We start from the raw sequence: 56856 nt of genomic DNA, 5'->3' as shown, positions 1-56856 counted from the left end.
AAGCCGGGGCGACCTCCGTGACGCCGCTCGTACTGCATCTGCGCCCCGGCGCCCGCGAATGGTTCACGGCCTGGCTCACCCGGCACCATCCACGCCTGCTGAAGCGCTACGACGCCTTGTACGACGGCGGCTCGTACGCCCCGAAGTGGTACCAGCGGCGGATCACCGGCATGGTCCACGACCTCGCCACCGAGTACGGCATCGGCCCGTACACCCCGGGCACCCACCGCGCCGTCCCCGACAGTCCCGGACCTGGGCCCGAGGAGGGTTATCCACACGGCCCGGCCCAGCTGTCGCTGATGTGAGCGATGATCTCCTCATGGGACCCGAAAACGGGACGGGGCACGGGGAGTTGGAGGAGTACGCATGTCGCAGCTCAGCCATGCGGTCGCGCCAGGAGACGGCACCGCCGACTAGCGTCCTACGGGGTCTCCGCGGCCTGCCCGAGTGCCTGCGCGAGGCGGTCGCGGGCCTCGGCCTGGGCGGCGATCCGGGCGTCCAGGACAGCGAGCCGGGCGTGGGCGATGCCGAGTCCTTCGGCGCTGGGCGGCGCCGTCAGCATGTCGCCGTCCAGGCAGGGCAGGAAGCAGCGGACGTCGTCCAGGGTGAGGCCCACCGCGAGCAGCCGGCGGATGTTGCGGACGCGTACGGCGGCCCGTTCGTCGTACACGCGGTAGCCGTTGTGCGCCCGCGTGGACGTGATCAGCCCCGCCTGCTCGTAGTGGCGCAGCGCGCGCGGCGTCGTGCCCGTCGCGTCCGCCAGTTCCCCGATCCGCACCGGTCCCCCACCTCCGGTGCCGTTCTATCAGCTCTGCGCGCTCCGTCAGTTCCGTCCAGGTCCGTTCAGGTTCGTTCAGGGCGGTTCAGGGCCGTTCAGGCGACGACCGCCCCGCCGTCCACGGGCAGGACCACGCCGGTGAGGAACGAGGCGCCGGGCGAGGCGAGTCGGGTGATCGCCCACGCCACCTCCTCGGGCCGTCCGATCCGCCCCAGCGGGGTGTGGGCGAGCTGCCAGGCGCGCACCTCGGCCCGCCGCTCGGGGGACAGCCCCGAGTGGTCCGCGATCGGCGTCTCGATCGCCCCGGGCGCCACGGCCACCACCCGCACCCCGCGCGGCGCCAGCTCCACCGCCCAGCTGCGGGTCAGCGTCTCCAGCGCGGTCTTCGTCGCGGCGTAGACCGCGTTGCCCGGCCAGCCGCGCAGGCCGATCGCGGTGGACACGTTCACGATCACGCCACCGCTCGCCTCCAGGGGGCCGAGGGCCGCCCGCGCGAGCAGGACAGGGGCGATGAGGTTGGTCTCCAGGTGGGTGGTGGTCAGTTCGCGGGTGCTGCCCTCCAGGGGCGCGGAGCGGACGATCCCGGCGTTGTTCACCAGTGCGTCCAGCCGCCCGTACGTCTCGACGGCATGGCGGACGAGGTCCTCGGCGGCGCCGGGTGCGGTGATGTCCGCGGCGAACGGGTGGATGCGGTCATGGCCGCGGGCCGTCTCCGCAAGCGGCTCCGGCCGCCGCCCGACGGCCACCACCCGCGCGCCCTCCCCGGCGAGCGCGCGGGCGGTGGCGCGGCCGATGCCTGTACCGGCTCCGGTGACGAGGGCGACGGGGTGCGGATTCGCGTGGTTTTCCATGGCGGAGATCGTGTGTCCCTGCCGCCGGTGTCAAGGTCAAGCCACCTACGGTGGACGTATATGAACGGGGTGTGGGTACGGGAGATGGCCGAGTCCGACATCGACGCGGTGGCGGCGGTGCGGGTGCGGGGGTGGCAGAAGGCGTACCTGGGGCTGATGCCGCAGACGTATCTGGACGGGCTGAGCGTCGAGGAGGACGCCGAGCGGCGGCGGGAGTTCTTCTCCCGGGGGCTCGGCGACGTGGTCAACCTGGTGGCGGAGGAGGGCACCGGCGAGGTGGTCGGCTGGTCCTGTTTCGGGCCGTACCGGGACCGCGATCTGCCGCCCGGGGACGCCGAGTTGTACGCCCTCTACGCGCACCCCGCCCTGCTGGGCACGGGCATCGGCCGCGCCCTCCTGGACGAGACCCGCCGCCGGGTCGCCGAGCGCGGCTTTCCGCATCTGCGGCTGTGGGTGCTGGAGGGGAACCGCCGGGCCCGCCGCTTCTACGAGCGGGCGGGCTTCGCGGCGGACGGCGGCGCGGAGACGCACAAGGTGGAGGGCGCGGCGGTGCCGGAAGTGCGGTACGCCCTGCGGCTGGCCAAGGGCTGATCCCCCACCCCGCCCCTTCCCGCGGCATCCGATAGGCGGCTCCGCCGTGTGGCGGGCCCGCCGCGGGCCCGCCCCGGACCCCGGCCGGGAGCAGACCCGGAAGCCCGAGGCCGCGCCCCCCGCCGGGGCCGGGGCGGAGTCCCGGGTTCGGGAAGGGAGGGGTGGGGTGGGTGAGGGGTCAGCGGACGGTTGCGCGGCCTGTGCCCGTTCGGCCGGATCGGGGCGGGGGTGGTGTGGGGGCGTCCAGGGAGCCGCCGCCGCTGATGCGGGCGAGGGCGGCGGCGGCCGCGGCGCTGAGCCGTATGTGCTCGGCCGCCGCCTTCAGGGCGGGGATGGCGCGTTCGTCGCCGATCGCGCCCAGCCCCTCGACGCAGGCGCGGGCGATGACCCAGTGCCGGTCCCGGGCGGCCAACTGGCGTTCCAGGGCGGCGACCAGGGCCGGTACGGACTCGGGGGCGCGGAGTTCGACGAGGAGCCGGATGGGGTGCAGGGAGTACGCGGTGCGCAGCGGATTCGTGGCGAGGGCGGCGGCGGCGCGGGCGGTGCGCGGATCGTCGAGCCGGGCCAGCACCCGGGCGGCGGTCGCGCAGCGCGCGGGCTCGCGGTAGTTGAGGAGCAGGACGAGCGTTTCGAAGGCCCGCCGGTCGCCCGCGCTGCCGAGGACGAAGGCGGCGGTCTCGCGCGCCCACAGGGGCTGCTCCGGCGCGACCAGGATGCGGGCGAGCTGTTCGCGTGCGGCGGGGGTGCCCTGCCGTACGAGTGCGAGCAGCGAGGCGTGTGCCGCCGTCTCCTGCTGCGATATGAGCGAGGCCCGTACCCGCTCCGTCAGCGTGCGGAATTCGTCGTCCATGTCGAGGTCTCCCCTCCCCGGTGATCCGCGCCATCGCGCAGGACTCACAATCGGCTCTGGCGTCTTGGTTACCCGCGAGTTAATATGGCGACACGAGCAGCACCCCTGCTCGGGCGGCCTGGTGACGCAGCCGCCTTGTGTGACGTCGGTTCGGCACATTCATCAGCAGTACGGCATGGCCCCGGGACAGGGCCCGCCGTGTGTCTCCCACGGGCAGTTTCCTCCGTGCGGCGCTGTCCGCCAGGGAGCGTGCAAGCCCTTCCGTCGGAGTTTTCGTACGTGCCGGAGGAATTCCCACAGCAGGTGCCGGAGCAAGCACCGGACGCCCGTCCGGTTTGCCCGGATCGCGGTGTCGTTCCTCCGCTCTTCACCGAAGGCTCCCCTCGATCGTCCCAGTCGTCACTTCATCCCCGTTTCCGGGGAACACCCTCTGGAGTCCGCGATGGACCGTCTCCCACAGACCGGCGTCAGCACCACGTCCTCCCCTGATCTCTCCCCCTCCTGGGCCCCGCTCACTACTGTTGCGGTCGTCGGGCTCGGCACGATGGGCACCGGCATCGCCGAGATCCTGGCCCGTGCGGGTCGCCGGGTGATCGGTATCGACATCGGCGAGAGCGCCTGCCGCCGGGCCGTCACCGCGCTGGAGGTGGCCACGGCCCGCGCGGTGGGCCGCGGGCGGATGACCGAGCGCGAGCGGACCGCCGCGCTCGACCGCATCCGCACAGCGACCGATATGTCCGCCGCGGCGGACGCGGATCTGGTGATCGAGGTGGTGCCCGAGGACTACGGCATCAAGCACGACGTCTTCGCCGCGCTGGACGCCGTCGTCCGGCCGGACACCATCCTGGCGACCGGCACCAACGCGCTGTCGGTGACCCGGCTGGCCGCCGAATCCGCCCACCCCGAACGCGTGTTGGGGCTGCACTTCTTCAATCCGGCGCCCGCCATGAAGCTGGTGGAGATCGTCTCCAGCGTGCTGACCGCGCCCGCCGCCGTCGAGGCGGTGACCGCGCTCGCCCGCGACCTGGGCAAGGAGCCGGTCGCGCTCGGCGACCGGCCGGGCTTCATCGCCGACGGGCTGCTGTTCGGCTACCTCAACCAGGCCGCGGCGATGTACGAGTCGCGCTACGCCGCCCGCGAGGACATCGACGCCGCGATGCGGCTCGGCTGCGGGCTGCCGATGGGGCCGCTGGCCCTGCTGGACCTGATCGGGATCGATACGGCCCGTACCGTCCTGGAGGCGATGTACGCCGCCTCGGGCGACCGGCTCCACGCCCCGGCCCCCGTCCTCGGTCACCTCGCCGAGGCCGGGCTCACCGGCCGTAAGGCGGGCCGCGGCTTCTATACGTACGAGGCGCCGGGCAGCGGCACCGCCGTCCCGGACGGCGCGGCTCCGCAGGCGCCGTCCCCGGACCTGGGCCGCCCGGTGCGCGCCGTCGGCGTCGCGGGCTCGGGCACGATGGCGAGCGGTATCGCCGAGGTCTTCGCCAAGGCGGGCCACGAGGTGGTGCTGGCGGCCCGTACCGCCCAGAAGGCGGAGCAGGCGAAGGCCCGTATCGCGAAGTCCCTCGCGCGGTCGGTGGCCAAGGGGCGGATGACGGAGACGGTGCGGGACCGGGCGCTGGCCCGGATAACCCCGGCCGACTCCCTCGACGCCTTCGCGGACGCGGACCTCGTGGTGGAGGCGGTGGCCGAGGATCTGGCCGTCAAGCAGGAGCTGTTCACCGTGCTCGACAAGGTCTGCAAACCGGGCGCGGTGCTCGCCACCACCACCTCCTCACTGCCGGTCATCGCCTGCGCCCGCGCCACGTCGCGCCCGCAGGACGTCATCGGCATGCACTTCTTCAACCCGGCCCCCGCGATGAAGCTCGTCGAGGTCGTGCGCACGGTGCTGACCTCGGACGCGGCGCGGGCGACCGTGCACACCGTGTGCCGGGAGGTCGGCAAGCACCCGGTGGACTGCGGCGACCGGGCCGGGTTCATCGTCAACGCCCTGCTGTTCCCGTACCTGAACAACGCGGTGAAGATGGTCCAGGAGCACTACGCGTCGCCCGATGACATCGACGCCGCGATGAAGCTCGGCGGCGGCTATCCGATGGGCCCCTTCGAGCTGCTGGACGTGGTGGGGCTGGACGTCTCGCTGGCCATCGAGAAGGTGCTCCACCGCGCGTTCCGCGACCCGGGGCTGGCCCCCGCGCCACTGCTGGAACACCTCGTCGCGGCGGGCTGCCTGGGCCGCAAGACGGGGCGCGGCTTCCGCGAGTATGCGAAGGCCTGAGAATCCGCTGGGCTGGGGCGGACTGCTCGAACCGTCCTTCGGTCCGCCCCCGCACCAGCACTCACAAGCGTGTTACGTTCCCCACATGTCCCAGCCCGTAAAGGCCACTCGTACGCAGCGTAACCGCTCGAATTCCTCCAACGGTGGGGAGACCGCCGGCAGCCGCCGTGCCGCCGCCCAACGCCTCATCATGCGCCGCAAACTCGCGGCGGCCGCCATGGAGTTGTTCGCGACGCAAGGGTACGAGGCGACGACGGTCGACGAGATCGCGGCCACAGCGGGCGTGGCCCGGCGGACGTTTTTCCGCCATTTCCGGTCCAAGGAAGAGGCCATTTTCCCGGACCACGACGACACGCTCGTGCGCGCCGAGGCGGTGCTGGACGCGGCGCCGCCGCATGAGAACCCGCTGGACACGGTGTGCCGGGGCATCAAGGAGGTCATGCGCATGTACGCGGCCTCCCCGGCGGTCTCCGTCGAGCGCTACCGACTGACCCGCGAGGTCCCCGCCCTGCGCGAGCGCGAGATCGCCTCGGTGGCCCGCTACGAGCGGCTCTTCACCCGCTACCTCCTGGGCCACTTCGACGAGGGCGCCCACCACGACGGCGACGACGACCCCCTGCTGGCCGAGGTCGCCGCCTCCGCGGTGGTCACGGCCCACAACCACGTCCTGCGCCGCTGGCTGCGGGCGCGCGGCGAGGGCGACGTGGAGACCCAGCTCGACCACGCCTTCGCCATCGTCCGCGAAACCTTCGGCACCGGCATCGGCGCGGGCCGCCCGCCGGTGAGCGTGTCCTCGCCGGGCGAGGAGGAGGACGTGGTCGTCATGGTCGCCCGCACGGACGCCCCCCTGGGCGAGGTCATGCGAACGATCGAACGAGCCCTGAAGCGGTAGCTCCGGCGAAGCGGCAGTCCCCCACCCCGCCCCTCCTCGAAACCGGGGCGCCGCCCCGGGCCCCGGTCCTCAATCGCCGGACGGGCTGGAAATCCAGCCCGTCCGGCGATTGAGGACACCGCCCGGAGAGCGCGCGGGCTCCGAGACGACGCCCCGAGCCCGGCCCCGTCGGCCGCCCCAAGGCCCAGGCGCGCAGCCCCGGCCGAGGGCCGGGAGCAACCCCCGGGCGGGGGCCCGGGGGCACAGGGGCGAGGTGAGGAACAGCCCCCACCGCCCCCAGGCCAGCCACACCGCCCCCAGCCGAGGCCGGGAAGCAGCCCCAGGGGCCCAAGGGCGCAAGCCCCAAGGCGGCGGCCAGGGGCGCAGCCCCGGGCGGGGTCCGGGGGCGCGGCCCTCGGTTACGGGAAGGGGCGGGGCGGGGAACAGCCCCCACCGCACCCGGGCCAGCCACACCGCCCTAGCCGGGCCCCCGGGGTGCAACCCCAGAGGCCCAGGGACGCAAGCCCCAAGGCGGAGGACCGGGGGCGCAGCCCCAGCTGGAGCCCAGGGGCGCAACCCACAGGCGGGGGCCCAGGCACGCAACCCCAGCCGGGGCCCAAGAGCGCAACCCCCGGGCGGGGGCCGGGGCGCAGCCCCGGGCGGGGGCCGGGGGTGCAGCCCCCGGTTACGGGAAGGGGCGGGGTGGGGAACAAGCCCCCACCGCACCCGGGCCAGCCACACCACCCCCAGCCGGGGCCCGGGGTGCAACCCCAGGGGCCCGGGGACGTAAGCCCCCGGGCGGGGGCCGGGGGCGCGGTCCCCGGTTGCGGGGAGGGGCGGGGTGGGGGTTGCTAGGTCGTCGGGGTGAAGCGGACCGCGTAGCCGCCGTTCTTCGGGACCGCGATCGACAGGCGCGAGGCCGCCGTGACCTCTTGGGTTTCGGTGATGATCTTGCCGTCCGGGCCGTCCCGGTACACCTCCGCCCGCCACGTGCCAGAGCCCAGGAAGCGCAGCGGCTCGTCCAGAGTGCGGGCGTCGCCCGAGGTGATGGCGCCCAGGTACCAGTCGTCGCCGGAACGGCGGGCGAGGACGGCGCGGTCGCCGGGGTCGCCGTCGACGAGCTGAGTGTCGTCCCACACCGTGGGCAGCTCGTCCAGGAACTTCAGCGCCGCCGGGTGGGCGTCGTACGACTCGACGCTGTCGGCGAAGTGCTGGACCCCGGACTCGTACACCACGGACAGCGCCAGCTCGGCGGCGTCACTGGTGGGCCGCACACCGGTGAACGTCACGGGGGTGAAGTCCATGGGGCCGATGAGGTTCCGGGTGAAGGGCAGCGTCGTGTAGTGGGCGGCCGGGAAGGGCTGGCGGCCCGGCTTGGGGCGGGTGCCCTCGGCGCCCTTGACCGCCTCGACGCTCATCATCTGCGGCCAGGTCCGCTCCTGCCCGCGCGGAATCGTCGCGCCGTGGAAGTTCAGCATGAGCCGGTGCTTGGCGCTGTCCTTGAAGACGGCGTCGTACCACCGCATCCGGTCCTGCCCGTCCGACTCCAGGAAGTCGATCTTCAGCCCGACGATCCCCCAGGACTTGTACTGCGCGAACAGCTTGTCCCGCTCGCTCTGCTGGTCGATGGTCTGCCACCGCACCCAGGCCCAGATGCCGACGCCCTTCTCCTTGGCGTAGGCGGTCAGTTCGGGCATCCAGTCGTTGGACCAGCCGGAGTCGACCAGGACGTATTCCCAGCCCTCCCGGGCGGCGAAGTCGACGAACTTCTTCTGCGCGGCGAGGCTGGCCGGGCTGCTGCCATCCGACCACCACGACCAGGCGGCCTTGCCGGGCTTGATCCATGAGGTGTCGGCGACCTTCGACGGCGCGGCGAGGTCGGTCGGCAGGTCGCTTTCGGTGACGGTGGCGAGGTCGCCGATGACCATGGTCCGCCAGGGGGTGGTCAGCCCCGGGGCGCTGACCTCGGCGGGGTCGGGGAGGGTGAGGTGGAAGCGGTCGGTGGTGGCGTCGAGGGTGAGCCGGGAGCCGCCGTAGGAGCTGTTGAGGTCGGCCTCCTCGACCAGCATCCAGCTCTTGCCGATGTGGAAGAGCGACGGATAGCCGTAGTCGCCCGCCTTGGCGTCGGCGACGCTCCCGCGGTCATGGGCGGACTCGTAGTCGGAGCGCCCGTTGTCGTACGGCAGCAGATACGAATCGGCGGTCGGCGGTACGGCGAACTCCGAGGTCTCCCCCAGCACGGTGACGGTGTCCTTGCCGGGCAGCGCGTAGCGGTACGCCACCCCGTCCGCCGAGACGCGGACGATCACCTTCAGCGTCCGTCCGTCCTTGCGGAAGGTGAAGGTCGACTCGGAGGCATCGGAGGTGTGCCGGGTCCGGCGTCCGGTGGTGGTCGTGTAGGTCTCGTGGATGGCGCGGTCGCTGCGCCCCGCGAACCGCAAGCCCTTTCCGTAGTCGGTGTCGGCGGTGCGGATGCCGAGCGCGGAGGGCCGCAGGACGGTGGTGGAGCCGTGCCGGGCGGTGAGGGTGAGGCCGCCGTCGCGGGTCAGGTCGAGCTGCCCGCTGACCTGGCCCTTCCCGGCGGTCAGCCGCCAACTACGGCTGTCCGAGTCGTTCGAGCCGCCCGCCTGACCTGCGGCTTCGGCTTGGAGTGGTACGAGGGTGGCCACCACGCAGGCGATACCCGCCGCGGCTCTGGTGACCCTGGACCGAATGACGCGCATCGTTCCCTCCCACGGGACATGTGGCGATACAGAGGTGCCACAACAGACCAATACATCAGATCTATCTGGCGCCTTGACGCATCATTAGTCCCTTCCTACGCTCCCGTCTAGCCAAATCATCGGACCAATCTCGCTGTCTTTTCGGACGGAGCTGATCGACGATGGCAGTCAGCAGACGCGGTTTCCTGGGCCGGGTGGCCGTCGGCGCCGCCGCGGGATCGACGGCGGGGGCGGCCCTCCCCGCACCGGAGGCGGAGGCGGCCGAGAGCGGGCGTTCCGTGGTCCTGAGCGGCATGCGGACGGACTCCGAATGGCAGCGCTTTCTGTCCGCGCAGGACCTGATCTGGAAGCGGATGCCGCGCACCTGGTACGAGGGCCCGTTCCTCGGCAACGGCCTGCTCGGCTCGATGGTCTACCAGGAGCCCGGCGAGAACGCCCTGCGCTTCACCGTCCACCACGGCGAGGTCCAGGACCACCGCCCCACCCAGGGCGGCAGCGACTGGGGCGTGGCGCGGCTGCCGGTCGGCAATCTGCTGCTGCGCCCGGCCGGGAAGATCACCGGCGTCGATCTGCGCCTCAGCCTGTGGGACGCCGAGTTACACGGCACGATCACCACCGACAAGGGCCGTCTCACGCTGCGCGCGCTCATCCACAACGACCGGACGATGCTCCTCGCGACCGTCGAGGCGAGCGCGGGCGAGGAGGGGTTCCGCTGGGAGTTCCGCCCCTCCCCCGCCGTCAGCCCGCGCATCGTCCGCGAGGACCCGCCGAAGGGGTTCGAGCCCAACCCGGCGCCGGTCAGCCGCACCGAGGACGGGCTCGGCGTCACCGTCCAGTCCATGGTGGCGGGCGGGCAGACGGTGACCGCGCACAAGGAGCGCGGCGCGGGCCGGGAGCGTACGTACTACCTGTCCGTGGCGCATTCGCACCCGGGGACGGACGCCGAGGGCCGGGCCGTCACCACGGTCCGCAAGGCGTCCGCGCTGCCGGTCTCCAGCCTGCTGCGCTCCCACCGCGACTGGTGGCACCGCTTCTACCGCAAGAGCTTCCTGTCGGTCCCCGACGCGATGCTCCAGAGCTTCTACTGGATACAGCTCTACAAGCTCGCGTGCGCGGCCCGGGAGCACGCCCCCGTGATGGCCACCACCGGCCCGTGGGTGGAGCCGACGCCCTGGCCGGGGGTGTGGTGGAACCTCAACGTCCAGCTGGAGTACTGGCCGGTGCTGGGCTCCAACCACCTGGAGCTGGACGCGATTCCGCGCACCCTGGCCGAGAACACCGACGTCCTGATCGGCGCCCTCAAACCGGAGTACCGCGCCGACTCGGCCGGGCTGCGCCGCTCCACCGACGCGAATTGCGAGGACAACGGCACGGTGCCGGTCCCGGGCGTCGGCGACTCGGCGGAGGTCGGCAACCTGCCCTGGGCGCTGCACAACGTCTGGCTCCACTACCGGCACTCCATGGACCGGGGCCTGCTGGAGGACGTGCTCTATCCGCTGCTGCGCCGCTCCACCAACTACTACCTGCACTTCCTCACCGAACAGGCCGACGGCAGGCTCCATCTGCCGAAAACCTTCTCGCCCGAGTACGGCCCGGCCCCGGACTGCAACTACGACCTGGCGCTGCTGCGCTGGTCCTGCGGGGCCCTGCTGGAGACCGTCGAACTGCTCGGCAAGGACGATCCGCTGGCGCCCAAGTGGCGTGAGGTGCTGGACAAGCTCGTCCCGTACCCGGTGGACGAGAACGGCTTCATGGTCGGCACCGGCGTCCCGTTCGCCAAGTCGCACCGCCACTACTCGCACATGCTCTCCGTCTACCCGCTCTACCTGGTCAACTGGGACCAGAAGGAGAACCGCGACCTGATCACCCGCTCGCTGGAGCACTGGATCGGCTTCGAGGGCGCGCTGCGCGGCTACAGCTTCTCCGGCGCGGCCTCGATCTCGACCCAGATGGGCCGGGGCGACGACGCGCTGAAGTATCTGCGCGAGCTGGTGGCGCGCTTCATCCAGCCCAATACGCACTACTACGAGGCGGGCCCGGTGATCGAGACCCCGCTGTCGGGCGCGCAGGCGATGCACGACATGCTCTGCCAGAGCTGGGGCGGGATCATCCGGTTCTTCCCCGGGGTGCCCGGCGAGTGGCGGGACGTGGCGCTGCACGACTTCCGCACCGAGGGCGCGTTCCTGGTCAGCGCGGTGCGCAAGGGCGGCCGGACGCGGTGGGTGCGGATGCGGAGCCTGGCCGGGGAGCCGTGCCGGGTGCGGCATTCGCTGACCGGGCGGATCAAGGTCGCGGGGGTGCGCGGCCCGGCCCCGAAGTGGCGGGATCTGGGCGACGGCGTGATCGAGATCGACCTCGGCCGGGACGAGGAGGCGGTGGTCTACCCGGCCACGGGATCGCGCCCGGACTTCCACATCGCCCCGGTGAAGGTGTCGCAGCCCGCCGACCGGTGGGGGCTGCCGGAGCTGCCGCAGACGGGCCAGGTCACCCAGGTCGATCTGACCGGCGCCTTCGACAACGACGCCATCACCACCGAGATGTACTACGGCGACGGCGACTTCGACGGTACGGGGCGTACGTACCCGATGGCGCAGCTGCCGCAGACCGGGCAGACCGAGGACGACGGGATCACCTTCGCGTTCACCAACGGCAGCGAGGGCTCGAACAACAACGTGATCGCGGCGGGCCAGAAGGTCGCGGCCCCGGCGGGGAGTTACGCCAGGCTCCATGTGCTGGGCGCGGGCGACACCGGCAACGTCACGATCCCGGCTGTCGCCTCGTACGCGGACGGCTCGACCGCGACGGTGAAAGTCCAGCTCACGGCGTGGCTGTCGGGACCTGCGTACGGGGAGACCGAGGCGGTGCGGACCAGCCAGATCCACGCCCGGAGCGGACCGGTGGGCACGAAGGGGGCGATCTTCCACCAGGTGGTGGCGCTGGACCCGGCCAAGGAGCTGTCCTCGGTCACCCTGGCCGCCCCGGCATCGGGCACCGCCCGGGCCCACGTCTTCGCCCTCACCCTGGAAAAGAACGGCTAGGAAACCAGAACCACACAACCGAACACCATCCGCAACGGCCGCCCCTCCCGGGGCGGCCGTTTCTTGCTCATGCGTGCAGCCGAGATGACAACTGAGAGAATTTGTTGGCACTCAGTGTCTTGCGGGGTGGCACACCGTGCCATACCGTGAAGATGTCCGGGCGGCCGGCGCGCTGCACACCCCGCGCGTCGGCTGTCCCCGCAAGCCGCCTTGTGCGCCCGGACACCGCCTGCGTCACCAGGCGGGCTCACGGCGCTCACCCGCGCCCCAGGCCGAAGAACCTCCGCCGAACCGACGGCACAGCAGCCAGCCAGCAGCTTTCACAGCCAGCAGCTCTTCACCCCCGTCACGAGCCCAGCGTTCCCTCAGGCGTCCCCTCATGGACGCTTCGCCGGAGGCACCGATGAACGAGATACTTGACGCGATCCTCGCGTCGGACACGAGCCCCCAGGACTTCGCGGCCCTGCGCGTCCCCGAGTCGTACCGCGCGGTGACCGTGCGCAAGGACGAGGCCGACATGTTCGCGGGCCTCACCACCAAGGAGAAGGACCCCCGCAAGTCGCTGCACGTGGACGAGGTCCCGGTGCCCGAACTCGGCCCCGGCGAGGCCCTCGTCGCCGTGATGGCCAGCTCCGTCAACTACAACTCCGTGTGGACCTCGATCTTCGAGCCGCTGTCCACCTTCGCCTTCCTGGAGCGGTACGGCAAGCTCTCCCCGCTCGCCAAGCGGCACGATCTGCCGTACCACATCATCGGCTCCGACCTCGCGGGCGTCGTGCTGCGCACCGGCCCCGGCGTGAACGCCTGGAAGCCGGGCGCCGAGGTCGTCGCGCACTGCCTGTCGGTCGAGCTGGAGAGCGCCGACGGCCACGACGACACCATGCTCGACCCCGAGCAGCGCATCTGGGGCTTCGAGACCAACTTCGGCGGGCTCGCCGAGATCGCCCTCGTCAAGTCCAACCAGCTCATGCCCAAGCCGCGCCACCTGAGCTGGGAGGAGGCGGCCGCGCCGGGCCTGGTCAACTCGACCGCGTACCGGCAGCTCGTCTCCCGCAACGGCGCCGGGATGAAGCAGGGCGACAACGTGCTGATCTGGGGCGCGAGCGGTGGACTCGGCTCCTACGCCACCCAGTTCGCGCTGGCGGGCGGGGCGAACCCGGTCTGCGTCGTCTCCTCCCCGCAGAAGGCCGAGATCTGCCGGAAGATGGGGGCCAGGGCGATCATCGACCGCACCGCCGAGGACTACCGCTTCTGGCAGGACGAGCACACCCAGGACCCGCGCGAGTGGAAGCGGTTCGGCAAGAAGATCCGCGAACTGACCGGCGGCGAGGACGTGGACATCGTCTTCGAGCACCCGGGCCGGGAGACCTTCGGCGCCTCGGTGTACGTCACCCGCAAGGGCGGCACGATCGTCACCTGCGCGTCGACGTCCGGCTACACCCATGAGTACGACAACCGCTACCTGTGGATGTCGCTGAAGCGGATCGTCGGCTCGCACTTCGCCAACTACCGCGAGGCGTGGGAGGCCAACCGCCTCATCGCCAAGGGCAAGATCCACCCGACGCTGTCCAAGACATACCGCATGGACGAGACCGGCCAGGCCGCGTACGACGTCCACCGCAACCTCCACCAGGGCAAGGTCGGCGTGCTGTGCCTGGCCCCCGAGGAGGGTATGGGTGTGCGCGACCAGACGATGCGCGACCAGCACATCGACGCCATCAATCGCTTCAGGGACGTGTGATGAGTGGCGAACCCCGCCCCAAGGACCGCCCGTGGCTCATGCGGACGTACGCCGGGCACTCCACCGCCGAGGCGTCCAACGAGCTGTACCGGCGCAACCTGGCCAAGGGCCAGACCGGGCTGTCGGTCGCCTTCGACCTGCCCACCCAGACCGGCTACGACCCCGACCACATCCTCGCCCGGGGCGAGGTGGGCCGGGTCGGGGTCCCGGTCTCCCATCTGGGCGACATGCGGCGGCTGTTCCAGGACATCCCGCTGGAGCAGATGAACACCTCCATGACCATCAACGCCACCGCCATGTGGCTGCTGGCGCTGTACCAGGTGGTCGCGGAGGAGCACGGTGCCGACAGCGCCAAGCTCCAGGGGACGACGCAGAACGACATCGTCAAGGAGTACCTGTCGCGCGGGACGCATGTCTTCCCGCCGGGGCCGAGCCTGCGGCTGACCACCGACATGATCGCGTACACGGTCCACCACATCCCCAAGTGGAACCCGATCAACATCTGCAGCTACCACTTGCAGGAGGCCGGGGCCACTCCGGTGCAGGAGATCGCGTACGCCATGTCGACGGCGATCGCCGTCCTGGACGCGGTGTTCGCCTCCGGGCAGGTGCCGCAGGAGCGCAAGGGCGAGGTGGTGGCCCGGATCTCCTTCTTCGTGAACGCGGGCGTCCGGTTCATCGAAGAGATGTGCAAGATGCGCGCCTTCGGCCGCATCTGGGACCGGATCACCCGCGAGCGGTACGGCATCGAGAACTCCAAGCACCGCCGCTTCCGCTACGGCGTCCAGGTCAACTCGCTCGGGCTGACCGAGGCCCAGCCGGAGAACAACGTCCAGCGCATCGTGCTGGAGATGCTCGCCGTCACCCTCTCCAAGGACGCCCGCGCCCGCGCCGTCCAGCTGCCCGCCTGGAACGAGGCGCTGGGGCTGCCCCGGCCCTGGGACCAGCAGTGGTCGCTGCGCATCCAGCAGGTGCTGGCGCAGGAGAGCGATCTGCTGGAGTACGACGACATCTTCGCGGGCTCGCACGTCATCGAGGCCAAGGTCGCCGAGCTGACCGAGGAGACCGAGGCCGAGATCGAGCGCATCCAGGAGATGGGCGGGGCGATGGCCGCCGTCGAGTCCGGCTATCTCAAGGCCCAGCTGGTCGCCTCGCACGCCGCGCGGCGGGCGAGGATCGAGGCGGGCGAGGAGAAGATCGTCGGCGTCAACTGCTACGAAGGCACCGAGCCCAATCCGCTCACCGCCGACCTGGACACCGCGATCATGACGGTCGACCCGGCGAACGAGGCACGGGTGGTCTCCGCCCTGCACACCTGGCGTGAGCAGCGCGACGCCCACCGCGCCGACAGCGCCCTCTCGGCGCTGCGCAAGGCCGCCATGGGCACCGACAACCTGATGGCCGCGACGGTGGAGTGCGCCCGCGCCGGGGTCACCACCGGCGAGTGGTCCTGGGCGCTGCGCGATGTGTTCGGCGAGTTCCGGGCCCCCACCGGGGTCGGCGGGGCGCCGCTGGCCGTCACCGCGGAGGCGGGCAGCGCGCTCGCCGCCGTCCGCGAGAAGGTCGGGAAGACCGCGGCCGAGCTGGGCGGCGGGCGGCTGCGGCTGCTGGTCGGCAAGCCCGGCCTGGACGGGCACAGCAACGGCGCCGAGCAGATCGCCGTACGGGCCCGGGACGCCGGGTTCGAGGTGATCTACCAGGGCATCAGGCTCACCCCGGAGCAGATCGTCGCGGCGGCCGTCGCCGAGGACGTGCACTGCGTGGGCCTGTCGATCCTCTCCGGCTCGCACGCCGAGCTGGTGCCCGACGTCCTGGAGCGGCTGCGGCAGGCCGGGGCGCGGGACATTCCCGTCATCGTCGGCGGCATCATCCCGGCCGCGGACGCCGCCGCACTGCGCGCGGCGGGTGTCGCTGCCGTCTTCACCCCCAAGGACTTCGGTATCACGGAGATCATCGGCCGTATCGTCGACGAGATCCGTACCGCGAACACGCTTCCCGCACTGGAGGTTCCCGTATGACCGCCCCCGCCCCCGCGCCCGCCACCGCAGACCGAGTGCTGCGGCCGCGCCGCTCCTGCCTGGCCGTGCCCGGGTCCAATCCGCGCTTCCTGGAGAAGGCCCAGGGCCTCCCGGCCGACCAGGTGTTCCTGGACCTGGAGGACGCGTGCGCGCCACTGGCCAAGGAGGACGCCCGGCACTCCATCGTCAAGGCGCTGAACGAGGGCGACTGGACGGGCAAGACCCGGGTGGTGCGGGTCAACGACTGGACCACCCACTGGACGTACCGGGACGTCATCACGGTCGTCGAGGGCGCGGGCCCGAACCTGGACTGCGTCATGCTGCCGAAGGTGCAGGACGCCCAGCAGGTGCGGACGCTGGACCTGCTGCTCACCCAGATCGAGAAGACGATGGGCTTCGAGGTCGGCCGGATCGGCATCGAGGCGCAGATCGAGAACGCCAAGGGCCTGGTGAACGTCGACGAGATCGCCGGTGCCTCGCCCCGGCTGGAGACCATCGTCTTCGGCCCGGCCGACTTCATGGCGTCGATCAATATGAAGTCGCTGGTCGTGGGCGAGCAGCCGCCCGGCTACCCGGCGGACGCCTACCACTACATCCTGATGCGCATCCTGATGGCCGCCCGCACCCATGACCTCCAGGCCATCGACGGCCCGTACCTCCAGATCAAGAACGTGGACGGCTACCGCGAGGTGGCCGGGCGCGCGGCGGCGCTCGGCTTCGACGGCAAATGGGTGCTGCACCCGGGTCAGGTGGAGGCGGCGAACGAGGTCTTCTCGCCGTCGCAGGAGGACTACGACCACGCCGAGCTGATCCTCGACGCGTACGAGTACTGCACGTCCGAGGCCGGCGGCATGAAGGGCTCGGCGATGCTGGGCGACGAGATGATCGACGAGGCCAGCCGCAAGATGGCGCTGGTCGTCGCGGGCAAGGGCCGCGCGGCCGGAATGACCCGGACGTCCACCTTCGAGCCCCCGGAGGCGTGAGCACGATGCAGTTCGGCCGCACTTACGAAGAGTTCACGGTGGGCGACATCTACCGGCACTGGCCGGGAAAGACGGTTACCGAGTACGACGACCATCTCTTCTGTCTGCTCACCATGAATCATCACCCGCTGCACATGGACAGCAACTATGCCGAGAAGACGACCGATTTCGGCAAAAACGTCGTCGTCGGGAACTACATCTACTCCCTGCTGCTCGGCATGTCGGTCCCGGACGTCTCCGGAAAGGCCATCGCCAACCTGGAGGTCGAGTCGCTGAAGCACGTCGCGCCGACGTTCCATGGCGACACCATCTACGGCGAGACCGCGGTGCTGGACAAGACGCCGTCGAAGTCCAAATCCGACCGCGGAATCGTGCATGTGGAGACGAAGGGCTACAAGCAGGACGGCACTCTCGTATGCGTCTTCCGGCGGAAGGTGATGGTGCCTACCGCCACGTACATCAAGGAGCGGGGCGGCGAGCAGCCGGGCCGCCCGGAGCTGGGAGGGCAGTGATATGGGCCGTCTGGCGCAGACCGAGGGGCTGACCGACATCCAGCGGGAGATCCTCTCCACGGTCAGGGAGTTTGTCGACAAGGAGATCCTGCCGGTCGCCAGCGAACTGGAGCACCGCGACGAATATCCGACCCGGATCGTCGAGGGCCTGAAGGAGCTGGGGCTCTTCGGGCTGATGATCCCGGAGGAATACGGCGGCCTGGGCGAGTCACTGCTCACTTACGCACTGTGCGTGGAGGAGATCGCCCGCGGCTGGATGAGCGTCTCCGGCATCATCAACACCCACTTCATCGTGGCGTACATGCTGAAGCAGCACGGCACCCAGGAGCAGAAGGACTATTTCCTGCCCAAGATGGCACTCGGGGAGACCCGCGGTGCCTTCTCGATGTCGGAGCCGGCGCTGGGCTCGGATGTGTCGGCGATCAGCAGCAAGGCGGTGCCGGACGGTGACGAGTACGTGCTGACCGGCCAGAAGATGTGGCTGACCAACGGCGGTACGTCCACGCTGGTGGCGGTCCTGTGCCGGACCGGGGAAGGCGCCGGGGAGGGCACCGCCCCGCACAAGTCCATGACCACCTTCCTGGTCGAGAAGGAGCCGGGCTTCGGCGAGGTCCGGCCCGGTCTGACCATTCCCGGCAAGATCGAGAAGATGGGCTACAAGGGGGTCGACACCACCGAGCTCATCATGGACGGACTGCGCATTCCGGCCGATCGGGTGCTCGGCGGAACGACCAACCGGGGTTTTTACCAAATGATGGACGGCGTGGAGGTCGGCCGGGTCAATGTGGCCGCGCGCGGCTGTGGCGTGGCACAACGCGCATTCGAGCTGGGCGTCGCGTACGCACAGCAGCGGCATACCTTCGGTAAGCCGATCGCCCAGCATCAAGCCATCCAGTTCAAACTGGCCGAAATGGGAACAAAGGTCGAGGCGGCGCATGCGATGATGGTCAATGCGGCCCGCAAGAAGGACGCGGGTGCGCGCAACGACCTCGAAGCGGGAATGGCGAAGTACCTGGCGTCGGAGTACTGCAAAGAGGTCGTGGAGGACGCCTTCCGCATCCACGGCGGGTACGGCTTCTCCAAGGAATACGAGATCGAGCGTCTCTACCGCGAGGCACCGATGCTCCTCATCGGCGAAGGTACCGCCGAGATTCAGAAAATGATTATTGGACGACGACTGCTGGAGGATTACCGAACCCAAGGCTGATGTCCCTTTTGGGGTGGTATCCGAGAGAAGAAGGTCACACCGCGCCATGGGTCTTCGGCCACTCACCGGCCACCGACAGGCCCTGGCGCTTGCCCAGTTACCGCTCGCAACCGATACCATCCGGGAAAGCCGCCGTCCCCAGTCTTGCGTCGCGGCATCCTCCGCTACGAAGGTCATCCATGCCCCACAGCCAATCCTCTGCACAACGCGGCCGCGTCCGCCTCGCGCGCGGAGCATCGCCGTGGCTCCTCCCGACCGTCGCCACGGCGGCGGTCAGCCTCACCCGCGCCCGTCGCTCAGGACGCTGGGCGGCAGTCGCCGTGCCCGCCACCGCACTCGCGGCGGGCATGCTGTGGTTTTTCCGTGACCCCGAGAGAGAGATCTCTCAGGGCCGCGTCATCTCACCGGCCGACGGCGTGGTGCAGAGCATCATGCCGTGGAAGGACGGGCGTACCCGCGTCGCGATCTTCATGAGCCCGCTCAACGTCCATGTGAACCGTGCTCCGCTGGCCGCCACCGTGGCCTCCGTCGAGCACATCCCGGGCGGCTTCGTTCCCGCGTTCAACAAGGAGAGCGAGAACAACGAGCGGGTCGTCTGGCACTTCGACACCGAGCTGGGCGACATCGAGATGGTCCAGATCGCGGGCGCGGTCGCCCGCCGAATCGTTCCGTACGTGCCGCAGGGCACCAAGGTCGAACAGGGTGAGCGGATCGGTCTCATCCGCTTCGGCTCGCGCGTGGACGTCTACCTCCCCGAGGGCGTCGATGTCGCGGTCGAGGTCGGCCAGCCGACCACCGCGGGGGTGACTCGCCTTGACCGTGATTGATCCCGATACCCAGGCCGCCTGGGTGCCCGAGGCCGACGTGGACGGCGTCGACGAGACGGACGACATGCCACTGTCGACCCGGCTGTCGATAGCGGACACCCTGACCCTCGGCAACGCCACCTGTGGCTTCCTGGCGGTCTACTTCACCACCACCGGCGTCCTCATCCCGCACCTCACGGGCAGCGAGGACGGCGGTATGACCCGCCACAGCGCCGCCTCCGCGGTCATGCTGATGCTGCTGGCGTCCGTCTTCGACCTCTTCGACGGCCTCGTCGCACGGAAGCTGCGCAGCTCGGCCATGGGCGCGGAGCTGGACAACCTCTCCGACCTGGTCAGCTTCGGGCTCGCCCCGGCGTACTTCGTCCTCGTCTGGGGCATGGTCGCCGACGACGCCTACCAGCGGGTCTCGGTGGTGGGCGCGATCGTGGTGCTCCTCGCCGTCGTCCTCCGGCTGGCCAGATTCTCCTGCGTCACCCTGCGCGACGGCGTCTTCCAGGGCATGCCGAGCCCCTTCGGCGCGCTCACGGTCGTCTCGGTCGTCCTGCTGGGCCTGCCCTTCGTGCCGACCCTGCTGGCGATCATCGGTGTGGCGTGGCTGATGGTGAGCCGCGTCGAGTACCCCAAGCCGCGCGGCCGCCTCGCCGTGGCCATGCTCGGCTGGATCGTCACCAGCATGGCCCTGCTGGCCGCCTGGGCCTTCGAGGCCCCCGGCGGCGAGCTCCTGCTCCAGTCGGCGTGCGCCCTCCAGGTCGTCATGGGCGCGGTGATCCCCCTCTTCGCCACCGCCCGCCGAGTCAACGCCTTCCGCGACAACCGCCGCGAGGCGCGGGCGGCCCAGATCCCCTAGGGCCCGCCCACGGACACCGTCCGACACGCCGCGGGGCCCGAGCACACCGCTCGGGCCCCGCGGCGTTCGGCGTTTACGACCGCGGCGCGCCGCTCACGTCCTTAAGCCCGCGGGCCTCGACCAGCCGACGGTCCAGCTCGGCATCCAGGTCAGCCACCTCGGCCTCGCCGGGGTCGTAGCCGTTCCATGCCCGCAGGGCCGCGCGGACCTCCCCGGCCCGGCCAGGACGCTCGCTCGCCGTCGGCAGTGAGGCGGCATGCCGGGCGAGGTAGTCGCCGAGGGCCAGCCCCTCGGCTCCCGCCGCCTCGGCAAGCCGGTCGCGTACCTCTGCGGTGACGCGGATGATGACGTCGGACACGGCCACACCTCCCTTTCGCCGCAGCAGCGTACGGCTGCGCACCGACATCGGCCCGCCGTCCCGGCCGGGCCGCCGCGCGCAGACCCCCGCGACGGCCCAGGCGGCCAGGCCCAGGGCGAGGTCGAGGCACCGCCTCGGCACGCGCCGACGCGTTTGGGGCACAGCCTCCGCCGAAGCCGGGTCACACGCCACGGCAGACCCGGTGGGACGGCGCAGCCCAGCGGACACAGCCCCGGCACGAGCCCGCCAGCCCGGCAGAGGCCAGGGGCACAGCCCCGCCGGAGGCCCGGACCGGGCCCTGGGGCGCAACCCTGCCGGGGCTCCAGGGCACAGCCCCGGCAGGGCCCCGGAGCTGAGGCCCCGTCGAGACCCGGGGGCCGCGCTGAGGCAGGGGCGCAGTCCCGGTGGGGGTCCGGGGGGGCGCAACCCCACCGGGGTCCGGGGACGCAGCCCCGCCAGAGGCCCAGGGATGCGACGGCCCGGGGCCGGGGCACAGCCCCGACGGGGGCCGGGGGCTTGCCCCCGGTTCGGGAAGGGGCGGGGCGGGGAACAAGCCCCCGCGTCATGCCAGGCCAGCCCGCCACCAGGCCCTCCGCAACCTGTGCACTTGTGCGGCCAGGGCGCAGCCCCGAGCCGGGGCCAACGGGGCCCGGGGCGCAGCCCCGGTGGAGGGCCGGGGGCTTGCCCCGGTTCGGGAAGGGGCGGGGCGGGGAACAAGCCCCGGTGTCCACTCGGCGGCAGGACGGGGACGTCCGGCGCCGAGTGCTTCGCGACGGGTGACACCCCCCGACCCGGGGCGGGAGTCGCGGGGTCAGCCCAGGAAGTCCGTCGCCAGGCGTTCGGCCGCGCGTTCCAGGAGGGGGCCCGCGTGCGCGATGCAGCGGGCCGGGTCCGGCTCCAGGTCCGTCAGGGGGTACGCGCGGCGGATACCGGCGCCGCCGAGGGCCGCCGGGGAGAGCGCGAGGCGGCCGCAGACCGCGACCACCTCGATGCCCCGCGCCCGTGCCGCCGCCGCGACGCCCGCCGGGGCCTTGCCGTGCAGGGTCTGCTCGTCCAGCGAGCCCTCCCCCGTGATCACCAGGTCGGCGCCCTCCAGGGCGGCGGCGAAGCCCAGGACGTCCAGCATCACCTCGATCCCGGGGCGGAACACCGCGCCGAGGCCCAGCAGCGCGCCGAAGCCGATGCCGCCCGCCGCGCCCGCGCCGGGCGCGGCCGCGTACTCGGCGGCCCGCGCACCCACGGCGCGCTCCAGGACGCGTACGTACGTGGCGAGGGCGGCGTCCAGAGCCGCCACATCGGCCTCGCTCGCGCCCTTCTGCGGGCCGTAGATCGCCGCCGCGCCCTTCGGCCCGGTCAGCGGATTGTCGACATCGCTGGCCAGCACGAGCTCCACCGGCCCGAGCCGCGGGTCGAGGCCGGACAGATCCGCCGTGGCCAGTTCGCCCAGCGCGCCGCCGCCCGGCGCGACGGGCGTGCCGTCGGCGCGCAGGAAGCGCGCGCCGAGCGCGCTCAGCATTCCGGCGCCGCCATCGGTCGTGGCGCTGCCGCCGACGCCGAAGACGATCGTGCGGGCGCCCGCGTCGAGCGCCGCCCGCAGCAGCTCGCCGCTGCCGTACGTGGTGGCGTCGAGCGGCGCGAAGACCCCGTCCGGGAGGTGCCGCAGCCCGGATGCCTCGGCCATCTCCACCACGGCCGTGCCGTCGTCGCGCAGCGCGTACGCCGCCGTGACCGGGTCGCCCAGCGGCCCGGTCACCCGCGCCTCGCGCCGTTCGAACCCGGCCGCGACCGCCGCGTCCACCGTGCCGTCCCCGCCGTCGGCGACCGGGAGCGCGTCGATACGGAGCAGATCGGCCCCGCCGGACCAGCCGCGCCGCAGCCCGGCAGTCACCCGTTCGGCCACCTCGACGGCGGTGAGGGAGCCTTTGAACTTGTCGGCGGCGATCAGCACCCGCTTCGGGGGCGTCGCCTGCCCCTGCGCCCACGTCTTCACTTCTGCCGCCGCCTCGGCCTTCGCCGCGTCCGTCACCCTGGTACCCCTTGCTTTCGCACAGGCAGTCGAAGCCGTTGTGACCTTATCCGCTGGAACGGCCACCCGGTACACCCACATCATCCGGGTACATCTGACACCTGGGCCACAGCGGGAGTGCAGGCGGCCCCAGGACTGGCCCTAGGACTGGCTCGCGGTGTCCCACTGGCTGCCCAGCCAGCCGTCATGGCTGCCGAGGAGGGCGACGAGCGCGGCGAGGACGCGGTCGTCCCACCAGTCCGCGAGCACCTCCAGTTCGAAGGCGCTGCCGGAGCCGCTCTGGAAGTCGAGGACGACCCGGTTGTCGGCGCGCCACTTCGTGCGGCGCGGGGTGCGGGCGATGTCGCCGCCGCCGAGGATGCTGGCGACCGCGATGGCCAGCTGGACGGGCGAGATCAGCCACCACATGAACCACCAGAAGGCCCGCCCCTTCAGCCCGACCGCGGGTGGCGCGCCGGCCTGCTGGACGGTCCAGCGGGTGCGGACCCGGCCGCCCTTCAGGGCCGGTTCGCGGGTGATGAGCGCGAGGGGTTCACCCGCGCCGCCCAGCACCTCGTAGGTGGCCGGACCGCTCTTGACCGCCGACTTGGTGACCACGTGCGCGAAGACCTGGGCGCGGTGCGGGTCGGCCCAGAGGGTGAAGGCGCGGGTGCCGTCCTTGCGGGCGGCGCGGTAGGCGTCGAGGCCGCCGCCGGGCGGGTCGCGGCGCTCGGGGAAGGCGAGGGGAGGGAGGACGCCGTCGGGCCCGGGGGTGCCGTCGGAGACCCGTATTCGCCAGGTGACGCGCCCGTCCTGCGGCGGTTGTTCGTTTTTGCCCAGCGTCTGTCCGCTGAGCCATAGGAACCGGCCCATTCCTCGCACTCTCCCCGTCATGCCATGTCTGACCTGGTGCGGAGCGGACTTTACCGGTCAGGCGAAGGCGGACAGCAGCAGGGTCATCCCGAGGCCGAGCACGCTCACCAGCGTCTGCACCGTGGTCTGGGTCTTCGCGGCCTGCGTCAGGTTCATGCCGAAGGATTCCTTGACCAGCCAGAATCCGGCGTGGTTGACGTAGTTCAGGCCGAGCGAGCCCGAACCGATGGCGACCACGAGGAGGGACGCCTCCAGGCCACCGCCCGTGCCGATCAGCGGCGCGACGATGCCGGTGGCGGAGACGATGCCGACCGTGGCCGACCCGGTGGTGAGGGACAGCAGCAGGGCGACCAGCCAGCCCAGGACGATCAGGTTCATATGGGCCCCCTCGGCCGCCGACGCGATGGCGTCGCCGATGCCGGAGTCCTGGAGGACCTGATTGAACGCGCCGCCGCCACCGATGATGAGCAGGATGGACGCGACGGACTGCAGACTGCCCGTCATGGAGCGGCGGGTCTCCTCACCCTCGCCGTTGCCGCTCAGGACGGTCACGCCCAGGGCGAAGAGGAATCCGGCGAGCATCGCGATGAGGGGTTCGCCGAGGAAGGTGAGCGCGGAGCGCAGCTGACTGGATTCGTCCAGCGTGGTCTCGGCGAGGGTGCGCAGCAGCATGAGGACGACGGGGACGAGGACGGCGCACATGGCGAGGCCGGTGGGCACCTGCGAGCGGGTCCCGGTGTCGTCCGTCCGGCGCTGAGCGCCGGGACCGTCGGGGAGCGAAGCGGCAGTCGGCTGCCGCGCGGGGCCGGTGAACTGGGCCACCAGCTCGGCGTCCGGGCGGACATCGGCCAGCCGGGGCGCGATCCACCGGGCGTAGACGGGACCGGCCAGCACGATGGTGGGGATGGCGCAGATGACGCCGACCAGGAGGGTGAGGCCGAGGTCGGCGTGGAGGCCGGTCATGGCCGTCAGCGGGCCCGGGTGGGGCGGCAGCATGCCGTGCAGCGTCGAGAGCGCCGCGATGGCGGGCACGCCCAGCAGGACGTACGGAGACCCCTTCGTGCCGCCCTGAGCCTCCAGCCTGCGCGCCACGCTGAAGATCAGTGGCAGCAGCACGATCAGACCGACCTCGAAGAACATCGGCACGCCGATGACGAACGCGGCGCCCGCGACGAACCACGGCAGCCGTCGTGTCCCGGCCCGGTCGACGATGGCGTGGGCGATGGCGTCGGTCGCGCCCGAGTCGGAGAGCAGACGGCCGAGCATGGCGCCCAGCGCCAGCGTGATACCGACGTCGCCCAGGGTGCCGCCGGCGCCCTCCTCGATGGAGGACGCCAGTTTGGCGACCGGTTCACCGGCCGCGAGGCCCGTGCCGACGGTGACGACGATCAGCGCGACGAACGGATGTATGCGAAGGCGGGAGTTGATCAGGATGATCAGCGCCGCTATCGCCGCGGTCAGGATGAGCAGCAGTGACCAGGCGTGCGGGGTCATACGGAGGTGCCTTTCGGGTTCCGGCTGTGCCGAACGGACTTGTTCAGCGGGCTGAGGCGGCTGAGACGAAGGAGGGCGCGGGGGTGTCGTCCGCGGAGGTGTCGAGTTCCTGGTGCGCGGTCTCGGGGAGGAGCGCCACGGCGATGACGGCGATGCCGTACGCGCTGCCCGCGAACAGGCCGATGCTGGCGCCCATCCCGAGCTTGTCGCTGAGGAAGCCGACGAAGGCGGGGAACGCCGCCGCGACGATGCGGCCGAAGTTGTAGCAGAAGCCCTGCCCGGTGCCCCGCACCGCGGTCGGGTACAGCTCGGCGAAGAGCGATCCGAGACCGGCGGGGATGCCCGCGGAGAAGAAGCCGAGCGGGATGCCGAGGAAGAACATCTGGGTGTCGCTGATCGGCAGGAACAGGTAGGCCACGACCGAGGCCAGGCACATCACCGCGAAGAACACGATGTTCTTCCGGCGCCCGATCCGGTCGGCCAGGACTCCCGAGGTGAGGTAGCCGAGGAACGCGGCGGCGATGAACGCCGCCAGATTGCCGCTGGTCTCCAGCACCGACAGGCCGTGGGTGGTGCGGAGGTAGGTCGGCAGGAAGGTGGTCAGCGCGTAGTAGCCGCCGTGGCTGCCGAGGCCCAGCAGAGCGCCGAGCAGGGTCACCCGCAGCAGGTCCGGCTTGAAGATCCGCAGCAGTGACACCCGGTTCCCGGCCCTGGCGGCCCGCTGCCGGTAGAGCGGCGGGTCGGTGACCTTGCGGCGGATGGCGATGACCAGGACGGCGGGCAGCGCGCCGAGCCAGAACATCGTCCGCCAGGCCCACTCCTCCGGGAACAGGCTGAACAGGACGGTGTACGTCGCCAGGGCGAGGCCCCAGCCCAGCGCCCATCCGCTCTGTACGGCCCCCAGCGCCCGGCCGCGGTGGCGGGTCCCCATGTACTCGCTGACGAGGACGGCTCCCGCCGCCCACTCGCCACCGAAGCCGAAGCCCTGAACGCTGCGCAACACCATCAGCTGGGAGTAGTCGGCGGTGAAGCCGATGAGGACCGTGGCGACCGAGTACACGACGATCGTCCACCGCAGCACCCGGACCCGCCCGTAGCGGTCGGAGGCCCAGCCCGCGAGCCAGCCGCCCACGGCCGTGAAGAGGAGGGTGACGGAGGCGAGAGTGCCCGCGGCTCCGGTGCTCAGATGCCAGGTGGCCAGCAGCGTCGGCAGGACGAGCCCGAACATCTGGGCATCGGCGGCTTCGAGCGTCCAGCCGCCGAAGGCGGCCCAGAACGCTCGTTTCTGCGGTGTGTCGGTGTCCCGGTACCAGGCAAACATGACGCGGCTCTCTTCGTGGTGCGGGGGGAGTCGGCGGGAAGCGGGGTCAGCGGATGTCGATGCGATAGCGGAAGGTGTGCGCGGACCCGCGCGAGCGGCGGTACTCCAGCGGCCGGGCGTCATGGGAGCGGGCGACGCGTTCGACCACGGCCACCGGCTCGGAGCGTCCGCAGCCGAGGAGCAGGGCGTCGGCCGCCGTGACCGCCTCGATGGTCAGCTCCTCCGTGGCGGCCGCGACGATCTGCCCGCAGTGGCGTTCGTACGTGGGATACAGCAGGTCGCCGAGGTCGTCGGTGCCGATGCGCTCAAGCGGCTCGAACAGGGGAAGCGGAAGCCAGATGTCCTCGACGAGGACGGGCCGCTCGTCGTAGAGCCGCAGCCGGTGGAAGTGCAGCACCTCGCTACCGGCGGTGATGTCGAGGGCGGACGCGATGGCCGGGGTGCTCACCTGCCGGGCGGCGGAGAGGATGCGGCTCCGCGGAAAGCCGCTCCCCGCGGTCCCGAACCGGAAGAAGCGGAAGAGGGACGCGTCCAGGGATGCCCTCCGGACGAACGTCCCGGTGCCCTGGCGCCGCTCCAGCAGCCCCTCGTCCACGAGGTCGCGGAACACCCGCCGCATGGTCCCCAGGGACACCCCGTAGTACTCGACCAGGGCGGACTCGGCGGGCAGCGGCTCGGCGGGCGACCACTCCCCGGAGCGGACGCGTTCGGCGATCACCTCCCGGAGCCGGGCGTGCAGCGGCAGACGGGGGTCGGTCCCGGCGAGGGCGGCCGCGCCGGGGCTCTCCGGCGTGGGCGGGACGGGCTGCACAGGCTGCGTCGGCTGTGTGGGCTGCATGGCGAGAAAGCATGGTCTCGATTCCTGCTGACGTCTAGTCCTTCATAGGACTATTCTCGGTTCGTGATGTTCACCGAGACCCGGCTGCCGCCCGCGGCCGTCGACACCCACGCCCACGTCTTCACGCGCGGTCTGCGGCTGGCGGACGAGCGGCGGTACAGCCCGGACTACGACGCCACGGTGAACGCCTACGTGTCACTGCTGGACGCGCATGGTCTCGCGGCCGGGGTTCTGGTGCAGCCGAGCTTCCTCGGAACGGACAACTCCCACCTGCTGGACGCCCTCGGCCGGGCGCCGGAACGGCTCCGCGGCGTGGCCGTCGTCGGCCCCCGGACGCCGGGGGACGAACTCGACCGGCTCGCGGAGGCGGGCGTCTGCGGAATCCGCCTCAATCTGATCGGCCGTCCGGTGCCCCCGCTGGGCGACGGCCCCTGGCCGCGACTCGCCCGCGAACTCGCCGCACGCGGGCTCCACTTGGAGGTGCAGGCGCGCGAGCGGCAGTGGGAGGAGCTGGCACCGTGGCTCCTCCGCTGGCCCGGCGCGGTGGTCGTCGACCATCTGGGGCTGCCCGCGACCCCGTCGCTCCGCTACCCCGGCTCCGACGCGCTCTCCCGTCTGCTCACCGCGCCGCATGTGTGGGTGAAGGCGGCCGCGCCGTACCGTTCGGCGCCGGGAGCGGCCACGGCGATGCTGCGAAGCCTGCTGGGTGCGGGCGGAGTCGAGCGGATGGTGTGGGGCAGCGACTGGCCCTGGACCCTGCATGAGGAAGGCCGCGTCTACGGCACCACCCTGACCTGGCTCACCGCGGAGCTCGGCGCCGCCGAAACCCGGCGCGTCCTGTGCGCCAACCCGGCCCGGCTGCTCGGCTGGACAGCGTCCGCCGCGACGACGGCCGAGGGCGTGCGGCACGACGTGCGGCAGGGGGAAACCACGACCGCACGGCGGGCGTAGGCTCGCCGCATGAGCAGCGAGACGACGCGTCGGCCCCTCGTCGCGATCCTCAGCGGGGCGGGTATCTCGACGGATTCCGGAATCCCCGACTACCGCGGCCCGCAGGGGCTGTGGCGGCGCGATCCCGACGCCGAGAAGCTCGTGACGTACGACTACTACATGACCGACCCGGACATCCGGCGCCGCTCCTGGCAGATGCGCCGGGAGAGCAAGGCGCTGCACGCCCGGCCGAACGGCGCGCACGAGGCCGTGGCGCGGCTGGAGCGGTCGGGGGTCCCGGTGCGCGTGATCACGCAGAACGTGGACGGGCTGCACCAGTTGGCCGGGATGTCTGAGCGCAAGGTGCTCGAACTGCACGGCACCGCGCGCGTCGTGGAGTGCACCCACTGCGAGGAGCGCTCCGGGATGGACGAGGCGCTGGAGCGGGTCGTGGCCGGTGAGGCGGACCCGGCGTGCCGGGAGTGCGGCGGAATCCTGAAGTCCGCGACGGTGATGTTCGGGCAGGGTCTTGACCCGGAGGTGCTGACCGAGGCGGTCGCGGTGGCGCGGGCGTGCCAGGTCTTCATCGCGGTCGGCACCAGCCTCCAGGTGCAGCCCGCGGCGTCGCTCGCCGGGATGGCCGCCGAGTCCGGCGCCCGGCTGATCATCGTCAACGCCGAGCCGACGCCGTACGACGCGCTTGCGGACGAGGTCGTCCGCGAGCCCATCGGTACGGCGCTGCCCGCGCTGCTGGAGCGGATCGCCGCCGAGGGCGGCTGACGTCGGCGCGCCACCGAGGCGGCTGACCTCAGCGGTTTCCGGCGCGGCTCTCGAAGTCCAGCAGCCGCCGCTTGCGGTCGAGGCCGCCGCCGTAGCCGGTGAGGCTTCCGGTGGAGCCGACGACGCGGTGGCAGGGGACGATGATGCCGACCGGGTTCTTGCCGTTGGCCAGCCCCACGGCGCGGGAGGCGGTGGGGCGCCCGATGCGGTCGGCGAGCTGTCCGTACGTCCACGTCTCGCCGTACGGGATGCGCCGCAGCTCGTCCCAGACGCGGCGCTGGAACGGTGTCCCGTCGAGCTGGAGCGGCAGGTCGAACGCGGTCAGCTCCCCCGCGAAGTAGGCGCCGAGCTGGCGGATGGCCCCGGCGAAGGGCTCCTCGCCGGGGTCGCCGGGGGCGCCGAAGGTCTCCTCGGGCGGGCGATGGCGCTGTTCGGTCATGTAGAGCCCGGACAGCCCGGCGCCGGTGGCCACCAGGGTGAGCGGACCGTACGGGCTGTCGACGGTGGTGTGGGTGCGGGTCACGGGTGGATTCTCCTGGTTCGGACCGCTCACGCGGGGAGGCGGTTGATGGCGTGGGCTCCGTCGTTGGCCCAGAGGTACTGGACGGCGTACGCGCGCCAGGGGCGCCAGTGGGCGGAGTGGCGGGTGAGGGCGCCGGGGGTGGTGGGCAGGCCCAGGTCGGCGGCGGCCTTGCGGACGCCGAGGTCGGTGGCGACGAACGCGTCCGGGTCGCCGAGGCCGCGCATCGCGATGAGTTCGACGGTCCAGGGTCCGAGCCCGGGCAGGGCGGCGAGGCCCGCCCTGGCCTCGTCCCAGTCGCTGCCGACGCCGAGCCCGACCCGCTCCTCGGCGAGCGCGCCGATCAGCCCGGTGAGGGTGGCGCGGCGGGTGCGGGGCATGGCCAGGGCCTCGGGGTCCAGTCCGGCGAGGGCCCGGGCGGTGGGGAAGAGGTGGGTGAGGCCGCCGCCGGGGTCGGCGACCGGGTCGCCGTGCGCGGTGACCAGCCGGGCCGCGAGGGTGCGGGCCGCGGCCGTGGACACCTGCTGCCCGAGGACCGCGCGCACGGCGAACTCCTCGGCGTCCACCGACCGCGGCACCCGCCGCCCCGGCGCCTTGTCGACCAGCGGTTCCAGCCGGTGGTCGGTGCGCAGCAGGTCGTCCACGGCGGCCGGGTCGGCGTCCAGGTCGAGCAGCCGACGGCAGCGGCTGATCGCCCCGGACAGGTCCCGCAGGTCGGCCAGGGACAGCTGGCAGGCGATGTGGTCGGGGCGGGGGCTGAGGGCGACGACGCCGGGCCCGTACGGCAGCCGCAGGGTGCGCCGGTACGTGCCGTCGCGCCACTCCTCCACCCCGGGGACGGCGGTGGCGGCGAGGTGGCCGAAAAGGTTGTCCGGGCACAGCGGCGCCCGGAACGGCAGCCGCAGCGTCAGCGCCCCCGGCACGGCGGGCCCGGGCTGCTTCCGGGCGCGCTCGCGCAGTTCGGTCGGGGAGAGCGCGAAGACCTCCCGTACGGTCTCGTTGAACGCCCGGATGCTGGCGAATCCGGCCGCGAACGCGACGTCCGCCATCGGCAGCCCGCTGGTCTCGATCAGCAGCCGCGCGGTCTGCGCCCGCTGCGCCCGGGCCAGCGCGAGCGGCCCGGCGCCCAGTTCGGCCAGCAGCTGCCGCTCGATCTGCCGGGTGCTGTAGCCGAGCCGTCCGGCCAGCCCCGGCACGCCCTCCCGGTCGACCACTCCGTCGGCGATCAGCCGCATGGCGCGGGCCACGAGGTCGGCCCGCTCGTTCCACTGCGGCGACCCGGGGCTGGCGTCGGGGCGGCACCGCTTGCAGGCCCGGAATCCGGCCTGCTGGGCGGCCGCGGCGCTCGGGTAGAAGCGCATGTTCTCGGGCTTCGGACCGACGACCGGGCAGCTCGGACGGCAGTAGATGCGGGTGGTGACGACGGCGATGAAGAACCATCCGTCGAAGCGGGCGTCCTTGGCCCGCGCGGCCCTGAGGCACCGGTCGGTATCGGTGTACATGGCTCCAGCATCGGCCACCGCGGGCCGCCGGGCTCGCGGGAATCCGACATCGACCTCCGGGCGCCGCCCGCCCCGTCGCAACCGGCTTCCCGTTCCGGGGATTTTGCGACGAAAGAGCAGACCGGAGGCCTGGTGATCGGCATGATGAAGACGTGACGGAACACCGAGAGATACCTCTGGCAGACGGCACCTCCGTACGGCTGGAACTCGCCCCCGTGGGGGACGCCCCGCTCACGGACGCCTACGGCGGTGTGGGGGGCGTCGGAGGCGTGGGGGGCGTGACCCCGGTGGGGCGCGGCACGCGGGCCGCGGCCGCGCTCGCGGACGCCGGTCTCGGCGTCGTGCTCCAGGGGCTGGGCTCGGTGCTCCAGGACGTGCACGACGCGGTCCGCTCAACGCCCCGGCCGCCGCAGGAGTTCACCGTCCAGTTCGGGGTGCAGGTGGGCCAGGACCTCAAGCTCGGCATCGTGGGGGCGAACGGGAACGCCAGCCTCACCATTTCGGCCACCTGGCGGCCGGAGGAGCGGACACCGCCGCGGCCCTCCGACCCCGACCCCGACCCCGCGGGCTGAGCCATGGGCTGGTTCCACCCCCGCGGGTCCGCGCCACGGCCCGCCGTGTCCATCCTGGCCAAGACGGACGGACGAGTGGCGGGCGCGGGGGTCCTGCTGCCCCAGCGGCACCTGCTGACCTGCGCCCATGTCGTCAACAGCGCCCTCGGCAAGGACATGCTGGCCCCGGATCACCCGGGAGCGATCGCCCTCTCGGTGGAGATCCACGGAGCGGAGCACACCGTCGAGGCCTCCGCCGAGCTGACGGCCTGGATTCCGCCCCGCACGGACGACGGCGGCCTGGGCGCCTTCGAGTGGAACGGCGACCTCGCCGTCCTGCGGCTGGCCGGAGCCCCGGCGGCGCCCGCGTTCGAGCCGCCGCCCTGGCACCCCATGGCCCGGCGGCAGTCCGTCCGCGCCTGGCACGGCAGCGGCGAGCCCGGGGTCTTCGCCGACGCCGAAGTGAGCGAATGCGACGGGCGGTTCGGCTACTTCGACGGAGCCGAGCGCGCCCTGGACATCGAACCCGCCTACAGCGGCGGCCCCCTGTGGTCGTACGAAGAGAGCGCCATCGTCGGGCTCGTGACGGCGAAGCTGCGCATCCGGGGCGAGGTGCGGCGGGCCTGGGGCATCCCCTGGCAGCGCGTCACGCGGGAGTTGCGGCGAGCCGGAGTGGACCACCTCCTTCCGCCTCCCGACGAGGACGTGCGCGACCACCCGGTCTACCCGGAGCTGACCGCCCTGCTGGACGGGGAGCTGTCGCTGTCCGACGGCTGGGTGCGGTGCTGCCGCGCGGTCGCCCGCCAGTGCGGCCTGGACCACCGCGCGGACGGCGCGCCGTCCGCCGACGAGTTCGCCCGGCTGCTGCTCAGCCGAGAGCGCGCCCTCCCGGCGCTGGTCGAGGCCGTGCGCCCGGCGGCGGGGCCGATCGCCGACGACCTCCTCGCCCTGGGGCGCCGCCACGGTCTGCCCAAGCTGCTCACGCCGGGCGAGTACGAGCGGCTGCTGCGGCAGCTGCGCGCCCTGCCCCCGGCCTCGGCCGCCGGTGTCCCCGGGGCCGTACGGGCGGCGCTGTCGCTGGCGGCCCTGCCCGGCGCGCTGCTGGCCGGATTCGGCGGCGGCGAAGCGTGCGGTGACGGCGGTCGCGAGGGCGGTCGCGATGGCGAGGGCGAGGGCGATGGCGATGGCGATGGCGGGCGCTTCGAAGCGCTGATCGCCCATCTGGAGGGTCTGTACGGCGACAGCTCGCCCATCGACGACGAGCGTGCGGCCGCCGTCCCGGGGCTGCTGCGCGCCGTGGAGTTCGTGGCCGCGGGCTGCTGCCCGACGGCGGCGCTCCGCGCCGAGCTGTGGCAGTGGAGCGCGGCCGTGGCCCGCCGACTCGGCGTCCATGAAGCGGCGTTGCGGGATCGCCGCCACGACGCGCGGCAGTGGGCCCGGGGCGCGTCCCGGGGCTCCGCCCCGCCCCGGGTCGTCGCGAAGCTGTCGTCCTGCGGGCCCGCGCCGGGCGGCGCGGCCGTATCGGACCCGGACGGGCCGGAGCGCTACCGGCTGCGGCTGTGGTGCGACGACGGGGGCGGGCTGCGCCAGGTCTCGGACGACAGCGAACGGCCGCGCGGCGCGGAGGAGGTGGCCCAGGAGATCCTGGACGCGGTCGGCTCGCTGCGCCGCCCGGACCCGGCGGGCCCGCGCTTCGTCATCGAACTGGTCGTGGACCGGGACACCCTGGAGGTGCCCGCCGACTCCTGGAAACCGGCCGGGGCCCGGACGCTGCTCCCCGTCCCGCTCGGCGCGCCGTATCCGCTGGTCGTCAACTGCCCCGAGCTGCGGGAGCTGAGCGGCGAGGCGATGCTGGACCAGTGGCGGGAGCGCTGGGCCCGGCTGGACGCCGAGGAGCCCGTGCACATCGACGACGCCTCGGCCCCCGACCCGGAGGCGGTGTGCGGTCTGCTGATGGAGCGGCTCACCGCCCATGTCACGGTCGACGTCGCGGCCCACCGGCGGGCGGGGGTCGTCCAGATGTGTCTGGCGGCGGGCGTTCCGGTCGTCCTGTGGGACCGCAGCGGGCAGCCGGGGTCACCGGCCGTGCGGCACGCGACCGAGGTGACGGCGCGTGAACTGCCGGAGGCGATACGGACCTACCGCACGAAGACCCTGCAGCGACCGGCCGAGTACACCGGGCGGCCGGTCCTCGCGTGGGCCGACGCCGGGCGGGCACTGCCCCGGCTGGACCTCGTGGACCCCACGGAATGAGCCCACGAAATGAGCCTGCGGAACGAGCCCGCGGAACGAAAGGAAGATTCCCCGATGAACGCAAGGGAACAGCACGAACAGCACGGCGGCTGGCGGCTGTTCCGGGGGGACGGCGTACCCCGGCAGGTGGAGATGCCGCCCGCCCCGCCGTGGCGCCGCTTCGGCAGCGGCCCGGACGCCCCGGACCAGACGGCCTCCGGTTCCGGCGGGCCGTCGCCGTATCTGATCTCGCCCGAACACGCGGACGTGGTCAACGCGGCCCTGCATCTGCGCCGTCCGCTGCTCGTCACCGGCAGCCCGGGCACCGGCAAGTCGTCCCTCGCGCGGGCGGTCGCGCACGAGCTGGGGCTGGGTGAGGTGCTGCGCTGGCCGGTCAACAGCCGTTCCACCGTTCAGGACGCGCTCTACCGTTACGACGCGATCGGGCGGCTGCGCGAGACGACCCTCATGCGGGACCGCGGCGAGGCCGAACCCGACATCGGCAGCTTCGTACGGCTCGGCCCGCTGGGCACCGCGCTGGTGCCGGGCGAACGGCCCCGGGCGCTACTCGTCGACGAACTCGACAAGGGCGATGTCGATCTGCCGAACGACCTGCTGACCGTGTTCGAGGAGGGCGAGTTCGAGATCCCCGAGCTGGCCCGGCTGCCGGAGGAACAGTCGGTGGTGGAGGTGCTCACCGAGCGCGCGGGCGAACGGGCCACGGTCCGCCGGGGACGGCTGGCGTGCGAGGAGTTCCCCGTCGTGGTGATCACCAGCAACGGCGAGCGCGACTTCCCGCCCGCCTTCCTGCGCCGCTGCGTACGGCTGGAGCTGCCCACCCCCGACGAGGAGCGGCTGCGGGCGATCGTCACCGCGCATCTGGGCGAGGAGGCGCTCGAAGAGGTCGATCAGCTGCTGGAGGCCTTCCTGCGTCGGCGCGCGGCGCGCGAGCTGGCCACCGATCAGCTGCTGAACGCCGTGTTCCTGCGGTCGGGCGGGGTGGATGTGACGGCGCAGGGGCTGCTGGAAGCGGTGCTGCACCGGCTGGGCGGGGCGGTGTGACCCATGGCCGGAGGGGGTGACTGCGCCGGACGGCTGGAACGGCTGGACGAGGCCATCACAGTCCTCGCGTCCGGCGGCGTGTACCTGTCGCGGGAGGAGCTGCTCGACGCCCTCTGGCTGGCCGGGCGGCTACCCGAGCACGACGCGGCGGGGGCGCCCCTGGAGCGCGCGGCGACCCGCGACGGCGCGGCCCTGCCCGACGCGCGCCCCGGGCCCACCCGACCCGCCGCCCCGGCCGCGCCCGTAGAACAGCCCGCCCCCGGACAGGCCCCCCAGCCGACCGCCCCGCCCCCGCCGCAGAAGCGAGAAGCACCCCCGCTCCCCGTCCCGGCAAGCCAGGACCGTGACCGTCGCCCCGCCGACCACGCCCCGCGCGGCCTCTACGGCGGAGGCCACGCCCCCGGCGGGCCCGGCACCGGCGCCGAGTCGTCCGGCGCGCGGCGCGGGCTGCCGCTGCGCGTGCCCGAGGACAAGGCGCTGCACCAGGAGCTCTCCATCGGCCGCGCCCTGCGCCCGCTCAAACAGCACCGCCCCAATCCGCTCAAGCGGGAGTTCGACGAGGTCGCCACCGCGGCGGCGCTCGCCGAGACCGGTCTGCCGGACGTGGTCACCCGCCCGGCCCGGGAGCGCTGGCTCGACCTCGCGCTCGTCGTCGACGACGGCACGTCGATGCTGCTGTGGCGGCGGCTGGCCGTCGAGCTGCGCACGGTGCTGCAGCGCACGGGCGCGTTCCGCGTCGTACGGGTGCTCGGCCTGCACACCCGCGGCGGCGGCGCCCCCGCGCTGCGCACCCGGCCCTACGACCCGGACGCGCCCCACCTCCCCACGACCGCGCTCTCGGACCCGTCCGGGCACACGCTGGTGCTGGTGGTGAGCGACGGAGTGGGGGCCGCGTGGCGCGACGGGCGGATGGGCCGGGTGCTGGCGCGCTGGGCGGGGGTGGGGCCCACCGCGGTGGTGCACGCCCTGCCGCCCCGGCTCTGGGACAGCTCCGGCATCCGGACGCGGCGCTGGCAGGTGCGCACCCGCAGGCCCGGTTCGGCCAACGCGGACTGGGCGGTCGCCGATCCGGTGCTGCCCGCCGCCCTGGCCCATTTCGACGGGGTACCCGTGCCCGTCCTGGAGCCGGAGGCCGGGCCGCTGGCCGACTGGGCCCGGCTGATCGCCTCCGCGAGCGGTACGGCCGTCCTCCCGCTGCTCGCCCCGCCGCGCGGCGCCCCCGCCGCCGCCCGCCCGGCTCCGTCCCCCTCCCCGGCCGCCGAACTGGACCGCGTCCAGCTCTTCCGGGACGCGGCCTCGCCGGAGGCGTACCGCCTGGCGGCCCATCTGTCCGCGGTGGCCCCACTGCCGGTGCCGGTGATGCGGATGGTGCAGAAGGCGGTCGACGGGCGGTCCGACACCGGTCGGCTGGCCGAGGTGTTCCTCGGCGGGCTGATGCGCCCGGTCGAGCCACCTGCCTCGGCGGGCCCGGACCCGCTGCCGCCCGAACACCGGCCCTTCGCCTTCACCGACGCCGCCCAGCGGGCGCTGCTGGGCGCGGTGCCGCTGGCCGAACTGGTCGCGACCAGCCGGACGATCGGCCGCCGTCTGGAGGAACTGGCGGGCCATTCCCCCGACTTCCCCGCCTGGCTGGCCCACCCGGCAGGCACCGACCACCTCCCGCCCGGCGCCCGCCCGTTCAGCACGGTCGAGCGACGGTTGGCGGCCCGCCTGGGCGCGCCGTCGTCGTCCTCGGCGTTCGCGACCAGTGGGGCGGCGCGGCAGTGGCGCCGTCTCGAAGCCGGTGATCCGCGCACGATCGGTCCGTACCGGCTGACGATGGCCGGACCGCCGGGCGTGCAGCTCACGCCCTACCTGGGCCAGGACGCGTACGGCGCGGAGGCCGTCGTCCAGATCACCCACGGTGAGTGGGGACGGCAGGACACCGAGCTGCTGGGCGTGCATGCGGAGGCGCTGCGCCGCATGGACGGCCGCTACGCCCGCCGTCTGGTGCGCGAGGGGCTGTCCGACGACGTTCCGTGGATTGCGGAGGAACCCCTCATCGGGGAGCGGCTGGACCACGTCCTCCGTACCGCCCCCGAGCGCTGGGACGGGCATGCCGCCCTCGCGCTCGCCCGCAAGATCGCGGACGCGGTGCGCTTGAGCGCGGCCGCGGACCTGGTGCACGGCGACCTCAGCATCGGCGCTGTGGAGGTCGCTGGTGAAGACATCTTGCTGACTGGCTGGTCATCGGCCGCTGTCGACGGAGTGGTGTTCCCGGCGTTCCTCATTTCGCCGACGCCCGAGGACGACGTCAGGGCGCTGGGGGACATCCTGCTGTGCCTCGGCGGCGGGGCACAGACGGGGCGGCCCGACCCGGGGCTCTATTTCATGCCGCGCTGGAGCAGCGCCGCATGGGAGCCACTGCGCGCCCTGGTGATGTCATGCCGGGAGAAGCCCGAACGCCACACCGCGCAGCAAGTCTGGGAATTCCTCAGGGGCTTCCGGCCGGAGGCCGCCGAAGCCCCAACGGCCGCGCCCCCTGCCCGCGATCCGCGCCCGGAATCGGACGGCGGCCTGCCGTCGTTCGAGGAGTTCGACAGCTACCGCAGGCTCGGCGGCAGCGGGGGGTACGACGTCTATCTGGCCCGCGCGGTACGGAGGTCCCACGATGTGGTGATCCGCACCGCCCCAGGCGCCCACCGGGAACTGCGGGCCGAGGTGGAGGCGCTGCGGCGGATGTCCGGGCACTACGCGCCACGGTTCATCGCCAGCGCTTGCAATCTCGCCCCGCCCTGGGTCGCGACGGAGTTCGTCACCCTCCCCGACGGCTCCCCGGCCCCCACGCTGACCTCGTTCCTCACCGCGGGTGTGCCCCAGCTGGATCCTGTGCACGCCGCCACCATCGGCCTGCGCCTCGCCGAGGCGGTGAACATGTGCGCGCTCAAGGGCATCGTGCTCCGGAAACTGACGGCGGACAGCGTCCTCGTCGGCCGTACGGTGAAGCTGACCTGCTGGACGGACGCGGCCATCGACGATGTCAACAGCACCCACGCGGACAACGTCTACGCGCTGGGGGTGATTCTCCGCGCCATAGCCGACGCGCAGCCGACGCCTTCGGCTCTCGCGGACGAACAACTGTGGCGCGATCCCCAACTGCTCTCGATCATCGGTGCCTGCCTCAGCGACCGCCCGGGCCGCCGCCCGACAGCGGGCCAGGTGGCGGGCGTCTTCGTGCGGTGCCTGCCGTCCGCGTCCGCCTCCACCATGCCGTACGACGTTCAGTCCGCGGACACCCAACTCCCCGAAGAGACACCAGCCCACTCCCGCCGTCTGACGTCCCGCTTCCGCTTCGGCGGAAAGGCCCAGCGGCAGCGCAAACTGGAGCCGATCCGGACGCCGCTGACGACCAGCCACCGGATCGCGGTGATCAGCCGCCCTGTCGGGGTCGGACGCACCGCCACGACCCTCGCGCTCGGTGCGATCTTCGCGGGCGAACGCCAGGACGGCGTGATCGCGGTCGACACGATCCCCGGCGGTTACGGTCTCACCCGCCGCGTCCAGCACGAGACCGCGCTCACCATCCGTGATCTGGCGCAGAATCCGCTGCTCGACCACCGTCCCGAGCAATTCACCACGCGGAAGCCGTCCGGACTTGAGATCCTCGCGGGAGACCACGACCTGGTAGCTCCGGTCACCAACGGGGAGTACCGACGCGTCATCGAGGCACTGAGCAGCCGCTACTCGATCATCCTCAGCGACTCGGACACCGATGCCGTCCACACCAGCATGCGGAACGTGCTCGACCTCGCCGACCAGCTGATCATCGTCACCTCCCCGTCCGCGGAACGCATCGGCAGCGCGCACCCGACCCTGAGCAGGCTGGCCGAGGAGGGCCACGCCGACCTGGTACGGCACGCCATCACCGTGGTCAGCACGTCGCACGCGACCGGGGACGAGCCGAGCGACGACTTGGTCGAGGGATTCCGGGCCCGCTGCCGTGGCGTAGTGGTCGTACCGTACGACGCCCACGTAGCCGACCTGAGCGAGATCGACCTCAACCAACTCGCCCCGAAGACCCTCGACGCGTACATCGACCTAGCCGCGCTGGTCGCGGAGGGGTTCGCCGGGCCCGGGCAATAGCGGCCACGCGGAGGGCCTATCCTCTACGCCATGTCGTCCGCCGAACTCATCCGCATCGTCTCCCGTTCCTCGCCCATGGCCCTCGCCCAGGTCGAGCGGGTCCGCACCGAACTGGCCGCGCTGCGGCCCGGTATCCGTACGGAGGTCGTGCCGGTCACGACGTCCGGCGACCGGTGGATGGGCGATCTGTCGAAGCTGGGCGGGAAGGGCGCGTTCACCAAGGAGGTGGACGCCGCGCTGCTGGCCGGTGAGGCGGATCTCGCGGTGCACTGCATCAAGGACGTGCCCGCCGACCGGCCGCTGCCCGCGGGCACGGTCTTCGCGGCGTACCTCAAGCGGGACGACCTCCGGGACGCGGTGATCCACCCCGAGGGGCTGACGCTGGACGAGATGCCGGAGGGGACCCGGATCGGCACCTCGTCGGTGCGGCGCGTCGCCCAACTGGCCGTCACCCACCCGCACCTGGAGTGCGTACCGATGCGCGGCAACGCCAACCGGCGGCTGGAGAAGCTGGCGGCGGGCGACTGCGACGCGCTGATGCTGGCCGTCTCGGGGCTGGAGCGGATCGACCGCACGGACGTGATCAGCGAGATCCTTCCCGTGGACACGATGTGCCCGCCCATCGGGGCCGGGGTGCTGGGGCTGCAGTGCCGGGAGGACGACACCACCACGATCGAGGCGGTCGCCGGGCTCGGTGACGCCGATGTGTGGAAGGAGATCACCGCCGAGCGGATGCTGCTGCACGTGCTCCAGGGGCACTGCAACTCCCCCATCGCGGGCTACGCCAAGGCCGAGCGCGACGGGCGGCTGTCGCTGCGCGCCCGGGTGTTCAGCCCGGACGGCAAGACGGTGCTGGACGCGCACGAATGGGCGGGCCCGCTGGACCCGGCCACCCTGGGCACATCGGTCGCGGTGGCCCTGCTGCGACAGGGCGCGCGCGAGGTCATCGACACCATCCCGCACTAGCCCCCGAGGGGTTCGCGGCCAGCAGGTCCATGCCCAGTGGGGTGGGCGTGTGCGGGACCGTGTCGCGGTCGCGTACGGAAGCCAGCGGGCCCGCGTCGCGCAGAATGCGGGCGTGCTCGCCTGCGGTGGCCGGGTGACGCCGGTACGCCGGGCCAGTTCGCTCGTGGTGCAGCCGCCCTCGACCGCCCGCGGAACGGCGGCCCGCCCCCGGCCCAGCGGCGAGCCGAGGGTGTGCCGGGAGGCCGACGGCGCCCCCTGCGGCGGCCACCGGCCGGGGCCGCGCCGCACGGGGTAGACCCACACGGGCGGGAGGGCCGGTCGCCCGGGGTGGCACTCCGTGAAGTGGCCATGCCACGACACACCCGGAAGATCGTCTGATCGACCGAATTTCCTCACTTCACGATCTGGTCTGCTTATTTAGGCGCGGATCGATGGTGATGGCGGACCGGGTCATGACTGGGCAGCCTTGGAGGTGCTTTCCACCTACTCGTACCCATCCGACCTCCGGGAGGAAGACGGACATGACCCCGACGACGAACCAGGCCGAGCAGGGCCCCCGCCGACGCGCCGTGCGACGCACACTCTTCGGCGCCGCCCTCGCGTTCGGCCTGGCGGCCCTCACCCCGCTCACGGCCGAGGCCGCGGCCGTGCAGAGCGCGAGCTACGGCAATCTGCCGAACGAGGGCCTCTACCCCGAGCAGACCCCGTGCTCGGGGCGCTACACCCAGCCCAGAGTGCCCGGCGGGGCGACGAAGACGGCGGTCTACCAGGGGCGCACCATCACCCTCAAGTACTTCTACAGCTCCGGCTGCGGCTCGTTCGCCCGTGTCGAGAACGCGCCGCGGGACTGCGCGGCGCACAGCAACCGGCTCGACAGCTCCAAGATCGTATGGGTGCTGGAGACGGTCGACCCGGGCATCGACTACGCCTACACCAAGGTGGTCAACAACCTCAACGGCCGTCAGAGCAGGGCCGTCCTCATCTGCGACAACCGGACCGTGGCCTCGACCGCCTGGTATAAGACCGCTCCGTAGAACGCCGGTGGACCCGCTCCCCCATGGCGGGTCCCCGCCACCGGCGGCGGCTACCGTCCCCGCAGCCGCCGCCACACCGCGCGGGCCGCGTGGTGGCCCGACATGCCGTGGACGCCGGGGCCCGGCGGGGTGGCGGAGGAGCAGAGGAAGACCGCGGGGTGGGGCGTCGCGTAGGGGACGCGGGCGAGCCGTGGGCGGATGACGGACTGAAGGCCCTCGAAGGCGCCGCAGGCGATGTCGCCGTCGATGTAGTTGGCGTTGCGGGCGGCGAGTTCGGGGGGTCCGGCCGTGGCGCGGGCCAGCACCAGATCGCGGAAGCCGGGGGCGAAGCGGTCGAGTTGGCGCTCGATGGCGTCGGTGAGGTCCCCGGTCCAGCCGCTGGGGGCGTGGCCGTAGACCCAGAAGGTGTGCTTGCCCTCGGGGGCGCGGGTCGGGTCGATCAGGCTGGGCTGGGCGGAGATCAGGAAGGGGACGGCCGGGGGGCGGCCGTCGAACGCGGAGCGCAGGGCGGTGCCGATCTCACCGGCGGTCGGGCCGATGTGGACGGTCCCGGCGCGGCGGGCGTCCGGCGCGGTCCAGGGCATCGGCCCGTCCAGCGCGTAGTCGATCTTGAAGGCGCCGGGCCCGTACCGGTAGCGGCGGTACGCGTTGCCGAGCCCCGCGATCCGGGCCAGGGCGCGCGGCGAGGTGTCGAAGATGTACGCACGGGCCGGGGGCAGCTCGTCGAGCCGCTTGACCTCCGCGCCGGTGTGGATGACGCCGCCCTCTTCGCTCAGGTACGAGCCGAGCGCGTCCGCGATCGACTGCGAGCCGCCGCGCGGGACCGGCCAGCCGACCTCATGGGCCGCGATCGCGAAGATGAGGGCGAGACCGGCGGTGGCGGGGGCGCTGGTGGGCGCGATGGCGTGACCGGCGAGCCCGGCGAGTATGGCCCGCGCCTTCTCGCCGCGGAAGCGGCGGCCGAGGAGCGAGACCGGCTGGACGGCGTTGAGCCCGAAGCGGGCCCAGGTCAGCGGGTCGCGCGCGACCCCGTCCCACTGGGCGCGCAGCACGTCGGGGGCGAAGGTCGACCATTTGCCGAGGTAGGGCGCGAGGAGGCGGCGGTACGCCCCCGCGTCGCGCGGGCCGAGCGACCGGGCGGTCTCGCCGACCGAGCGGGCCAGCACCGCGGCGCTGCCGTCCGGGAAGGGGTGGGCGAGCGGCAGCTCGGGGTGGAGCCACTCCAGGCCGTGCCGCCCGAGCGGCATCCGGTCGAAGGCCGGGGAGCCGATGGCGAGGGGGTGCACGGCGGAGCAGGGGTCGTGCCGGAAGCCGGGCAGGGTGAGCTCTTCGGTGCGGGAGCCGCCACCGATCGCCCCGGCGGCCTCGAAGATCTCCACCGCACAGCCGCGGCGGGCGAGTTCGACCGCCGCGGTCAGCCCGTTCGGCCCGGCACCCACCACTACCGCGTCGAGCATCGACGGCACGTCGGCCTCCTCCTCGTCGCCCCGGAACAGCGTCCTTGAGGACCGGCGTCCTCGAAGATCCGCGAAGATCCGTAAAACAGTCAGCCGGCGGCGGCCAGCAAGCCCAGGATATGCCGTACGGTCGCCTCGTTCCGTGCCGCCGTGAAGGGAAGCGCGTTGCCTCCGGCGATACGGAACGGCTCGTCGGAGAGCGTCGCGCTCGTCCCGCCCGCCTCGGCGACCAGCAGCAGCCCGGCGGCGTGATCCCAGGCGTTCTCCCAGGTGAAGGCGATCGCGTCGAGATGGCCTCGGGCGATGTTCAGATACTCCAGACCCGCCGAGCCGCACGGGCGCGGTGCCACGCCGTCGGTCCGCAGCCCGGACAGGGCGCGCTTCTCCCCCTCGGTGGTGAAGTCGTAGTGGGATATGGCCACTTCGAGCGGCTTGCCGGGCTCCGGGGCACCGGCCCGCAGCGGCTCGCCGTTGAGCACGGCGCCCCGGCCGCGGCGTGCGACGGCCATCAGGTCCTGGGCGGGGGCGTAGGTCCAGGAGGCGAGGAGTTCGCCGTGGTGGGCGAGGGCAACGAGGGTGGAGAAGCCCGGCTCGCCGCGGACGAACTGCCGGGTGCCGTCCACCGGGTCGACGATCCATACGGGCGCGTCGCCGCCGAGGTGGGCCAGGAGTCCGGGATCGGCGTGCACGCCCTCCTCGCCCACCACGACCGACCCGGGCAGCAGCGCGGTGAGCGAGCCGGTGAGGTGCTCCTCGGCCTGCCGGTCGGCGATGGTCACCAGGTCGTGCGGGCCCTTTTTCTCCACGATCTCGTGGGCGGCGAGCTGCCGGTAGCGCGGCATGATCTCCACGGCGGCCGCCGTGCGCACCGCCTGCTCCACCTCGGAGAGATCACTGGCGAGAAAGTCATCGAACATGTGGTCATCGAATCACGCGCCGCCGACATGAGATGACCCGGTGGCGGCCGGACGATGGCTTCGGCGTGAACGCCTGCGGCGCCCGGCACCTCACTCCCTCCCGCCTCATCCGGCCACTGCGCAACCCATTGACACATGGCTGAAACACGACCTACTTTTCGAGCACCACAATTCACTAGTGAATAAATATTCACTCCAAGGACGTGCAGATGCTCAGCACAGATCCAGTCGGCGCCGAACGGTTCCGGGCGCGCCGCCACCGCATCGCCACCGAAGACACCGAAGACCCGGACGCACAGGTCCATGAGCTCCAGCAGCTGGCCGCCGAAGTGCGCCGCAGCGTGGTGCACATGATCGACAAGGCACAACTCGGCCATATCGGCGGCGATCTGTCGGTGACCGACATCCTCGTCACCCTCTTCGGACGGGTGCTCGACGTGGACCCCGCCCGGCCCCACGGGCCCGACCGCGACCGGTTCATCCTCAGCAAGGGGCACTGCGCGGCCTCCCTGTACGCCACGCTCGCCCACTGCGGCTACTTCCCGCTGTCCGAGCTGTCCACCTTCATGGCGCCGCTCTCCGCGCTCAACGGCCATCCGAACCGGACCAAGGTCCCGGGGGTCGAGACCAACACCGGACCGCTGGGCCACGGCTTCCCCGTCGCGGTCGGCTGCGCCCTGGCCGCCAGGCTCTCGGGCCGCTCGTACCGCACGTACGTCGTCCTCGGCGACGGCGAGCTGCAGGAGGGCAGCAACTGGGAGGCGGCCATGACCGCCGCCCACTACGACCTCGGCTCCCTCACCGCGATCGTCGACCGCAACCGCCTCCAGCAGGGCGCCCGCACCGAGGAGACCAAGCGGCTGGAGCCGCTGGCGGAGAAGTGGACCAGCTTCGGCTGGGAGGCACGCGAGGTGGACGGGCACGACCACGCGCGACTGCTGGCCGCGCTGCGCCCCTCCCCCACCGGCAGACCCGTCGCGGTCATCGCGAACACGGTCAAGGGCAAGGGCGTGTCGTTCATCGAGGACCGGGTCGAGTGGCACCACAAGGTGCCCGACGCCGGACAGGTGCGCACCGCGCTGGAGGAGCTGAACCGATGACCACCGGACTCATACCCGAGAACGCCGCCCGGACCTACGACTGCCGCCAGGCCTTCGCCGAGGAGCTGATCGCCCTGGCCGCCGAGGACCCGCGCATCGTCGCCGTCTGCAACGACTCGGTGGGATCGAGCAACCTGGTGCGCTTCCGGGAGCTGTACCCCGACCGCCTGATCAACGTCGGTATCGCCGAGCAGGACCTCGTCGGCGTCGGGGCCGGGCTGGCCAACGGCGGGCTCATCCCCTTCGTCAGCGCGGCGGGACCGTTCCTCACCGGCCGGGCCACCGAGCAGATCAAGACCGACGCCGCCTACAACGGGCTGCCCGTCATCCTGTGCGGTCAGAGCCCCGGCATGGCGTACGGGGAGCTGGGGCCGACGCACCACTCGATCGAGGACCTGTCGTGGATGCGGGCCATCGCGGACCTCGCCGTCGCGGTCCCGGCCGACCCGGCCCAGACCCGCGCCGCCGTACGCTGGGCGGCCGCCCACGACGGCCCGGTCTATCTGCGCATCCCCCGGTTCAAGATCCCCGCCGTCACCCCGGAGGACGCGCCGTTCCACCCCGGGCGCTCCCTCCAGCTGACCGACGGGGACGACATCACGGTGATGGCCGTCGGCACGATGGTCTCCCGGGCGCTCACCGCCGCCGAGGCGCTGCGCGCCGAGGGCATCGGCCTGCGGGTGCTGAACATGACCTTCGTCGAGCCGATGGACATCGACGCGGTGCTGCGCGCCGCCCGCGAGACCCGCGGCATCGTCACCGCCGAGGAGGCGACCACCACGGGCGGGCTCGGCGCGGCGGTGGCCAGCGTCGTCGCCCAGAACCGTCCGGTGCCCATGCGGATTCTGGGAGTGCCCCGGCGGTTCGCCCCCACCGGCAGCGCCTCCTTCCTGCTGGAACACTTCGGCCTGACCGCCGACGGCATCGCCACCGCCGTCCGGGAGCTGCTGTCCCATGAGCACCGCTGAACCGCTCGTCCTCGCCATCGACCAGGGCACCAGCGCGACCAAGGCGATCCTGGTAGACCGGCGCGGGGACATCGTCGCCCGCGGCTCCGTCCCGCTGGAGCTGTCCACCCCCGCCCCGGGCTGGGTCGAACAGTCGGCGGAGGAGATCTGGGCGGGCTGCGGGCGGGCCGTCGCCGCTTGCCTCGACGGCCAGGACGCCTCGCGCGTCGCCGCCATCGGCCTGAGCACCCAGCGCGAATCGCTGCTGCTGTGGGACCGGGCGACCGGTGAACCGCTGAGTCCGCTGATCAGCTGGCTGGACAAGCGCACCGCGGGCGATCCGGCGCTGCTGCGGGCCGTGCCCAGCGCGGAGCTGGTCCGCGAGGTCAGCGGTCTGCCGCTGGACCCGATGTTCTCGGCCCCCAAGGCCGCCTGGCTGCTGGACCGTTACGACCCCGACCGCCGCCGCGCCCGCGCGGGCGAACTGTGCCTGGGCACGGTCGACTCCTGGCTGCTGTTCAAGCTCGGCGGCGCCCACCTCATCGAGGTCGGCAACGCGGCGCGCACCCAGCTGCTCAATGTCCGCCGGTGCGCCTGGGACCGGCGGCTGACCGAGATCTTCGACGTACCGCCGGAGGTGCTGCCCGAGGTCGTACCGTCGCAGGGCCCCTTCCCCAGCACCCGCGGACTGGCGCCGCTGGCCGACGGGGTGCCGGTCACGGCCGTGCTCGGCGACTCCCACGCGGCGCTGTTCGCCCACGCGGGCTGGGCGCCGGGGACGGTCAAGGCGACGTACGGGACCGGGTCGTCGGTGATGGCCGTCGTCCCCTCCGCGGCCCGGGTCTCCTCCGGGCTGTGCCTGACCGTCGCCTGGCAGACCGGCGGCAGCCCGACCTGGGCGGTGGAGGGCAACGTACGCTCCACCGGCGCCACGGTGAACTGGCTGGCGGGCGTGCTCGGCCGCGGCCCCGCCGAACTGGCGGAGCTGGCCGCCGACAGCAGCGAGGGCGTGGTCGTCGTGCCCGCCTTCGGCGGTCTGGGCGCGCCCTGGTGGGACGAGAACGCGGTGGGGCTGATCAGCGGTCTCACCCTGGGCACCCACGCCGGGCATCTCGCGCGGGCCGTGCTGGAGTCGATCGCGTTCCAGGTCGAGGACGTGGTGGCGGCGGTCGAGCGCGAGACCGGCCCCGTCACCCGGCTGCTCGCGGACGGCGGGCCGACCGGCAACCCGGTGCTGATGCGGCTCCAGGCCGACACCAGCGGGCGGATCGTCGAACGGGCCCTGGCCCGCGACCTGTCGGCGCTGGGCGCCGCCCACCTCGCGGGGCTGACCCGAGGGGTGTGGGACCGGGCCGCCCTGGAACGGCTGGAGCGCCCCCGCGAGAGCTACGCGCCCCACGGCGACGAGGCCGCCCGGACCAGGAGGGTCGCGCACTGGCACACGGCGGTACGGCGCGCCCGCCTCCAGGCCGCCACCGCTAAGTACGGCCCGTCCGGCGGCGAGTACGGCCCCACCCCGGAACCCCCACCACTCCCGCCGCGGACCGCCGCCGCACCACACCGCATCGCCGAGGCCTCGGCCGTCGAAGGAGCGTCATGACAGCGCGATACGCGGGACAGGGAGTCGTGGTCACCGGGGCCGCGCGCGGCATCGGGCTGGGCATCGCCGCCCGGTTCGCGGGCGAGGGCGCGAACGTGCTGCTGGTGGACGCGGCCGCCTCCGTCGAGGACACGGCGCGGGAGCTGGCCGCCGACAGCGGCACCCAGACCCTCGGCGTCCGGGCCGATGTCACCTCCCCCGAGGACGTGGCCGGTGCCTTCGCGCTCGCCGAGTCCGCCTGGGGGCGGCTCGACGTCCTGGTCAACAACGCGGGCATCATCACCATCAGCAAACTTGAGGATCTGACCCACGACGACTGGCAGAAGGTCCTCGCCGTCAACACCACCGGAACCTTCCTGTGTGCCCAGGCCGCCGCGGCCGCCATGCGTCGGCACGGACGCGGCGGGCGCATTCTCAACGCGGCCTCGGGACAGGCGCGGCAGGGGTTCGTCTACACACCGCACTACGCGGCCAGCAAGTTCGGGGTGGTCGGCCTCACCCAATCCCTGGCCAAGGAGCTGGCCGCGGACCGGATCACGGTCAACGCCTACTCCCCCGGGATCGTCGGCAGCGACATGTGGGACTACAACGACCGCGCGTGGGGCCGGCTGCTCGGCGGCTACGCCCCCGGGGAACTGATGGCCGAGTGGATCGCGGGAATCCCCCTCGGGCGCGCCGGAACCCCTGACGACATCGCCAACCTGCTGCTCTTCCTCGCCTCGTCGGAGGCGGAGTACATCACCGGCCAGACGATCAACGTCGACGGCGGGATGTTCATGAACTAGCTCCGACGACGTCGGAGACCACTCGGAGGTTTCGATGAGCACGACCGGCAACGCCGCAACGGCCGTTGACGTAACCCCACCTTCACCGGACAACCCCCGCCCCCGGCTGCCGTCCTGGGTGACGGGCGTCCTCACCGGATCGCGCGGTCCCGCCCTCGGCCTGCTCGCCATGTGCGTCGTCTTCTTCATCGCGACGCCGTACTTCCTCACCCAGAGCAATCTGCTCAACATCGTCGACCAGACCGCCGTCCTCGGTCTGCTCGCGCTCGGCATGACCGCGGTCATCGTCATGGGCGGCATCGACCTCTCCGTCGGCGCCACGCTGGCCCTCGCGACCATGGTGGTCGGCTGGCTCTCGCACGACCAGGGGTGGCCGCTGTGGCTGAGCGCGGTGGTCGCGATCGGTGTCGCGGGCGGGTGCGGGCTCGCCAACGGACTGGGCATCACCTACACCAAGCTGCCACCGTTCATCGCCACGCTGGCCATGATGTCGATCGCCCGCGGCCTGGCCAACGTGATCACCGACGGTCAGCAGATCGTCGGGTTCCCCGACTGGTTCGACAACCTGTCCACCACCCGGTTCGTCGGCGTCTTCACCGCGTGCACCGCCGTGCTCGCCGCGCTGTACGTGGCGGGGTGGGCGTATATGCGCTACCGGAGCGGGGGCCGCGCCCTGTACGCGATCGGCGGCAGCGCCGAGGTGGCCCGGCTCGCCGGGATCGACGTCAAGAAGCGGACCGTGCTGGTCTACACCGTGACCGGTCTGCTGGCGGGCGTGGCCGGGATCTTCCTGACGATGCGTCTGGACTCCTCCCAGCCGAGCGCGGGCACCGGCTACGAACTCGACACCATCGCCGCCGTGGTGATCGGCGGGGCCAGCCTCAGCGGCGGTGTCGGCTCGGTCACCGGAACCCTGTTCGGCGTGCTGATCATCGGGGTCCTGCGCAACGGCCTCAACCTGCTGGGCGTCTCGCCGTTCATCCAGCAGATCGTCATCGGGCTGGTGATCGCGCTGGCCGTCATGCTCGATGTGCTCCGCCGCCGCGAGACGCGCTGACCGCGCCCCGTTCCCTACCTCTTCCCCTCTTCTCTCCCCTCTTCTCCTCTCCCCCCGGGCACAAGCCAAGGAGTTGGTTCCCATGAACACACGAGTGACGACACGCGTCGTCATAGCCACCGGGATCGCGGTCACCATGGTCGCGGGCGCCACCGCCTGCGGACGCGGCGGCGGCGGTGCGAAGACCGCCGACGGCAAGCAGATCACCATCGGGCTGGCCGTGGCCAACCTCCAGGCCGACTTCTTCAACCAGATCAAGCAGTCCGTGACCGCGGAGGCGAAGAAGAAGGGCATCAAGGTCATCGTCTCCGACGCACACGGCGACGCGGCCACCCAGGTCAACCAGATCCAGGACTTCATCAGCCGTCAGGTGAGCGCCATCGTCTACATCCCGGCGGGCGCGACGGCGGCCGGGGTCCCCGTGAAGGCGGCCAACCGGGCCAAGATCCCCGTCGTCACCGTGGACCGCAACCCACCCGGCGAGCCCGGCAAGTCGTTCATCGCCAGCGACAGCGTCGCGGCCGCGCGGACGCTGGGCGGCTACGTGGCCAAGGAGTCCGGTGGCAAGGGGCAGCTCGCCATCCTCCAGGGCCAGATCGGCACCACCCCGCAGGTGGACCGGCAGAAGGGGTTCGGTCAGGCGCTCAAGAAGGCGCCCGGCATCAAGGTGGTGTCCCAGCAGCCCGCCGACTGGGCACAGGACAAGGCGTACTCCGTCGCCCAGGACATGCTGCAGGCCCACCCCGGCATCGACATCCTGTGGGGCCAGGCCGACGCGATGGCGCTCGGCGCCGCCCAGGCCGTCAAGGCGTCCGGCTCGCACAAGAAACACCTGATCGTCGGCTTCGACGGGGACGTCGCCGGACTCAAGGCGGTCCGCCAGGGCACCATCGACGCCACCATGGTGCAGCAGACGCGCAAGATGGGCCGGATGTCGGTGAACACCGTCGTGGACATCATCAAGGGCAAGAAGGTCCCGGCCGAACAGCTTCAGCCCGCTTTCCTCCTGACCAGCAAGGACAAGAAGAAGGCCACCCAGTTCATCAACACCCACCCGTAGACGACAGCAGGGCGGAGGCGTGACGACGATGAGAGACGTCAGTCGGCACCCGGCGGCGGAGCCCTCCCCGGGGCTGGTCGTACAGGGGATATCCAAGCGGTTCGGGGTCACCCAGGCGCTCGACCGGTTCGACCTGGAGGTGCGCCCCGGGGAAGTGGTGGCGCTGCTCGGCGAGAACGGCGCGGGCAAGTCCACCGTGTCCAACGTCATCGCGGGCACCTTCCCCTCCGACACCGGCGGAATGACCTGGCAGGGACGGCCGTACGAACCCAAGTCCCCCGGGGACGCCATCAGCCACGGCATCGGCCTCATCCATCAGGAGATGCGCCTGCTGCCGGACCTGTCCGTGGCCGAGAACGTGTTCCTGGGACGGCTGTTGCGCCGGGGCGGCCGGATCGACCGCGGCGAGATGAACCGGCGGGCCCAAGAACAGCTGCGGCGGCTGGGCCTCGACATCTCCCCGACCCGTCTGGTGCGCACCCTGCGGGTGGCCGAGCAGCAGCAGGTCGAGATCGCCAAGGCGCTGACCCTGAACGCGCGCCTGCTGATCCTCGACGAGCCGACGGCCGCCCTCGGCGGCGAGGAGACCGAACACCTCTTCGAGCGGATCGATGCCCTCCGCACTGAGGGCATGTCGTTCGTCTATGTGAGCCACCGGCTGGAGGAGATCGCCCGGATCTGCGACCGCGTCGTGGTGATGCGCGACGGACAGCTCGTCGCCGCGCACGACACCGCGCAGGTGCCGGTGGTCCAGTTGGTGGAGGAGATGGTCGGGCGCAGCATCGAGCGCATCTTCCCCGACACCGGAACCGCCCGCCCCCGGGAGGTGCTCCAGGTGCGGAACCTGACCGGCCCCTCGTTCCAGGATGTGTCGTTCAGCGTCCACGAAGGCGAGGTCCTCGGCATCGCGGGCATCGTGGGCGCGGGCCGTACCGAACTGGTGCGGGCCGTCGCGGGCGTCGATCCGGTGACCGGCGGCACGGTGTCCGTCGACGGCCGGGTCTTGAGGCTGCGCGGGCCCAAGGACGCCATCGCGGCGGGTGTGGTGCTGGTGCCCGAGGACCGCAAGGGCCAGGGCGCCGTCCTGGACCTGTCGATCGGCGACAACGTGGCCCTGCCCAACCTCGACCGCATCTCCCGCCGCGGCTGGCTGAGCCCGCGCCGGGTGGCGGCGGTCGCCGGTGAGGCGATCAGCCTGATGACCGTCAAGGGGCGGGCCGGGCAGCCGGTGCGGACGCTCTCCGGCGGCAACCAGCAGAAGGTCGTCATCGCCAAGTGGCTGGAGCGCAAGCCCAAGGTCGTCATCCTGGACGAGCCGACCCGCGGCATCGACGTCGGCGCACGCGCCGCGATCTACGAGGTGATCGCGGACCTGGCCCGCTCCGGCATGGCCGTCGTCGTGGTCAGCTCCGACCTCGACGAGGTCCTGGGCCTGTCCCACCGGGTGCTCGTCCTCAGCCGGGGGCGGCAGCGAGGCGTCCTTCCGGCGGCCGAGGCGACCGACGCCGCGGTCATGCGCCTGGCCACGGCATGATGCCGTTATGAATCACCGCGACAGGACCGGCATCCCCATGACCCGCACCACGCGCATGGCGACCAGCGATGAGCAGTTGCGGCTGATGACCCGGATCGCCCGGCTCTACCACGAGCAGGGGATGCGGCAGCCGCGCATCGCCGAGGAGCTGCACATCTCCCAGGCGCGCGTCTCCCGGCTGCTCACCCAGGCCGCCAAACTCGGGATCGTGCGCACCATCGTGGTGCCGCCCGAGGGGGTCTTCGCCGAGCTGGAGGAGGAGATCGCGGCCCGGTACGGGCTGCGTGACGTGGTGGTCGTCGATGTCGAGGGCGAGGCCGACTCCGTCATCCCGGCGCTCGGCGCGGCGACCGCGGTCTATCTGGAGACCACGCTCATGGAGGGCGACCGGCTCGGTATCTCGTCGTGGAGCGCCACCCTGCTCGCCGCCGTCGAGGCGATGCGGTCCCGGCCGGGCGGGCGGTTCCTGGAGGAGGTCGTCCAGCTGATGGGCGGGGTGGGCGACCCGCAGGTCCAGGTCCAGGCGACCCGGCTGATGGGGCGGCTCGCCGAGCTGACCGGCGCGGAACCGGTCTTCATGTCGGCCCCGGGGCTGGTGGCCGACGCCACCGTCCGGGACGCCATACTCGCCGACCCGAAGGTGAGCAGCGTGGCCGCGGCGTGGAAGAACCTCACCATCGCCATCGTGGGCATCGGCAGCCTCGACCCCTCACCGCTGCTGCGCCGCAGCGGCAACATCTTCTCCGACGACGACCAGCAACAGCTGCGCGGGCTCGGCGCGGTGGGCGACATCTGCCTGCACTTCTTCGACGAGGACGGCACCCTCCTCGACACCGAGCTGAACGACCGCGTCATCGGCATCACCCCCGACGTCTACCGCGCCGTGCCGCGCCGCGTCGCGGTGGCCGGTGGCGACCGCAAGTACGCGGCGGTACGGGCCGCGGTGCTGGGCGGCTGGGTCGATGTCCTGATCACCGACCTGGGCGTGGCCCGCCGACTGGCGGGCCGCCCCGACCGAACGGAACGACAAGCGCCGTAGCGGCGGCGAACGCCGCGGCGGCATCACTCGCGGCATCACTCAAGGAGTCCTCATGCCCGTCCCCTCCTTCCGTCTCGACGACAGCGTGGCCCTGGTGACCGGAGCCGGGAGCGGCATCGGCCGACGGCTCGCCATCGGGCTCGCCGAGACGGGAGCCGACGTCGGATGCCTGGACCTGCCGGGCAGCGATCTGGCCGGTACCGTCACGGCGATCGAGGAGTCGGGGCGGCGCGCGGTCGCCCTCCCCGCCGATGTGACCCGGGCGGAGGACCTGGCGGAAGCGGTGTCCGTGGCCGAACGCGACCTCGGACCCCTCCGGCTCGCGGTCAACGCCGCGGGCATCGCCAACGCCGCCCCGGCCGAGGACATGCCGGTGGAGCAGTGGAGCCGGGTCGTGGACGTGAACCTCACCGGCGTGTTCCTCTCCTGCCAGGCCGAGGGCCGGGCGCTGCTGCGCAACGGCGGCGGCGCCATCGTGAACATCGCCTCGATGTCGGGCACCATCGCCAACCGGGGGCTGACCCAGGCCCACTACAACGCGTCCAAGGCGGCCGTGATGCACCTGACGAAGAGCCTGGCCACGGAGTGGTGCACCCGCGGCGTCCGGGTCAACAGCGTGAGCCCCGGCTATACGGCCACGCCGATGAACCTGCGCCCCGAAGTGGCCGAACGGGTCGCCCAGTTCGAGGCGGACACCCCGCTGGGCCGCATGGCGACGGTGGACGAGATGGTGGGGCCGACGGTGTTCCTGCTGAGTGACGCGGCGAGCTTCGTCACCGGTGCGGACCTGCTGGTGGACGGCGGGGTCACCTGCTGGTAGGAGGGCTCCCCAAGGTGTCATGTCCCGGCTAAGGTGAGAGGCCTGGGAGCGCTCCCACACCCCTTCCCATCCCCCGCCGGAGGTCCCGATGCCCCTCGCGCCGTACCGCCGCCGCACCCTGTCAGCCGCCGTCGCCGCCCTGGCCATGACCGGCCTCGCCGCCCCCGCCGCCTCGGCGACGCCCACCCCGGGCAGCTCCGCGGCGGCCTGCAACGCCACCGGGTTCTGCGAGGACTTCGAGTCCCAGACCGGCACCAGCCCCGGCGGCCGGTGGAGCACGACGGTCGCCAACTGCTCGGGCACCGGCACCGCCGCCGTCGACTCGACGGTGGCCCACACGGGCGCCAAGTCGGTGCGGGTGACCGGCAGGGCGGGCTACTGCAACCACGCCTTCGCCGGAACCTCACTCTCCGGCCTGCCCACGACCGGTGACCTCTACGTACGCCTCTGGGTCCGGCACACCACCGCCTTACCCGCCCAGCACGTCACATTCGCGGCCCTGAAGGACCCGGGGGACAACGGCAAGGATCTGCGCATGGGCGGCCAGAACAAGGCGCTCCAGTGGAACCGCGAATCGGACGACGCCACCCTCCCCGCCCAGAGCCCCGCGGGCGTCGCCCTCAGCACTCCCCTGCCCGTCAACGCCTGGACCTGTCTGGAGTTCCGCCTCGACCGCACCGCGGGCCGCCTCGACACCTGGGTGAACGGCGCGCTCGTCCCCGGCCTGGTCGTCGACGGCACCCCGACCCAGGACGTCGACCAGCAGTGGCTGAACCGGGGCGGCTGGCGGCCCGCCCCGGCCGATCTGCGGCTGGGCTGGGAGAGCTACGGCGAGGGCGACGACACCCTCTGGTACGACGACGTGGCCGTGGGCACCGCCCGCAACGGCTGCGGTTGAGGCGCACTCACGTATTTCCGGCCGTGCACGCCGAAAAATACCCCTCCGCCCGGAAGGGGCTTTCGGTGCTTTCCGGATTGGCGCCAACAGCGGCTGCCCGGCTAGAATTTGGGCTACTTCAAGAAAAGGGGAAGCAGTGGCAGTTCGCTTTGTGCAGGTTCCGGAAACCGAGAAGAACGAGGAGGGTGTTCAGGAAACCGTCACGTCGGTTGTCGTCAACGGACAGACGGTGGAAACACGAATCTATGGCCGTACGGTAATTCACTGCGACCTCGAACCCGATACCATGTCGGACGTGCATTCGGTCGAAATTCTGGTTCCCACCTGGGTCGACGAGGAGTACGAGACCGGGGAGCAGAACGAGGACGGCAGCAACACCATCGCCGTACGACCGGCCCTGCGGGAGGAGCGCCGGGTCGTGGACCTGGGGGCGGATTCCCTGAAGGCCCTTCAGGAGGCGCTGCAGCCCTTCGCGGCGGTGTCCCGTCCGGCGGAGGCGCCCGCCGCCAAGAAGCGCGGCCGCCCCGCGAAGAAGGCGGCCCCGGCCCAGACCCCGCCGAGCGCGAGCTGAATCGGAAGGTCCCCAACCTCCTTTGCGAGATCGGGGACCTTCGGAACAGGTGACGCAATTCCCTGAACTGTTCTCCGCATTCCGAATGCGTGCTCAGCCGATGACCAGCGGGCGCAGGGTGTGGTGGGCGATCCGCAAGCCCTGGACGACCTTTTCGTCGGTTCCGCCCCAGACCGGGTCCTCGTGCTCGACGGAGAGCGTTCCGGTGAAGCCGTGCTCGTAGAGGCGGTCGACGACGCGCGTCCAGTCGACCTGGCCGAGCCCCGGCACCCGGTAGCGCCACCAGCCGTTGTCCCAGGGGTCGGGGCGGTCCACCGCCTTGCCGAAGAAGCCGTACCGGTCGATGTCGCCGCTGCCCAGCTCGACGTCCTTGGCCTGGGCGTGCACGATGCGGTCGATGTAGGGCGCGATGGTCTTCACCGGGTCGATGCCGATCCAGGTGAGGTGCGAGGGGTCCCAGTTGAGGTAGAGGTCCAGCGAGAACATCCACTCCCACAGCTCCGGGGAGTAGGCCAGGTTGCCCGGATAGCCGTCGGGGTGCCAGCCCTCCATGACGCAGTTCTCGATGATGATCTTCACGCCGCGTTCGCCCGCGTAGTCGACGAGTTCGGGGAAGACGCGCTCGGCTTCCCTGAGGTTGTCCGCGACCGGCTTGGTCCAGTCCCGGCCGATGAACGTGCCGACGTAGGGGACGCCGAGCGCCGCGGCCGCGTCCACCGCGTGCTTGAAATGGGTGCGGATCTCCGCCCGGCGCTCCGGGTCGGGGTGCAACTGGTTCTCGTAGTACGCGAGCGCGGACAGTTCGAGCCCGTGCTTGGCGAACAGCGCGAGCGTCTCCTCCGCCCGCGCCGCCGGGAAGTCGGTGACGGGCAGATGACTCGCCTCGAAGTCGCGGCCACCGGTCCTCGGCCAGACGGCGACCTCCAGCGCCTCGTAGCCGTTGCCGCTCGCCCACTCCGCGATGCGCGGGAGGGACCAGCCGGGGAGACAGGCCGTCAGGAATCCGAGTTTCATGCGTTCACACCTCTGTCCACGAGCCGTTACGGGAGGATCGGAGAACCGCCTCGGTGATGCGGGCGGCGCGCAGTCCGTCGTCGAAGGTCGGCAGGCCCTCCGGCGGGTCGCCGCCGATCGCGGCGTAGGTGTCGGCGACGAACGCCTCGAAGCATTCCGCGTACCCCTGGGCGTGGCCCGGGGGCAGGACCGACAGCCGCCGCTGTTCGGCCGAGCCGTGGCCGGGGTCGCGGCTGATGATCCGGGCGCCGTCCTCGCCGCCCAGCCAGATGGTCTCCGGGTTCTCCTGGTCGAAGACCGCGCTGGCCCGGGCGCCGTCCAGCTCGAACCACAGCCGGTTCTTCCGCCCGGCGGAGACCTGGGAGACGGTGGTGGACGCCAGCACACCGGCGGCGGTGCGCAGCAGGAGCGCGGCGCAGTCCTCGGTGCTGACGTCCATGTACTCCGGCGACGGGTCCGGGGAGTCGGCCGCGAAGGTGCGCGACTCGGCGGCGGGCCGCTTGTCCAGGGCGATCGACGTCGAGGCGACGACCTCGGCGAACCGTTCGCCCGACACCCACTCCACCAGGTCGCACCAGTGGGAGCCGATGTCCGCGAAGGCGCGGGACGGGCCCCCGGCCACCGGGTCCACGCGCCAGCCCGACGCCTGCGGCGAGAGCATCCAGTCCTGGAGGTAGCTGCCGTGGATCAGATGCCAGCCGCCGAACTCGCCGTCGATCCGGCGCGCCCGGATCTCCCGGACCAGGGGGTGGTAGCGGTAGACGAAGGGGACGGCGGCCACCAGCCCGCTGTCGCGGGCCGTCTCCGCCATGCGCTCCGCCTCCGCGACGGAGACCGCGAGGGGTTTCTCGCACACCACATGCTTCCCGGCGGCGAGCGCGCGCAGCGCGAAGGGCGCGTGGGTGGCGTTGGGCGAGCAGATGTGGACCACGTCCACGGACGTGTCGTCGAGGAGCGCGTCCAGGGAGGGGTAGGCGGGGACCTCCCACTCACGGGCGACCTGCTCGGAGCGTGCGGGGGTGGAGGCCAGGACGCCGGTGATCCGGGCACCGGCCAGCGCCGCGGCCCTGCGGTGGATCGCGCCGATCATCCCGGCTCCGACGATGGCGGTGCCGAGGGGCCTGGAGCGGCCTTGCGGTGGAGATGTGATGACTGTCCTCCCGTGACGTCGTACGGCGGTGAGCCTAAGACGGCGATTAGCGCCTCACAAGACATGGAATTCTGCATCTTGTGAGTCATAAAAACCGCCATAATTGCTGTACCGTGACCGGCCATGGGAACGGTCACGGGAGCACAGACGACGACGGACCACCGCCCGATACCCCGGCTGTCGGTCGCCGGACTGCGGCCGCAG

At 72.2% G+C, this 56856-nt stretch carries 49 protein-coding genes (2 of these 49 cut by a window edge); 33 read left to right on the top strand and 16 right to left on the bottom strand.

What is annotated here, in order from left to right:
- Positions 1-305, top strand: the final stretch of a protein-coding gene (locus ABZ370_RS27220) for an Rv2578c family radical SAM protein (RefSeq protein ID WP_358625735.1). Its footprint begins 736 nt before the window's first position; 305 of the gene's 1041 nt are visible here — the last part of the coding sequence; its start codon lies beyond the left edge, outside the window; the stop codon is at positions 303-305.
- A 116-nt stretch (positions 306-421) separates the two neighbouring features.
- Here ABZ370_RS27220 and ABZ370_RS27215 read toward each other — a convergent pair whose 3' ends face one another.
- On the bottom strand, positions 422-778 hold the full coding sequence (locus ABZ370_RS27215) for a MerR family transcriptional regulator (RefSeq protein ID WP_358625733.1): 357 nt from the start codon (positions 776-778) through the stop codon (positions 422-424).
- A gap of 95 nt (positions 779-873) precedes the next feature.
- Complete coding sequence (locus tag ABZ370_RS27210) at positions 874-1629, bottom strand: SDR family oxidoreductase (protein WP_358625731.1); 756 nt, start codon at positions 1627-1629, stop codon at positions 874-876.
- 60 nt (positions 1630-1689) lie between these two features.
- Here ABZ370_RS27210 and ABZ370_RS27205 point away from each other — a divergent pair, with 60 nt between their 5' ends.
- Positions 1690-2220 (top strand): GNAT family N-acetyltransferase, encoded by a 531-nt coding sequence (locus tag ABZ370_RS27205; RefSeq protein WP_358625729.1) that lies wholly within the window; start codon positions 1690-1692, stop codon positions 2218-2220.
- 178 nt (positions 2221-2398) lie between these two features.
- On the opposite strand, the gene ABZ370_RS27200 is transcribed toward ABZ370_RS27205, so the two are convergent.
- Complete coding sequence (locus tag ABZ370_RS27200) at positions 2399-3070, bottom strand: HEAT repeat domain-containing protein (RefSeq protein ID WP_358625727.1); 672 nt, start codon at positions 3068-3070, stop codon at positions 2399-2401.
- A gap of 442 nt (positions 3071-3512) precedes the next feature.
- Between ABZ370_RS27200 and ABZ370_RS27195 the strand changes: the two genes are divergently transcribed.
- Positions 3513-5348, top strand: a complete 1836-nt coding sequence (locus ABZ370_RS27195) for a 3-hydroxybutyryl-CoA dehydrogenase (RefSeq protein WP_358625725.1) — start codon at positions 3513-3515, stop codon at positions 5346-5348.
- 85 nt (positions 5349-5433) lie between these two features.
- On the top strand, positions 5434-6240 hold the full coding sequence (locus tag ABZ370_RS27190; RefSeq protein WP_358625723.1) for a TetR family transcriptional regulator: 807 nt from the start codon (positions 5434-5436) through the stop codon (positions 6238-6240).
- Between the two features lie 830 nt (positions 6241-7070).
- Here the strand turns inward: ABZ370_RS27190 and ABZ370_RS27185 are convergent.
- The gene (locus tag ABZ370_RS27185; RefSeq protein WP_358625721.1) at positions 7071-8942 is read right to left on the bottom strand and encodes a glycoside hydrolase family 97 catalytic domain-containing protein; all 1872 of its coding nucleotides are present in this window, start codon (positions 8940-8942) and stop codon (positions 7071-7073) included.
- 161 nt (positions 8943-9103) lie between these two features.
- Here ABZ370_RS27185 and ABZ370_RS27180 point away from each other — a divergent pair, with 161 nt between their 5' ends.
- From ABZ370_RS27180 to pssA, 8 genes are all read left to right on the top strand, one after another.
- Entirely contained in the window at positions 9104-11980 is a 2877-nt protein-coding gene (locus ABZ370_RS27180) for a twin-arginine translocation signal domain-containing protein (protein ID WP_358625719.1), read from the top strand.
- Positions 11981-12383: 403 nt separating this feature from the next.
- A complete protein-coding gene (gene ccrA / locus ABZ370_RS27175; RefSeq protein ID WP_358625717.1) occupies positions 12384-13721 on the top strand; it encodes a crotonyl-CoA carboxylase/reductase in 1338 nt (445 codons plus the stop codon).
- Positions 13721-15739 (top strand): protein meaA, encoded by a 2019-nt coding sequence (locus ABZ370_RS27170; protein ID WP_358625715.1) that lies wholly within the window; start codon positions 13721-13723, stop codon positions 15737-15739. Before ccrA ends, ABZ370_RS27170 begins: the two co-directional genes overlap by 1 nt.
- Positions 15736-16722 carry a CoA ester lyase gene (locus ABZ370_RS27165; RefSeq protein ID WP_358625713.1) on the top strand — a complete coding sequence of 329 codons (987 nt, stop codon included), beginning with the start codon at positions 15736-15738 and terminating at the stop codon, positions 16720-16722. The genes ABZ370_RS27170 and ABZ370_RS27165 overlap by 4 nt, the downstream gene beginning before the upstream one ends.
- Before the next feature lie 5 nt (positions 16723-16727).
- Positions 16728-17234 (top strand): MaoC family dehydratase, encoded by a 507-nt coding sequence (locus tag ABZ370_RS27160; protein WP_358625879.1) that lies wholly within the window; start codon positions 16728-16730, stop codon positions 17232-17234.
- Position 17235: 1 nt separating this feature from the next.
- Positions 17236-18441 carry an acyl-CoA dehydrogenase family protein gene (locus ABZ370_RS27155; RefSeq protein WP_358625711.1) on the top strand — a complete coding sequence of 402 codons (1206 nt, stop codon included), beginning with the start codon at positions 17236-17238 and terminating at the stop codon, positions 18439-18441.
- 179 nt (positions 18442-18620) lie between these two features.
- Positions 18621-19268, top strand: coding sequence for a phosphatidylserine decarboxylase (locus ABZ370_RS27150; RefSeq protein WP_358625709.1), 648 nt, complete (start codon positions 18621-18623; stop codon positions 19266-19268).
- Positions 19255-20115: a CDP-diacylglycerol--serine O-phosphatidyltransferase gene (pssA, locus tag ABZ370_RS27145; protein ID WP_358625707.1), complete on the top strand. Its 861-nt coding sequence runs from the start codon at positions 19255-19257 to the stop codon at positions 20113-20115. The genes ABZ370_RS27150 and pssA overlap by 14 nt, the downstream gene beginning before the upstream one ends.
- A gap of 73 nt (positions 20116-20188) precedes the next feature.
- On the opposite strand, the gene ABZ370_RS27140 is transcribed toward pssA, so the two are convergent.
- The 6 genes from ABZ370_RS27140 to ABZ370_RS27115 form a co-directional block, all read right to left on the bottom strand.
- On the bottom strand, positions 20189-20614 hold the full coding sequence (locus ABZ370_RS27140) for a hypothetical protein (protein ID WP_358625705.1): 426 nt from the start codon (positions 20612-20614) through the stop codon (positions 20189-20191).
- 670 nt (positions 20615-21284) lie between these two features.
- The gene (locus ABZ370_RS27135) at positions 21285-22421 is read right to left on the bottom strand and encodes a glycerate kinase (protein WP_358625877.1); all 1137 of its coding nucleotides are present in this window, start codon (positions 22419-22421) and stop codon (positions 21285-21287) included.
- A 219-nt stretch (positions 22422-22640) separates the two neighbouring features.
- Entirely contained in the window at positions 22641-23351 is a 711-nt protein-coding gene (locus ABZ370_RS27130) for a hypothetical protein (protein WP_358625703.1), read from the bottom strand.
- A 57-nt stretch (positions 23352-23408) separates the two neighbouring features.
- A complete protein-coding gene (locus ABZ370_RS27125) occupies positions 23409-24845 on the bottom strand; it encodes a gluconate:H+ symporter (RefSeq protein ID WP_358625701.1) in 1437 nt (478 codons plus the stop codon).
- A 43-nt stretch (positions 24846-24888) separates the two neighbouring features.
- Positions 24889-26166, bottom strand: coding sequence for an MFS transporter (locus ABZ370_RS27120; protein WP_358625699.1), 1278 nt, complete (start codon positions 26164-26166; stop codon positions 24889-24891).
- 46 nt (positions 26167-26212) lie between these two features.
- The gene (locus ABZ370_RS27115) at positions 26213-27004 is read right to left on the bottom strand and encodes a GntR family transcriptional regulator (protein ID WP_358625697.1); all 792 of its coding nucleotides are present in this window, start codon (positions 27002-27004) and stop codon (positions 26213-26215) included.
- 66 nt (positions 27005-27070) lie between these two features.
- On the opposite strand from ABZ370_RS27115, the gene ABZ370_RS27110 reads away from it, so the two are divergent.
- On the top strand, positions 27071-27955 hold the full coding sequence (locus tag ABZ370_RS27110; protein WP_358625875.1) for an amidohydrolase family protein: 885 nt from the start codon (positions 27071-27073) through the stop codon (positions 27953-27955).
- 9 nt (positions 27956-27964) lie between these two features.
- A complete protein-coding gene (locus ABZ370_RS27105; RefSeq protein ID WP_358625696.1) occupies positions 27965-28714 on the top strand; it encodes a Sir2 family NAD-dependent protein deacetylase in 750 nt (249 codons plus the stop codon).
- A gap of 28 nt (positions 28715-28742) precedes the next feature.
- Here ABZ370_RS27105 and ABZ370_RS27100 read toward each other — a convergent pair whose 3' ends face one another.
- Both ABZ370_RS27100 and ABZ370_RS27095 read right to left on the bottom strand, forming a co-directional pair.
- Complete coding sequence (locus ABZ370_RS27100; RefSeq protein ID WP_358625695.1) at positions 28743-29237, bottom strand: methylated-DNA--[protein]-cysteine S-methyltransferase; 495 nt, start codon at positions 29235-29237, stop codon at positions 28743-28745.
- A gap of 26 nt (positions 29238-29263) precedes the next feature.
- The gene (locus ABZ370_RS27095) at positions 29264-30736 is read right to left on the bottom strand and encodes an AlkA N-terminal domain-containing protein (RefSeq protein ID WP_358625694.1); all 1473 of its coding nucleotides are present in this window, start codon (positions 30734-30736) and stop codon (positions 29264-29266) included.
- A gap of 152 nt (positions 30737-30888) precedes the next feature.
- Between ABZ370_RS27095 and ABZ370_RS27090 the strand changes: the two genes are divergently transcribed.
- From ABZ370_RS27090 to ABZ370_RS27060, 7 genes are all read left to right on the top strand, one after another.
- Positions 30889-31308: a CU044_2847 family protein gene (locus ABZ370_RS27090; protein ID WP_358625692.1), complete on the top strand. Its 420-nt coding sequence runs from the start codon at positions 30889-30891 to the stop codon at positions 31306-31308.
- Between the two features lie 45 nt (positions 31309-31353).
- A complete protein-coding gene (locus tag ABZ370_RS27085; protein ID WP_358625690.1) occupies positions 31354-33540 on the top strand; it encodes a trypsin-like peptidase domain-containing protein in 2187 nt (728 codons plus the stop codon).
- Between the two features lie 54 nt (positions 33541-33594).
- Complete coding sequence (locus ABZ370_RS27080) at positions 33595-34581, top strand: MoxR family ATPase (protein ID WP_358625688.1); 987 nt, start codon at positions 33595-33597, stop codon at positions 34579-34581.
- A gap of 3 nt (positions 34582-34584) precedes the next feature.
- A complete protein-coding gene (locus ABZ370_RS27075; protein ID WP_358625686.1) occupies positions 34585-38703 on the top strand; it encodes an SAV_2336 N-terminal domain-related protein in 4119 nt (1372 codons plus the stop codon).
- A 30-nt stretch (positions 38704-38733) separates the two neighbouring features.
- On the top strand, positions 38734-39669 hold the full coding sequence (hemC, locus tag ABZ370_RS27070; RefSeq protein ID WP_358625684.1) for a hydroxymethylbilane synthase: 936 nt from the start codon (positions 38734-38736) through the stop codon (positions 39667-39669).
- Positions 39670-39718: 49 nt separating this feature from the next.
- A complete protein-coding gene (locus ABZ370_RS27065; protein ID WP_358625682.1) occupies positions 39719-39964 on the top strand; it encodes a hypothetical protein in 246 nt (81 codons plus the stop codon).
- A gap of 226 nt (positions 39965-40190) precedes the next feature.
- On the top strand, positions 40191-40703 hold the full coding sequence (locus tag ABZ370_RS27060; RefSeq protein WP_358625680.1) for a hypothetical protein: 513 nt from the start codon (positions 40191-40193) through the stop codon (positions 40701-40703).
- 50 nt (positions 40704-40753) lie between these two features.
- Here ABZ370_RS27060 and ABZ370_RS27055 read toward each other — a convergent pair whose 3' ends face one another.
- Positions 40754-42169: an NAD(P)/FAD-dependent oxidoreductase gene (locus ABZ370_RS27055; protein ID WP_358625678.1), complete on the bottom strand. Its 1416-nt coding sequence runs from the start codon at positions 42167-42169 to the stop codon at positions 40754-40756.
- An 80-nt stretch (positions 42170-42249) separates the two neighbouring features.
- Positions 42250-43077, bottom strand: a complete 828-nt coding sequence (locus ABZ370_RS27050; protein ID WP_358625676.1) for an inositol monophosphatase family protein — start codon at positions 43075-43077, stop codon at positions 42250-42252.
- 209 nt (positions 43078-43286) lie between these two features.
- Here ABZ370_RS27050 and ABZ370_RS27045 point away from each other — a divergent pair, with 209 nt between their 5' ends.
- The 11 genes from ABZ370_RS27045 to ABZ370_RS26995 all read left to right on the top strand — a co-directional run bounded on the left by ABZ370_RS27045 (position 43287) and on the right by ABZ370_RS26995 (position 54488).
- A complete protein-coding gene (locus tag ABZ370_RS27045; RefSeq protein WP_358625674.1) occupies positions 43287-44177 on the top strand; it encodes a transketolase in 891 nt (296 codons plus the stop codon).
- Complete coding sequence (locus ABZ370_RS27040) at positions 44174-45145, top strand: transketolase C-terminal domain-containing protein (protein WP_358625672.1); 972 nt, start codon at positions 44174-44176, stop codon at positions 45143-45145. Before ABZ370_RS27045 ends, ABZ370_RS27040 begins: the two co-directional genes overlap by 4 nt.
- The gene (locus ABZ370_RS27035; protein WP_358625670.1) at positions 45132-46724 is read left to right on the top strand and encodes an FGGY family carbohydrate kinase; all 1593 of its coding nucleotides are present in this window, start codon (positions 45132-45134) and stop codon (positions 46722-46724) included. The genes ABZ370_RS27040 and ABZ370_RS27035 overlap by 14 nt, the downstream gene beginning before the upstream one ends.
- The gene (locus tag ABZ370_RS27030) at positions 46721-47509 is read left to right on the top strand and encodes a glucose 1-dehydrogenase (RefSeq protein ID WP_358625668.1); all 789 of its coding nucleotides are present in this window, start codon (positions 46721-46723) and stop codon (positions 47507-47509) included. Before ABZ370_RS27035 ends, ABZ370_RS27030 begins: the two co-directional genes overlap by 4 nt.
- 34 nt (positions 47510-47543) lie before the next feature.
- Positions 47544-48566, top strand: a complete 1023-nt coding sequence (locus tag ABZ370_RS27025; protein ID WP_358625666.1) for an ABC transporter permease — start codon at positions 47544-47546, stop codon at positions 48564-48566.
- Between the two features lie 82 nt (positions 48567-48648).
- On the top strand, positions 48649-49626 hold the full coding sequence (locus ABZ370_RS27020) for a sugar ABC transporter substrate-binding protein (RefSeq protein ID WP_358625664.1): 978 nt from the start codon (positions 48649-48651) through the stop codon (positions 49624-49626).
- Between the two features lie 28 nt (positions 49627-49654).
- Positions 49655-51160 carry a sugar ABC transporter ATP-binding protein gene (locus ABZ370_RS27015; protein WP_358625662.1) on the top strand — a complete coding sequence of 502 codons (1506 nt, stop codon included), beginning with the start codon at positions 49655-49657 and terminating at the stop codon, positions 51158-51160.
- Between the two features lie 37 nt (positions 51161-51197).
- Positions 51198-52199 (top strand): sugar-binding transcriptional regulator, encoded by a 1002-nt coding sequence (locus ABZ370_RS27010; RefSeq protein ID WP_358625660.1) that lies wholly within the window; start codon positions 51198-51200, stop codon positions 52197-52199.
- 52 nt (positions 52200-52251) lie between these two features.
- Entirely contained in the window at positions 52252-53019 is a 768-nt protein-coding gene (locus ABZ370_RS27005) for an SDR family oxidoreductase (protein WP_358625658.1), read from the top strand.
- 88 nt (positions 53020-53107) lie between these two features.
- On the top strand, positions 53108-53917 hold the full coding sequence (locus ABZ370_RS27000; RefSeq protein WP_358625656.1) for a hydrolase: 810 nt from the start codon (positions 53108-53110) through the stop codon (positions 53915-53917).
- Between the two features lie 295 nt (positions 53918-54212).
- A complete protein-coding gene (locus ABZ370_RS26995; protein ID WP_358625654.1) occupies positions 54213-54488 on the top strand; it encodes a hypothetical protein in 276 nt (91 codons plus the stop codon).
- 93 nt (positions 54489-54581) lie between these two features.
- Here ABZ370_RS26995 and ABZ370_RS26990 read toward each other — a convergent pair whose 3' ends face one another.
- Together ABZ370_RS26990 and ABZ370_RS26985 are read right to left on the bottom strand one after the other, a co-directional pair.
- Positions 54582-55502, bottom strand: a complete 921-nt coding sequence (locus tag ABZ370_RS26990) for a sugar phosphate isomerase/epimerase (RefSeq protein WP_358625652.1) — start codon at positions 55500-55502, stop codon at positions 54582-54584.
- 4 nt (positions 55503-55506) lie between these two features.
- A complete protein-coding gene (locus ABZ370_RS26985) occupies positions 55507-56607 on the bottom strand; it encodes a Gfo/Idh/MocA family oxidoreductase (RefSeq protein WP_358625873.1) in 1101 nt (366 codons plus the stop codon).
- Between the two features lie 168 nt (positions 56608-56775).
- On the opposite strand from ABZ370_RS26985, the gene ABZ370_RS26980 reads away from it, so the two are divergent.
- A protein-coding gene (locus ABZ370_RS26980; protein ID WP_358625651.1) for an ROK family transcriptional regulator crosses the window boundary here: on the top strand, positions 56776-56856 show its start. It continues 1236 nt past the right edge of the window; the window shows 81 of its 1317 coding nt (coding positions 1-81); it begins with the start codon at positions 56776-56778; its stop codon lies off the right edge, out of view.

Origin of the sequence: Streptomyces sp. NPDC005962 (assembly GCF_040629205.1) — a bacterium.
Taxonomy (GTDB): Bacteria; Actinomycetota; Actinomycetes; order Streptomycetales; family Streptomycetaceae; genus Streptomyces.
This window is presented reverse-complemented; position numbering and strand designations above follow the sequence as displayed.

What these genes read in the sequence shown, in the direction of transcription:
- ABZ370_RS27105 (WP_358625696.1), top strand. Translation starts at nt 27,965, where the DNA reads ATGAGCAGCGAGACGACGCGTCGGCCCCTCGTCGCGATCCTCAGCGGG.
- ABZ370_RS27075 (WP_358625686.1), top strand. Translation starts at nt 34,585, where the DNA reads ATGGCCGGAGGGGGTGACTGCGCCGGACGGCTGGAACGGCTGGACGAG.
- ABZ370_RS27025 (WP_358625666.1), top strand. Translation starts at nt 47,544, where the DNA reads ATGAGCACGACCGGCAACGCCGCAACGGCCGTTGACGTAACCCCACCT.
- ABZ370_RS27210 (WP_358625731.1), bottom strand. Translation starts at nt 1,629, where the DNA reads ATGGAAAACCACGCGAATCCGCACCCCGTCGCCCTCGTCACCGGAGCC.
- ABZ370_RS27130 (WP_358625703.1), bottom strand. Translation starts at nt 23,351, where the DNA reads ATGGGCCGGTTCCTATGGCTCAGCGGACAGACGCTGGGCAAAAACGAA.
- ABZ370_RS27125 (WP_358625701.1), bottom strand. Translation starts at nt 24,845, where the DNA reads ATGACCCCGCACGCCTGGTCACTGCTGCTCATCCTGACCGCGGCGATA.
- ABZ370_RS26990 (WP_358625652.1), bottom strand. Translation starts at nt 55,502, where the DNA reads ATGAAACTCGGATTCCTGACGGCCTGTCTCCCCGGCTGGTCCCTCCCG.
- ABZ370_RS27110 (WP_358625875.1), top strand. Translation starts at nt 27,071, where the DNA reads ATGTTCACCGAGACCCGGCTGCCGCCCGCGGCCGTCGACACCCACGCC.
- ABZ370_RS27080 (WP_358625688.1), top strand. Translation starts at nt 33,595, where the DNA reads ATGAACGCAAGGGAACAGCACGAACAGCACGGCGGCTGGCGGCTGTTC.
- ABZ370_RS27185 (WP_358625721.1), bottom strand. Translation starts at nt 8,942, where the DNA reads ATGCGCGTCATTCGGTCCAGGGTCACCAGAGCCGCGGCGGGTATCGCC.
- ABZ370_RS27170 (WP_358625715.1), top strand. Translation starts at nt 13,721, where the DNA reads ATGAGTGGCGAACCCCGCCCCAAGGACCGCCCGTGGCTCATGCGGACG.
- ABZ370_RS27035 (WP_358625670.1), top strand. Translation starts at nt 45,132, where the DNA reads ATGAGCACCGCTGAACCGCTCGTCCTCGCCATCGACCAGGGCACCAGC.
- ABZ370_RS27020 (WP_358625664.1), top strand. Translation starts at nt 48,649, where the DNA reads ATGAACACACGAGTGACGACACGCGTCGTCATAGCCACCGGGATCGCG.
- ABZ370_RS27150 (WP_358625709.1), top strand. Translation starts at nt 18,621, where the DNA reads ATGCCCCACAGCCAATCCTCTGCACAACGCGGCCGCGTCCGCCTCGCG.
- ABZ370_RS27200 (WP_358625727.1), bottom strand. Translation starts at nt 3,070, where the DNA reads ATGGACGACGAATTCCGCACGCTGACGGAGCGGGTACGGGCCTCGCTC.
- ABZ370_RS27045 (WP_358625674.1), top strand. Translation starts at nt 43,287, where the DNA reads ATGCTCAGCACAGATCCAGTCGGCGCCGAACGGTTCCGGGCGCGCCGC.
- ABZ370_RS27000 (WP_358625656.1), top strand. Translation starts at nt 53,108, where the DNA reads ATGCCCCTCGCGCCGTACCGCCGCCGCACCCTGTCAGCCGCCGTCGCC.
- hemC (WP_358625684.1), top strand. Translation starts at nt 38,734, where the DNA reads ATGTCGTCCGCCGAACTCATCCGCATCGTCTCCCGTTCCTCGCCCATG.
- ABZ370_RS27060 (WP_358625680.1), top strand. Translation starts at nt 40,191, where the DNA reads ATGACCCCGACGACGAACCAGGCCGAGCAGGGCCCCCGCCGACGCGCC.
- ABZ370_RS27190 (WP_358625723.1), top strand. Translation starts at nt 5,434, where the DNA reads ATGTCCCAGCCCGTAAAGGCCACTCGTACGCAGCGTAACCGCTCGAAT.
- ABZ370_RS27155 (WP_358625711.1), top strand. Translation starts at nt 17,236, where the DNA reads ATGGGCCGTCTGGCGCAGACCGAGGGGCTGACCGACATCCAGCGGGAG.
- ABZ370_RS27165 (WP_358625713.1), top strand. Translation starts at nt 15,736, where the DNA reads ATGACCGCCCCCGCCCCCGCGCCCGCCACCGCAGACCGAGTGCTGCGG.
- ABZ370_RS27195 (WP_358625725.1), top strand. Translation starts at nt 3,513, where the DNA reads ATGGACCGTCTCCCACAGACCGGCGTCAGCACCACGTCCTCCCCTGAT.
- ABZ370_RS27015 (WP_358625662.1), top strand. Translation starts at nt 49,655, where the DNA reads ATGAGAGACGTCAGTCGGCACCCGGCGGCGGAGCCCTCCCCGGGGCTG.
- ABZ370_RS27040 (WP_358625672.1), top strand. Translation starts at nt 44,174, where the DNA reads ATGACCACCGGACTCATACCCGAGAACGCCGCCCGGACCTACGACTGC.
- ABZ370_RS27005 (WP_358625658.1), top strand. Translation starts at nt 52,252, where the DNA reads ATGCCCGTCCCCTCCTTCCGTCTCGACGACAGCGTGGCCCTGGTGACC.
- ABZ370_RS27180 (WP_358625719.1), top strand. Translation starts at nt 9,104, where the DNA reads ATGGCAGTCAGCAGACGCGGTTTCCTGGGCCGGGTGGCCGTCGGCGCC.
- ABZ370_RS27160 (WP_358625879.1), top strand. Translation starts at nt 16,728, where the DNA reads ATGCAGTTCGGCCGCACTTACGAAGAGTTCACGGTGGGCGACATCTAC.
- ABZ370_RS27050 (WP_358625676.1), bottom strand. Translation starts at nt 43,077, where the DNA reads ATGTTCGATGACTTTCTCGCCAGTGATCTCTCCGAGGTGGAGCAGGCG.
- ccrA (WP_358625717.1), top strand. Translation starts at nt 12,384, where the DNA reads ATGAACGAGATACTTGACGCGATCCTCGCGTCGGACACGAGCCCCCAG.
- ABZ370_RS27030 (WP_358625668.1), top strand. Translation starts at nt 46,721, where the DNA reads ATGACAGCGCGATACGCGGGACAGGGAGTCGTGGTCACCGGGGCCGCG.
- ABZ370_RS27010 (WP_358625660.1), top strand. Translation starts at nt 51,198, where the DNA reads ATGACCCGCACCACGCGCATGGCGACCAGCGATGAGCAGTTGCGGCTG.
- ABZ370_RS27205 (WP_358625729.1), top strand. Translation starts at nt 1,690, where the DNA reads ATGAACGGGGTGTGGGTACGGGAGATGGCCGAGTCCGACATCGACGCG.
- ABZ370_RS27120 (WP_358625699.1), bottom strand. Translation starts at nt 26,166, where the DNA reads ATGTTTGCCTGGTACCGGGACACCGACACACCGCAGAAACGAGCGTTC.
- ABZ370_RS27095 (WP_358625694.1), bottom strand. Translation starts at nt 30,736, where the DNA reads ATGTACACCGATACCGACCGGTGCCTCAGGGCCGCGCGGGCCAAGGAC.
- ABZ370_RS27115 (WP_358625697.1), bottom strand. Translation starts at nt 27,004, where the DNA reads ATGCAGCCCACACAGCCGACGCAGCCTGTGCAGCCCGTCCCGCCCACG.